The 53,130-nt window shown below is 68.8% G+C and carries 49 protein-coding genes, 2 tRNA genes and 2 pseudogenes; 35 read left to right on the top strand and 18 right to left on the bottom strand.

Going from position 1 to position 53,130, the window contains the following annotated elements:
• Nucleotides 1-92: 92 nt before the first annotated feature.
• A complete protein-coding gene (ypfJ, locus tag C9E82_RS19475; protein WP_119900455.1) occupies nt 93-938 on the bottom strand; it encodes a KPN_02809 family neutral zinc metallopeptidase in 846 nt (281 codons plus the stop codon).
• 262 nt (nt 939-1,200) lie between these two features.
• Between ypfJ and C9E82_RS19470 the strand changes: the two genes are divergently transcribed.
• The 3 genes from C9E82_RS19470 (at nt 1,201) to C9E82_RS19460 (ending at nt 5,679) form a co-directional block, all read left to right on the top strand.
• On the top strand, nt 1,201-1,668 hold the full coding sequence (locus C9E82_RS19470) for a disulfide bond formation protein B (protein WP_119900456.1): 468 nt from the start codon (nt 1,201-1,203) through the stop codon (nt 1,666-1,668).
• A gap of 83 nt (nt 1,669-1,751) precedes the next feature.
• Nucleotides 1,752-4,520 (top strand): DNA gyrase subunit A, encoded by a 2,769-nt coding sequence (gene gyrA, locus C9E82_RS19465; RefSeq protein ID WP_420849859.1) that lies wholly within the window; start codon nt 1,752-1,754, stop codon nt 4,518-4,520.
• Nucleotides 4,521-4,584: 64 nt separating this feature from the next.
• Nucleotides 4,585-5,679: an AI-2E family transporter gene (locus C9E82_RS19460; RefSeq protein WP_240643664.1), complete on the top strand. Its 1,095-nt coding sequence runs from the start codon at nt 4,585-4,587 to the stop codon at nt 5,677-5,679.
• A 13-nt stretch (nt 5,680-5,692) separates the two neighbouring features.
• On the opposite strand, the gene C9E82_RS19455 is transcribed toward C9E82_RS19460, so the two are convergent.
• The 4 genes from C9E82_RS19455 to C9E82_RS19440 all read right to left on the bottom strand — a co-directional run bounded on the left by C9E82_RS19455 (nt 5,693) and on the right by C9E82_RS19440 (nt 11,179).
• A complete protein-coding gene (locus tag C9E82_RS19455) occupies nt 5,693-8,119 on the bottom strand; it encodes a DUF3772 domain-containing protein (RefSeq protein WP_119900458.1) in 2,427 nt (808 codons plus the stop codon).
• A gap of 6 nt (nt 8,120-8,125) precedes the next feature.
• Nucleotides 8,126-9,157: a cysteine synthase A gene (locus tag C9E82_RS19450; RefSeq protein ID WP_119900459.1), complete on the bottom strand. Its 1,032-nt coding sequence runs from the start codon at nt 9,155-9,157 to the stop codon at nt 8,126-8,128.
• An 82-nt stretch (nt 9,158-9,239) separates the two neighbouring features.
• Nucleotides 9,240-10,319 (bottom strand): NUDIX domain-containing protein, encoded by a 1,080-nt coding sequence (locus C9E82_RS19445; RefSeq protein WP_119900460.1) that lies wholly within the window; start codon nt 10,317-10,319, stop codon nt 9,240-9,242.
• Nucleotides 10,316-11,179 (bottom strand): DUF2059 domain-containing protein, encoded by an 864-nt coding sequence (locus C9E82_RS19440; RefSeq protein ID WP_119900461.1) that lies wholly within the window; start codon nt 11,177-11,179, stop codon nt 10,316-10,318. The genes C9E82_RS19445 and C9E82_RS19440 overlap by 4 nt, the downstream gene beginning before the upstream one ends.
• Before the next feature lie 98 nt (nt 11,180-11,277).
• Here C9E82_RS19440 and C9E82_RS19435 point away from each other — a divergent pair.
• Nucleotides 11,278-11,367: transfer RNA gene (locus tag C9E82_RS19435), tRNA-Ser, on the top strand.
• Nucleotides 11,368-11,466: 99 nt separating this feature from the next.
• Here the strand turns inward: C9E82_RS19435 and C9E82_RS19430 are convergent.
• Entirely contained in the window at nt 11,467-12,321 is an 855-nt protein-coding gene (locus C9E82_RS19430) for a LysR family transcriptional regulator (RefSeq protein ID WP_119900462.1), read from the bottom strand.
• A 110-nt stretch (nt 12,322-12,431) separates the two neighbouring features.
• Between C9E82_RS19430 and C9E82_RS19425 the strand changes: the two genes are divergently transcribed.
• The 9 genes from C9E82_RS19425 to rpmE all read left to right on the top strand — a co-directional run bounded on the left by C9E82_RS19425 (nt 12,432) and on the right by rpmE (nt 18,056).
• Nucleotides 12,432-13,019: an FMN-dependent NADH-azoreductase gene (locus C9E82_RS19425; RefSeq protein ID WP_119900463.1), complete on the top strand. Its 588-nt coding sequence runs from the start codon at nt 12,432-12,434 to the stop codon at nt 13,017-13,019.
• Nucleotides 13,020-13,194: 175 nt separating this feature from the next.
• Nucleotides 13,195-14,691, top strand: a complete 1,497-nt coding sequence (ffh, locus tag C9E82_RS19420) for a signal recognition particle protein (RefSeq protein ID WP_119900464.1) — start codon at nt 13,195-13,197, stop codon at nt 14,689-14,691.
• 6 nt (nt 14,692-14,697) lie between these two features.
• A complete protein-coding gene (locus C9E82_RS19415; protein ID WP_122449367.1) occupies nt 14,698-15,273 on the top strand; it encodes a GNAT family N-acetyltransferase in 576 nt (191 codons plus the stop codon).
• Nucleotides 15,266-15,562 carry a chorismate mutase gene (locus C9E82_RS19410; protein WP_119900845.1) on the top strand — a complete coding sequence of 99 codons (297 nt, stop codon included), beginning with the start codon at nt 15,266-15,268 and terminating at the stop codon, nt 15,560-15,562. Before C9E82_RS19415 ends, C9E82_RS19410 begins: the two co-directional genes overlap by 8 nt.
• A 50-nt stretch (nt 15,563-15,612) precedes the next feature.
• The gene (gene rpsP / locus C9E82_RS19405; protein WP_119900844.1) at nt 15,613-15,975 is read left to right on the top strand and encodes a 30S ribosomal protein S16; all 363 of its coding nucleotides are present in this window, start codon (nt 15,613-15,615) and stop codon (nt 15,973-15,975) included.
• Between the two features lie 64 nt (nt 15,976-16,039).
• Nucleotides 16,040-16,540 (top strand): ribosome maturation factor RimM, encoded by a 501-nt coding sequence (gene rimM, locus C9E82_RS19400; protein WP_119900843.1) that lies wholly within the window; start codon nt 16,040-16,042, stop codon nt 16,538-16,540.
• Nucleotides 16,537-17,442, top strand: a complete 906-nt coding sequence (trmD, locus tag C9E82_RS19395; protein WP_119900842.1) for a tRNA (guanosine(37)-N1)-methyltransferase TrmD — start codon at nt 16,537-16,539, stop codon at nt 17,440-17,442. Before rimM ends, trmD begins: the two co-directional genes overlap by 4 nt.
• Nucleotides 17,439-17,822, top strand: coding sequence for a 50S ribosomal protein L19 (gene rplS / locus C9E82_RS19390; protein ID WP_119900841.1), 384 nt, complete (start codon nt 17,439-17,441; stop codon nt 17,820-17,822). Before trmD ends, rplS begins: the two co-directional genes overlap by 4 nt.
• Nucleotides 17,823-17,834: 12 nt before the next feature.
• On the top strand, nt 17,835-18,056 hold the full coding sequence (rpmE, locus tag C9E82_RS19385; RefSeq protein ID WP_119900840.1) for a 50S ribosomal protein L31: 222 nt from the start codon (nt 17,835-17,837) through the stop codon (nt 18,054-18,056).
• A 280-nt stretch (nt 18,057-18,336) separates the two neighbouring features.
• On the opposite strand, the gene C9E82_RS19380 is transcribed toward rpmE, so the two are convergent.
• Together C9E82_RS19380 and C9E82_RS19375 are read right to left on the bottom strand one after the other, a co-directional pair.
• Nucleotides 18,337-20,376, bottom strand: a complete 2,040-nt coding sequence (locus C9E82_RS19380) for a methylmalonyl-CoA mutase family protein (protein ID WP_420849866.1) — start codon at nt 20,374-20,376, stop codon at nt 18,337-18,339.
• Between the two features lie 24 nt (nt 20,377-20,400).
• The gene (locus tag C9E82_RS19375) at nt 20,401-21,465 is read right to left on the bottom strand and encodes an acyltransferase family protein (protein WP_119900838.1); all 1,065 of its coding nucleotides are present in this window, start codon (nt 21,463-21,465) and stop codon (nt 20,401-20,403) included.
• 293 nt (nt 21,466-21,758) lie between these two features.
• Here C9E82_RS19375 and ccrA point away from each other — a divergent pair, with 293 nt between their 5' ends.
• Both ccrA and C9E82_RS19365 read left to right on the top strand, forming a co-directional pair.
• On the top strand, nt 21,759-23,048 hold the full coding sequence (ccrA, locus tag C9E82_RS19370; protein ID WP_119900846.1) for a crotonyl-CoA carboxylase/reductase: 1,290 nt from the start codon (nt 21,759-21,761) through the stop codon (nt 23,046-23,048).
• Nucleotides 23,049-23,170: 122 nt separating this feature from the next.
• Nucleotides 23,171-24,757: an ATP-dependent DNA helicase gene (locus C9E82_RS19365; RefSeq protein WP_119900837.1), complete on the top strand. Its 1,587-nt coding sequence runs from the start codon at nt 23,171-23,173 to the stop codon at nt 24,755-24,757.
• Nucleotides 24,758-24,873: 116 nt separating this feature from the next.
• On the opposite strand, the gene C9E82_RS19360 is transcribed toward C9E82_RS19365, so the two are convergent.
• The 4 genes from C9E82_RS19360 to C9E82_RS19345 form a co-directional block, all read right to left on the bottom strand.
• Nucleotides 24,874-25,815 carry a LysR substrate-binding domain-containing protein gene (locus C9E82_RS19360; RefSeq protein ID WP_122449366.1) on the bottom strand — a complete coding sequence of 314 codons (942 nt, stop codon included), beginning with the start codon at nt 25,813-25,815 and terminating at the stop codon, nt 24,874-24,876.
• Between the two features lie 122 nt (nt 25,816-25,937).
• Nucleotides 25,938-26,612: a DUF1028 domain-containing protein gene (locus C9E82_RS19355; RefSeq protein WP_119900859.1), complete on the bottom strand. Its 675-nt coding sequence runs from the start codon at nt 26,610-26,612 to the stop codon at nt 25,938-25,940.
• Between the two features lie 4 nt (nt 26,613-26,616).
• Nucleotides 26,617-27,033, bottom strand: coding sequence for a RidA family protein (locus tag C9E82_RS19350; RefSeq protein ID WP_119900858.1), 417 nt, complete (start codon nt 27,031-27,033; stop codon nt 26,617-26,619).
• A 45-nt stretch (nt 27,034-27,078) separates the two neighbouring features.
• Nucleotides 27,079-28,389 carry a flavin-containing monooxygenase gene (locus C9E82_RS19345; protein ID WP_119900857.1) on the bottom strand — a complete coding sequence of 437 codons (1,311 nt, stop codon included), beginning with the start codon at nt 28,387-28,389 and terminating at the stop codon, nt 27,079-27,081.
• Nucleotides 28,390-28,599: 210 nt separating this feature from the next.
• On the opposite strand from C9E82_RS19345, the gene C9E82_RS19340 reads away from it, so the two are divergent.
• Nucleotides 28,600-28,965, top strand: a complete 366-nt coding sequence (locus tag C9E82_RS19340) for a DUF983 domain-containing protein (protein ID WP_119900856.1) — start codon at nt 28,600-28,602, stop codon at nt 28,963-28,965.
• A gap of 21 nt (nt 28,966-28,986) precedes the next feature.
• On the opposite strand, the gene C9E82_RS19335 is transcribed toward C9E82_RS19340, so the two are convergent.
• Both C9E82_RS19335 and C9E82_RS19330 read right to left on the bottom strand, forming a co-directional pair.
• The gene (locus C9E82_RS19335; RefSeq protein WP_119900862.1) at nt 28,987-29,934 is read right to left on the bottom strand and encodes a bifunctional enoyl-CoA hydratase/phosphate acetyltransferase; all 948 of its coding nucleotides are present in this window, start codon (nt 29,932-29,934) and stop codon (nt 28,987-28,989) included.
• Between the two features lie 7 nt (nt 29,935-29,941).
• Entirely contained in the window at nt 29,942-31,861 is a 1,920-nt protein-coding gene (locus C9E82_RS19330; RefSeq protein ID WP_244936045.1) for a PHA/PHB synthase family protein, read from the bottom strand.
• A 223-nt stretch (nt 31,862-32,084) separates the two neighbouring features.
• Between C9E82_RS19330 and C9E82_RS19325 the strand changes: the two genes are divergently transcribed.
• A complete protein-coding gene (locus C9E82_RS19325; protein WP_122449365.1) occupies nt 32,085-34,721 on the top strand; it encodes an HAD-IC family P-type ATPase in 2,637 nt (878 codons plus the stop codon).
• Here C9E82_RS19325 and C9E82_RS19320 read toward each other — a convergent pair.
• The 4 genes from C9E82_RS19320 to C9E82_RS19305 all read right to left on the bottom strand — a co-directional run bounded on the left by C9E82_RS19320 (nt 34,718) and on the right by C9E82_RS19305 (nt 37,907).
• Entirely contained in the window at nt 34,718-35,830 is a 1,113-nt protein-coding gene (locus C9E82_RS19320; protein ID WP_147482375.1) for an SGNH/GDSL hydrolase family protein, read from the bottom strand. The genes C9E82_RS19325 and C9E82_RS19320 overlap by 4 nt on opposite strands.
• A gap of 151 nt (nt 35,831-35,981) precedes the next feature.
• On the bottom strand, nt 35,982-36,377 hold the full coding sequence (locus C9E82_RS19315) for a pore-forming ESAT-6 family protein (protein ID WP_119901164.1): 396 nt from the start codon (nt 36,375-36,377) through the stop codon (nt 35,982-35,984).
• Nucleotides 36,378-36,723: 346 nt separating this feature from the next.
• Nucleotides 36,724-37,290, bottom strand: a complete 567-nt coding sequence (locus C9E82_RS19310; RefSeq protein WP_119901165.1) for a retropepsin-like aspartic protease family protein — start codon at nt 37,288-37,290, stop codon at nt 36,724-36,726.
• A gap of 2 nt (nt 37,291-37,292) precedes the next feature.
• Nucleotides 37,293-37,907 (bottom strand): MarC family protein, encoded by a 615-nt coding sequence (locus C9E82_RS19305; RefSeq protein ID WP_119901166.1) that lies wholly within the window; start codon nt 37,905-37,907, stop codon nt 37,293-37,295.
• A 169-nt stretch (nt 37,908-38,076) separates the two neighbouring features.
• On the opposite strand from C9E82_RS19305, the gene C9E82_RS19300 reads away from it, so the two are divergent.
• The 18 genes and pseudogenes from C9E82_RS19300 to C9E82_RS19210 all read left to right on the top strand — a co-directional run bounded on the left by C9E82_RS19300 (nt 38,077) and on the right by C9E82_RS19210 (nt 53,037).
• The gene (locus tag C9E82_RS19300) at nt 38,077-38,310 is read left to right on the top strand and encodes a twin-arginine translocase TatA/TatE family subunit (protein ID WP_119901167.1); all 234 of its coding nucleotides are present in this window, start codon (nt 38,077-38,079) and stop codon (nt 38,308-38,310) included.
• A gap of 18 nt (nt 38,311-38,328) precedes the next feature.
• Nucleotides 38,329-38,862, top strand: coding sequence for a Sec-independent protein translocase protein TatB (tatB, locus tag C9E82_RS19295; protein ID WP_122449363.1), 534 nt, complete (start codon nt 38,329-38,331; stop codon nt 38,860-38,862).
• A gap of 1 nt (nt 38,863) precedes the next feature.
• Complete coding sequence (gene tatC / locus C9E82_RS19290) at nt 38,864-39,733, top strand: twin-arginine translocase subunit TatC (RefSeq protein WP_119900295.1); 870 nt, start codon at nt 38,864-38,866, stop codon at nt 39,731-39,733.
• On the top strand, nt 39,730-40,587 hold the full coding sequence (locus tag C9E82_RS19285; RefSeq protein WP_119900294.1) for an ATP-binding protein: 858 nt from the start codon (nt 39,730-39,732) through the stop codon (nt 40,585-40,587). The genes tatC and C9E82_RS19285 overlap by 4 nt, the downstream gene beginning before the upstream one ends.
• Nucleotides 40,588-40,737: 150 nt before the next feature.
• The gene (locus C9E82_RS19280) at nt 40,738-42,009 is read left to right on the top strand and encodes a short-chain fatty acyl-CoA regulator family protein (protein ID WP_170162149.1); all 1,272 of its coding nucleotides are present in this window, start codon (nt 40,738-40,740) and stop codon (nt 42,007-42,009) included.
• 122 nt (nt 42,010-42,131) lie between these two features.
• The gene (locus tag C9E82_RS19275; RefSeq protein WP_240643653.1) at nt 42,132-42,506 is read left to right on the top strand and encodes a response regulator transcription factor; all 375 of its coding nucleotides are present in this window, start codon (nt 42,132-42,134) and stop codon (nt 42,504-42,506) included.
• Nucleotides 42,507-42,557: 51 nt separating this feature from the next.
• Nucleotides 42,558-42,917 carry a hypothetical protein gene (locus C9E82_RS25115; RefSeq protein WP_240643652.1) on the top strand — a complete coding sequence of 120 codons (360 nt, stop codon included), beginning with the start codon at nt 42,558-42,560 and terminating at the stop codon, nt 42,915-42,917.
• Nucleotides 42,907-45,573 carry an ATP-binding protein gene (locus C9E82_RS19265; RefSeq protein ID WP_119900292.1) on the top strand — a complete coding sequence of 889 codons (2,667 nt, stop codon included), beginning with the start codon at nt 42,907-42,909 and terminating at the stop codon, nt 45,571-45,573. Before C9E82_RS25115 ends, C9E82_RS19265 begins: the two co-directional genes overlap by 11 nt.
• A gap of 97 nt (nt 45,574-45,670) precedes the next feature.
• Nucleotides 45,671-46,777, top strand: coding sequence for a FliM/FliN family flagellar motor switch protein (locus tag C9E82_RS19255; RefSeq protein ID WP_183154119.1), 1,107 nt, complete (start codon nt 45,671-45,673; stop codon nt 46,775-46,777).
• 133 nt (nt 46,778-46,910) lie between these two features.
• Nucleotides 46,911-47,129, top strand: a complete 219-nt coding sequence (gene infA / locus C9E82_RS19250; RefSeq protein WP_010397442.1) for a translation initiation factor IF-1 — start codon at nt 46,911-46,913, stop codon at nt 47,127-47,129.
• 30 nt (nt 47,130-47,159) lie between these two features.
• Nucleotides 47,160-47,750 (top strand): Maf family protein, encoded by a 591-nt coding sequence (locus C9E82_RS19245; RefSeq protein ID WP_119900997.1) that lies wholly within the window; start codon nt 47,160-47,162, stop codon nt 47,748-47,750.
• Complete coding sequence (locus C9E82_RS19240; RefSeq protein WP_119900998.1) at nt 47,747-48,796, top strand: ribonuclease E/G; 1,050 nt, start codon at nt 47,747-47,749, stop codon at nt 48,794-48,796. The genes C9E82_RS19245 and C9E82_RS19240 overlap by 4 nt, the downstream gene beginning before the upstream one ends.
• The gene (locus C9E82_RS19235) at nt 48,796-48,960 is read left to right on the top strand and encodes a DNA gyrase inhibitor YacG (RefSeq protein ID WP_119900999.1); all 165 of its coding nucleotides are present in this window, start codon (nt 48,796-48,798) and stop codon (nt 48,958-48,960) included. Before C9E82_RS19240 ends, C9E82_RS19235 begins: the two co-directional genes overlap by 1 nt.
• Before the next feature lie 84 nt (nt 48,961-49,044).
• A tRNA-Phe gene (locus tag C9E82_RS19230) sits at nt 49,045-49,120 on the top strand.
• Nucleotides 49,121-49,750: 630 nt separating this feature from the next.
• Nucleotides 49,751-50,193, top strand: a pseudogene (locus C9E82_RS25510) (transposase); the annotation flags it as partial.
• A gap of 94 nt (nt 50,194-50,287) precedes the next feature.
• Nucleotides 50,288-50,560 (top strand): annotated as a pseudogene (locus C9E82_RS25505) (integrase core domain-containing protein); the annotation flags it as partial.
• A gap of 512 nt (nt 50,561-51,072) precedes the next feature.
• Nucleotides 51,073-52,044: a LysR family transcriptional regulator gene (locus tag C9E82_RS19215; RefSeq protein WP_119901001.1), complete on the top strand. Its 972-nt coding sequence runs from the start codon at nt 51,073-51,075 to the stop codon at nt 52,042-52,044.
• Nucleotides 52,045-52,098: 54 nt separating this feature from the next.
• Nucleotides 52,099-53,037: an alpha-N-arabinofuranosidase gene (locus C9E82_RS19210; protein ID WP_240643704.1), complete on the top strand. Its 939-nt coding sequence runs from the start codon at nt 52,099-52,101 to the stop codon at nt 53,035-53,037.
• The last annotated feature ends 93 nt before the right edge of the window (nt 53,038-53,130 follow it).

Raw genomic sequence — 53,130 nt, 5'->3', positions numbered from 1 at the left:
CGGCCGCCAGCAGCGCCAGTCCCATCATCGCCCCGGCCGCGATCAGTCCGATCATCGTCATCGCATCCTCCTGTCCGTTCTGCCGGGCGGGGCTAGAGCCCGGCCGCGGCGAAAGTGTCGCATTGCTCCATCCGCCCCGAGCGGAAGCCGCGCATCAGCCATTCCTGCCGCTGCGCCGCGCTGCCATGGGTGAAGCTGTCGGGCATCGGCGTCCGCCCGGCGCTGGCCTGCAGCGCATCGTCGCCGACGGCGGCGGCGGCGCGCATCGCCTCTTCCAGGTCGCCTGCTTCCAGGGTTCCGAAACGGTCCTGCGCATGACGCGCCCAGATCCCGGCATAGCAATCGGCCTGAAGCTCGGTCAGCACCGACAGCGCGTTCGAATCGCGTTCGCTGATGCGGCCGCGCAGGCTGTTCACCCGTCCCAGCGTCCCGGTCAGGTTCTGGACATGGTGGCCGACCTCATGCGCGATCACATAGGCGGCCGCGAAATCGCCGCCCGCGCCCATGCGCTCCGCCATCATGTCGAAGAAATCCGTGTCCAGATAGACGCGGCGGTCGCCGGGGCAGTAGAACGGCCCCATCGCCGAGGACGCCCCGCCGCAGGCCGACTGAACCGCGCCGCGGAACAGCACCAGCGTCGGATCCGCATAGTCGATCCCCGCCTGGTCGCGCAGCACCGGCGCCCAGACCTCCTCGGTATCGGCCAGCACGACCGAGACGAATTCGCCGTATTCCTGGTCCGCCTGGGTCAGCGGCGCGCCTTGGCCGGGCTGGCCCTGGTCCAGTTCGCGCATGATCGGGGTGATGTCGACCCCGAAGAAATAGCCGACCGCCAGCACCATCAGCATGCCGACCACGCCGACGCCCCCTGCCCCGGCGGCGCCCATGCCGCGCCGATCCTCGATATTGCTGCTGCCGCGCCGGCCCCGCCATTTCATCGCCGCACCCCTTCACCACGCCCTCGCTGAGGAGGAACCCCGCCGGGGGCCGCCGGTTCCCGCGCCGCGCGGATCGGAAAACAGGCCCCCCTTGCTCGCGGATGATCACAGCGCCGCGACGGAAGCGCAAGGGCGCTTGACGCGCGCCGCGCGTCGCCGCATCCAGAACGTCGGGTCACAACGGGGCGTCGGGAAATGCCTGGCGCGAAAGGGCCTTGTCCCCTCCCCGGCCATGGGGACGGGCCAGCATGACAGGACCGGCATGGACGGAAAACAGCTTTCACTTCTGGCCGGCGCGGGCTCGGCCGCGCTGCTGATCGCCGCGCTGGGGTTCCAGGCGGCGGGATACGCCCCCTGCGAGCTGTGCATCCTGCAGCGCTGGCCGCATCTGGCGGCGGTCGTCATCGCCGGGCTGGCCTGGCTGACCGGGCGGGTGCGGGCCTTCGCGCTGCTGGGCATGGCCGCGGCGGGCGTGGCGGCGGGGCTGGCGATCTATCACACCGGGGTCGAGCTGCAGGTCTGGGCCGGACCCGCGCATTGCGCGGGCGGGGTCGGCGACCTGGCCACGATGTCCACGGCGGAACTGATGTCGCGGCTGCAATCGGCCCCCGTCGTGCGCTGCGACGAGGTCGCCTGGAGCCTGTTCGGCATCAGCATGGCGGGCTGGAACGCGATCTTCTCGGCCGGGCTGGCCGGGCTGTGGGGGATCGCCGCGAAACGCGGCGCCTGAGGGGCCCTGGAAGGCGCCCCCGCGATTGCCCCCAGCGGGCGTGTCGGCTATACCGAAACCCAACAAGATGTTGAGGAATTCCCGTGGCTGACACCCCCGAAGACGATTTTCCGGAAACCCCTGAAACGGGCGACGAAAACGGCGCCGCGCCGCGATCGGTGATGGCCCATGACGGGCCGGTCATCGACATCTCCAGCGAGATGCGCACGTCCTATCTGGATTACGCGATGTCGGTCATCGTCAGCCGCGCGATCCCGGACCTGCGCGACGGGCTGAAGCCGGTGCATCGCCGCATCCTCTATGCGATGAACGAGACCGGCAACACCCATGACAAGCCCTATCGCAAATCGGCCCGGCCGGTGGGCGACGTGATGGGGAAATACCACCCGCATGGCGACAGCGCGATCTATGACGCCCTGGTGCGGATGGCGCAGGATTTTTCCATGTCGCTGCCGCTGCTGGACGGCCAGGGCAATTTCGGCAGCATGGATGGCGATCCCCCGGCGGCGATGCGCTATACCGAGGTGCGGATGGACAAGCCCGCCGCCTATCTGATGATGGATATCGACAAGGACACGGTCGATTTCCAGGACAACTATGACGGCAAGGACCGCGAGCCCACGGTCCTGCCCGCGCGTTTCCCCAACATGCTGGTCAACGGCGCGGGCGGCATCGCCGTCGGCATGGCGACCAACATCCCGCCGCACAACCTGGGCGAGGTCGTCGACGCCACGCTGGCGCTGATCGAGAACCCGGACCTGCCGACCGAGCGGCTGCTGGAGATCATCCCCGGCCCCGACTTCCCCACCGGCGCGATGATCCTGGGCCGCTCGGGCGCGAGGAAGGCCTATCTGGAGGGGCGCGGCAGCGTCATCATCCGCGCCAGGACCCATATCGAGGAGCCGCGCAAGGACCGCTTCGCCATCGTCATCGACGAGATCCCCTATCAGGTGAACAAGGCCACGCTGATCGAGCGGATCGCCGAGCTGGCCAAGGAGAAGCGGGTCGAGGGCATCGCCTCGGTCCAGGACGAATCCGACCGCCACGGCATCCGCGTCGTCATCGAGCTGAAGCGCGACGCCACGCCCGACGTGGTGCTGAACCAGCTGTTCCGCTTCACCGCCATGCAGACCAGCTTCGGCTGCAACATGCTGGCGCTGAACGGCGGCCGGCCGGAACAGCTGACGCTGCGGGATTTCCTGACCCATTTCCTGACCTTCCGCGAAGAGGTCGTCGCCCGCCGCACCGCCTATGAGCTGCGCCGGGCGCGCGAGCGCAGCCATGTGCTGTGCGGCCTGGCCGTGGCGGTCAGCAATGTCGACGAGGTCGTCGCCACGATCCGCAGCAGCGCGGACGCCGCCGAGGCGCGCCAGCGGCTGATGGAGCGGCGCTGGCCCGCCCACGAGATCCTGGAATATCTGCGGCTGATCGACGATCCCCGCCATCCGGTCAACGAGGACGGCACCTACAACCTGTCGGAAACCCAGGCCCGCGCCATCCTGGAGCTGCGCCTGCAGCGGCTGACCCAGCTTGGCGTGCTGGAAGTCACCGACGAGCTGCAGCAGCTGGCCGATGCGATCCGCGACTATCTGGCGATCCTCGCCTCGCACGAGCGGATCCTGGGCATCATCAGCGCCGAGCTCCGCGAGGTGAAGGAGCTGTTCGCCGTGCCGCGCCGCACCGAGATCACCGACTGGTCCGGCGACATGGAGGACGAGGACCTGATCGAGCGCGAGGACATGGTCGTGACCATCACCTCGGGCGGCTATATCAAGCGCACCGCCCTGGCCGAGTTCCGCAGCCAGCGGCGCGGCGGCAAGGGCCTGTCGGGCATGGCCACCAAGGAAGACGACGTCGTCACCACGCTTTTCGTCGCCAATACCCATACCGAGCTGCTGTTCTTCACCACCGACGGCATGGTCTACCGGCTGAAGACCTGGCGGCTGCCGCTTGGCGGGCGCACCGCCAAGGGCAAGGCCATCGTCAACATCCTGCCGATCGAGCCGGGCGTGTCGATCGCCGCGCTGCTGCCGATGGACGCGCCCGAGGCGGAATGGGCCAATTACCAGGTCGTCTTCGCCACCGACCAGGGCGACGTGCGCCGCAACGCGCTGTCGGACTTCACCAACATCATGCGCAACGGCAAGATCGCCATGAAGCTGCCCGAGGGCGTCAGCCTGATCGGCGTGCGCATGGCGACGACCGATGACGACGTGATGCTGCTGACCGCCCAGGGCCGCGCGATCCGCTTCCCGACGACGGCGGTGCGGGTCTTCAAGGGCCGCGATTCGACCGGCGTGCGCGGCATCCGCCTGGCGACGGGCGACCGCGTGGTCAGCATGGCCGTGATCCGCCATTTCGAGGCCGATCCGGCCGAGCGCGCCGCCTATCTGAAGATGCGGCGCGCCGTGGCCGGCGCCCTGGACGACGGGGCCGAGCCCGACGAGGACGAGGAGGCCGTGGCCGAGGGCAGCGTCACCCCGGCCCGCTATGCCGAGATGTCGGCGGCCGAGGACCTGATCCTGACCATCACCGCCAAGGGGGCGGGCAAGATCAGCTCCAGCCACGACTATCCGGTGCGGGGGCGCGGCGGCCAGGGCGTGATGGCGATGGACAAGGCGATGCGCGGCGGGCCGCTGGTCGCCAGCTTCCCGGTGGACATGGACGACCAGATCATGCTGGCCACCTCGACCGGCCAGTCGATCCGGGTGCCGGTGGACGGCATCAGCTTCCGCTCGCGCAGCGCGGGCGGGGTGCGGGTCTTCAACACCAGCAACGGCGAGATCGTCGTCTCGGTCGCGCGTATCGCCGAGCAGGGCGAGATGGCCGAGGAGCGCGACGGCGAGGAATGAGACCGGCGGGCCGGTGGCGGGGCGCCCGCCCCCCGGCCCACCCCCAGAAACGGAGACGGGCAGCTTGGATCAGCCGCAAGACAAGGTTCTGCGAGAACGGCTCCAGACGGGTTTTCTGGGCATCATCGCCTTCGCGCTGATCCTGTTCATGCTGGTCCAGGCACGCTTCATCCTGATTTCGCTGGCCATCGCGATCATCCTGTTCTCGCTGACCTCGGACGCGATCTGGGCGATCTCGACCCGGCTGAAGGTGCCGCACTGGCTGGCCACGACGCTGGCGCTGATCGGCATCGCGCTGGGGCTGCTGTGGATCTCGACCACCATCGTCGCGCAGGTGAACGAGGTGGTCCTGACCGCCATCGCCTATGCCGAACGCGCGCAGGAATCGCTGCCGGTGCTGACCGAATGGCTGGGTCCCGAGGCGCAGGAGCGCGTCATGACCTTCATCAGCGGCTTCAACATCCCCGGCTGGATCCGGTCGCTGGCCGGGCAGGCCTCGGGGATCCTGTCGGGCAGCGTCCTGGTCATCCTGTTCGTCGGCTTCATGTTCGCCGAGCGGGTCTGGTTTTCCACCAAGATCGAGCGGCTGGCCAAGGACAGCGAGGATGCCCGCCAGGTGCAGGAGATCATCGGCTCGATCATGCACCGGGTGAACCGCTATCTGGTGGTGAAGGCCGGGGTCAGCGCGGTCACGGCGCTGTTCATCTGGGCGATCTTCAAGCTGGCCGGGCTGGAGCTGGCCGGGCCGGTCGCGCTGCTGACCTTCGTGCTGAACTTCATCCCGTCGGTCGGCTCGATCGTGGCGACGGTGGTGGCGGCGCTTTTGGCCTTCGTGCTCAGCGGCGACACGACGCTGACGCTGATCGTCGCCGCGGCCTGCACCGCGACGCAGTTCATCATCGGCAATATCATCGACCCGATGCTGCTGGGCCAGACCCTGCGCATGTCCAGCTTCGGCATCATCCTCAGCCTGGCCTTCTGGGGCGCGGTCTGGGGCATCGCGGGCATGTTCCTGGCGGTGCCGATCATGGTCGCGATGATGATCGTCTGCGCCCATATCCCCTGGCTGCGCCCGGTCGCGGTGATGCTGTCGCGCGAGGGGCTGCCCGATGACGGCAGCGGCGACGAGAAGAAGGGCGACCGCCCCCGCGCCGCCTGAGCCCCCGCCGCGCCTACCTGCCCGCCTCTTCCTCGCCCTCGTCGGGGGCCACGATCATCGCCTGCGTCGCCGCGGCGGCGGTATCCTCGCCCTCGGGCGCATCCTCGGCCCCGGGCGGCCTGGGCCAGACGTCGCGGGCGGTGAAGGGCAGGCCGATGCCTTCCTCGGCAAAGCGCTCGACGATGCGGTGATAGACTTCCGAGGTCACGCCCATCCCCTCGGCCACGTCGGACAGCACCGCGCGGATCTCGAAATTCATCGCATCGACCGTGATGCCCCGGAACAGGACCGAGGGCGCGGGGTCGATGGTGACGATGGGCTGGTCCTCGATGATCTCCATCAGGATGCTGGCGACCTTGCGGGTGTCGCTGGTCGGCGCGACGCCCACCGGCAGGATGATCCGCCCCATCTTGTTGTGCCGCGTCCAGTTCGTCACCGGCTGGCTGATCAGGTCGCTGTTCGGGACGATCACCTCGGTGCGGTCGAAGGTCTCGACCTGGGTCGAGCGGACCGAGATGCGCTTGACCACGCCCAGGTCGCCATTGCCGGTGCTGATCCAGTCGCCGACGCTGATCGGCCGCTCGATCAGCAGGATGATGCCCGAGACGAAGTTCGACACGATGTTTTGCAGGCCGAAACCGATACCGACCGACAGCGCACCGGCGACGAAGGCGATCGAGGACAGGTCGATCCCGGCCGAGGTGATGGCCAGCAGCGCCGCGATGACGATCCCCACATAGCCCAGCCCGGCGACGACGGCGTTCTGCCCGCCCGGATCCAGCCGGGTCTTGGGCAGGATCGAGCCGCGGAACGCGCCCTGCACGGCGCGGGTCACGACATAGCCGATGGCGAAGATGATCAGGAAGGTCAGCACCGATCCCGGCGACAGCCGCACCCCGCCAAGGCTGACGCCCTGCTGGAAGCTGCTCCAGCGGTCGATCAGGTCGGCCTGGCGGGCGCCCCAGATGACCATGAAGACCGGTACCGACATCAGGATCAGCCCGAAGCCGATCAGCAGCGGCGCCAGCCCCTCGCGCGCGCCCTCCTCGCCGCGCTTCACCATGTTGAAGACGTCGGCGATGAAGTCCTGAAGCGCGACCAGCAGCAGGGCCAGCATCAGCGACAGCGACCAGGGCCAGACCAGCAGATTGGCCAGGTTGATGAAGCCCAGCAGCGACAAGAGCAGCGCCAGCACCACGATGGGCCGGGTGACATAGCCCAGCACCGACAGCACGCGATAGCGGAAGGACGGATCGTCAGGCTCGGCCCATTGGCGCATCCGGCGCAGGACATTGCCCAGGCGGAACAGCGCGAAGCCCGCCACGGCGATCAGCACGAAATGCCAGACCGAGATGGCGCCCTCGCCGAATTCCATCGGCACGCGCGTATCGGGATCGCCGGCCCGCCAGTAGACGCCGGTCAGCGGCATCATCGCATAGGACAGGATGTGGCGCAGCGCGAAGGCCACCGCCAGCAGGTCGACCATGCGCCGGGCCGTGTTGCGGGCGTCTTCCGGCATGGTCAGGGTCTGATAGGCGATGGCCCGGCGCGGGAACATCACCCGCGCCAGCCAGATCCCGCCGAACAGGATCAGCCCGGCGCGCGGCAGGGCGTCCAGGAAGGGCGTGGTCCATTCGCCGAAAAGATGCGTGGCCTTCAGCGCGCTGACCGCCAGATAGACGCCGATCACCGGGATCGCGATCTGCCCCAGCGACACCACGAAGGCGACCACCGCCCGCGAATGGTCCGAGGCCCGCGCCGACATGCGCGAGGGCAGCGAGCGCACCCAGGCCCGCCCCGCCGTCAGCATCACCAGCGCCGCGACCAGATAGGCCAGCACATGCGGCAGGCGCGGCTGCAGCTGTTCCCATGTGCCGCGCTCGGCGAAACGCTGGCTGAACTCGGTCGAGATGGCCTCGCTCAGCGCGGCGCCCTGGGCGCCGGCCTCGACCCAGTTGCCGGGCAGCAGCGGCGAGGGCGACTGGCGCGCCAGCGTCGTGGCCTGCCGGTCGGCGATGATGCCGGCGATCTGGTTGGTGATGGAATCGGCCCGGCTGTGGGCCTCGATGGCGGCCAGCCGCGGCGCCTGCAGCGTCGACAGCTGCTCGTTCAGGTCGGCGCGGCGGGTGGCGATCTCGGGGTCCTCGGACTGGCCCTCGCCGGGCGGATCGCCAAGCGCCGCGATCTGGTCCTGCACCGCCTTGATGCGGTTGGCGTTGATGCCCTGCGCATCCTGGAACTGGCGCCGCCAGTCGGCGATCTCGGCCCGCGTGCGGTTCAGGTCCTCGTCGCTGGCGTCGCGATTGTCGATCAGCGCCTCGGCCCGGCTGGCCACGCGCTCCCACACGTCATAGTCGGGGGCGCTGATCTCCTGGGCGGCAAGCGGGGCCGCCAGAAGGGTCAGCACCATCAGGATGACGGCCAGGAACGCGCGTGCCATGAAGGATCAGCCCTCGAAGACTTCGGGGACCTCGGGCGCGGCGCGGGTCAGCCAGTCGGGCACCGGCAGCGACTTGGCGCGCAGGAAGTCCGGGTTGAAGAGTTTGGTCTGGTAACGCGTGCCGTAGTCGCACAGCACCGTCACGATCCTGTGACCCGGCCCCATCTCGCGCGCCATGCGGATCGCGCCCGCCACGTTGATTCCCGAGGACCCGCCAAGGCACAGCCCCTCTTCCTTCAGCAGGTCGAACAGGATCGGCAGCGCCTCGGCATCGGGGACGCGCCAGCTGAAATCGGGCGTGAAGCCTTCCAGGTTGGCGGTGATCCGTCCTTGGCCGATGCCCTCGGTGATCGAGCTGCCGGGCGCGTCGAACTGGCCGGTGGTGTAATAGGCGTGCAGCGCCGCGCCCTCGGGATCGGCCAGGGCGATCTTCACGCCCTTGGGCTGCAGCGCCTCGGCCACCCCGGCCAGCGTGCCGCCCGAGCCCACGGCGCAGGTGAAGCCGTCCACCTTGCCGTCGGTCTGTTCCCAGATCTCGGGGCCGGTGGTCTCGAAATGGGCCTGGCGGTTTGCCACGTTGTCGAACTGGTTGGCCCAGATCGCGCCGTTCGGTTCGGTCCTGGCCAGCGCCTCGGCCAGCCGGCCGGAATAGCGCACATAGTTGTTGGGGTTCTTGTAGGGCGCCGCCGGCACCTCGACCAGCGTGGCGCCGGCCAGGCGCAGCATGTCCTTCTTTTCCTGGCTCTGCGTCTCGGGGATCACGATCACGCTGCGGAACCCCATCGAGGCCCCGACCAGCGCCAGCCCGATGCCGGTATTGCCCGCCGTGCCCTCGACGATGGTGCCGCCGGGGCGCAATTCGCCCCGCGCCACCGCGTCGCGAATGATATAGAGCGCGGCGCGGTCCTTGACCGACTGGCCGGGATTCATGAACTCGGCCTTGCCGAGGATCTCGCAGCCCGTCTCCTCGCTGGCGCGTTTGAGCCGGATCAACGGCGTGTTGCCGATAGCGGCAGCAAGATCAGAGCAGATACGCATGGCGGCCGACCTTCCCTTCGGGATGTTCCTTTAACGGCCTTACCTACACATGCCCGAGCGGCAGGGGCAAGCCCGGCCACCCTCAGCCCCCGGCTTCCGCCCGCAGCCTTTCCGCCTCGCGATCCAGCCACAGCGCCAGCATCACCAGCGGCCCGTTGCTGATCTGCCCCGCCAGCACCATCCGGGTCAGCTCGGCGCGATCCAGCAGATGGCCGCGAATGTCCTCGGTCTCGCCGTCCAGCCCATGCACGCCGGCGCTGTCGTCGGGCAGGTCGGCGATTCCCACGAACATGTAGAGGAATTCGGTCACGGCGCCGGGGCTGGGATAGTGGTGCAGCGCGGGGAAAAGCCGCCGGACACGCAGGTCGGCCTCCTCCGGCGCCTCGCGGCGGGCGGCCTCCTCGACCGTCTCGCCCGCATCGACGCGGCCCGCGACCGCCTCCAGCAGCCAGGGCTGCGGATCGTGGCGCATGGCCGGACCCATGCGGAACTGCTCGACCAGCAGCACCCGGTCGCGGACGGGATCCCAGGGCAGCACGACCACCGCATCGCCCATGACGAAGCCCTCGCGCCGGACCTCGGGCGTGAAGCCGCCGGCATGGGTGCGATGGGACAACCGCCATTCCTCGACCGCGAAATAGCCCGCGAAGGGTTCGCGCCGCCCATGCAGGCGGATGTCGTCCCTGCCCCGCAGCGGAACCAGATCGCCGCCCGAGGGCACCGATCCCCGCGCCCGCATCCGGCTTTCGGCCCAGACCCCGATCATCGGCAGCCGCCGCGCAATCAGCCCGGCAGGCCGGTCCATCGGCGCCTCCAGGATCAGCCGCGCGATCTCGGCCGCCAGGTCCGGCAGCCAATCTGCCGCGTCCCAGTCGGGCGCATCGCCCTGCCCCGGCGTGGCGCCCGGCACCTGCCCCTCGGGGCGCGGCAGCACCCGCAGGTCCATCACCTCGCCGTAGCGGGCAAGCGCCGGCGTGATCCGCGCCTCGATCGCCGGCAAGGTCCCCTCCGCCTCGGTCAGGACCGGCCAGCCGCCGGCATCGATCCCGGCGCGCGCGCCGCCCGTCAGCCGCCCCGCCAGCACCGTCTCGCGCCCGTCCACGGCCAGCACCGCCCGCAAGGCCGGATGGGCCAGCGGGCCGACCAGAAGAAGTTTCCTCACAGATCGCGCCCCTGAAGCTGCCGTGCCGCCGCCATTCCCATCTCGCGCGAGGTCTGCGCGAAAAGCTGGTCGAACCCCGCGAACATCGCCACCGACAGCGCCTGCCCCGCATCCGAGACGGCGAAGGCGATGTACTCCTCGATCTCCGCGTCGCTCAGCGGCGACAGCGCCAGCATCAGATAGGCGCGCATCCAGCCCTCGGTCTCGGCGCGGATCTCGGGCTCCTGCGCCCAGGCATCGGCCAGGATCTGCGCCTCGGGCACCGTGACCGGATAGCCGCCGCCCGCGTCGAAGCCGCGCGCGAAGGCCACCGCGGCATTCATCGCGCCGGCGACGTTCATCTCGATCAGGTCGGCGGCCTCGACCAGCCGGTCGATCTGCGCGGCGCGCGGCGCCTGCTGGCGCGTGGCGGTTATGACGGCGTTGCGCGCATCCTCCTCGGCCCCCTCGTCCAGCATCGCCCGCCGGGCCGAGCTTTCCAGCCCGACCAGCCGCCGCCCCAGCCCGGTTTCGTAGAATGCCACGCTTTCCCCCAGCAGCGCCGGCTCCACATCGCGAATCGCCCGCTCCAGCGCCTCGCGGAAGATCGAGGCCATCCGCTCGGGCGCATGGATCGCCTCGACGCTGGCCAGCCAGCCGTCGCCCCCCGGCCCCGCCGGTCCCAGGTCCAGCCCGGCGGCCTCGGCCAGGACCTCCTCGCGCATGATTTCCATCAGTTCCGGCATCCGCAGGCTGTCCCAGAGCCGGTCTTCCAGCGGCCCGGCCTCGGCCAGCGGCGCGGGTTCCTGCGCCTGCTGCGCCACGCCCGCAGGCGGCAGAAGCATGGCCAGAGCGCCCAGAAGGCAGATCAGTCGAAGCATCGGCGCCCCTTTCGCAATCCGCCCCGATTTTTCTGCGAAACCCCCTTGCACTTCAACCCTCACCCCTCTAAATCCCCGCCTCACCACCCAGAAAGCGCGGAGAGGTGCCGGAGTGGTCGAACGGGGCGGTCTCGAAAACCGTTGAGCCTTCACGGGTTCCGTGGGTTCGAATCCCACCCTCTCCGCCATTCCTCGCTGATCTTGAACGATGAATCTTGCGGACGGTCCTGCGGCCGGCATGCCGATTGCCGCCGGGTCCAGCGCCCTGCCCCGAAACGCCGAAGCATCTAGTCCCGCGCCTCGTTGCGCAGTGCCGCCAGCGCGGCCTGGACCTTGGGCGTGCGGTGCAGGTCGACATGGGTGACCAGCCACAGCCGCGATTCCCATTCCGGCAGCGCCAGCGCCTTGACCAGCCCCTCGGCGCGGTCGGCGGGCAGCCAGCCAAGCGCCAGGCCGGCGCGGATCACCGCCTCGCGCGCGTCGGAATCATTGCTGACCAGCAGGACGTTTTCGGGCGTGATCCGGTCGCGCAGCCAGCGCATGTGCGGCGCCCCGCGCCCCTCGGCGCCGGGCAGCACGAAGCGGTGGCCCGAAAGGTCCTCGACAGGGCCATGCGCCTCCAGATAGCCGGGCGCGGCATAGAGGTGATATTCGTTCCGCTCCATCGGCAGGACGACGTAATCGGGCTCGGTCGGCTGCGCGCCGGCGCGGATGGCCAGATGCGCCTCGCCCGCGTCCAGCCGGAACAGCCGCGGATCGGTCAGATAGCGCAGCCGCAGCCCCGGATGGCGCCGCATCAGCCCGATCAGGCGCGGCATCACCCGCCCGGCCAGTTCCGGCAGCGAGGTCACGATCAGCTCGCCCTCGATCCGGTCGCCAACCCCGGCGATCTGCGCCGCCATCTGGGCGAAACGCTCGTCCGCCTGCTCGGCCGCCTTCAGCAGCGCCTGCCCCGCCTCGGTCAGCGCATAGCCGCGCGGATGGCGCTGGAACAGCCGCGCCCGCAATTGCGCCTCGAGCGCGTCGATGCGCCGGATCACCGTCGCATGATGCACGCCAAGCGCCTCGGCCGCGCCGCTGACCGTGCCGCTGCGCGCCACCGCCAGCGCGGTGCGTATGTCGTCCCAGCTTTCCAGTGGCATGTGCATCCTTGCACAGTGATTGCGCATTTATCGCCATTCCGTTCGGCCATGCAAGGCCCTAGATCTGTCGCCGAAAGATATTCCCAAACACACCACGCGGAAAGACGCCAATGAACATCCTGCATATCGACAGCGCCATCACCGGCGACGCCTCGGTCTCGCGCAAGCTGACGGCAGATATCGTCGCGCGGCTGAAAGCCGCCAATCCCGATGCGACCACGACCTATCGCGACCTGAACAAGGGCGTGCCCGCCATCGACACCGCCTGGTTCCAGGCCGTCCGCGTGGCGCCTGAAAGCCCCACCGAGGCGCAGCAGGCGCTGATCGACGTCTCGGACGCCTATCTGAAAGAGGTGCAGGATGCCGACGTGCTGGTGATCGGCCTGCCGGTCTACAATTTCACCCTGACCGCGCAGCTGAAGAACTGGCTGGACCAGATTTCCCGCGCGGGCGTCAGCTTCCGCTATACCGAGGCCGGCCCCGAGGGGCTGCTGAAGGGCAAGCGCGCGATCATCGCCTATGCGGCGGCGGGCACGCCCTTCGGGTCGGACCTGGACCATGCCTCGGGCTATCTGCGCCACATGCTGGGTTTCCTGGGCATCACCGACGTGACCTTCGTGCCCGCCGACCGGCTGGCCTTCGACCGCGATGCCGGCCTGGCCCGCGCGCAAGAGGCGCTGGAACAGATCGCCGCCTGAACGCGGACCGACAAAAGGAACGGCCTTCGTTGACTCGGGGGCCGTTTTTTCGTATCAGCCACCGGATTCCCGGAAGGACGACCCTTCCGGTCCCCGTCACATGCGGGGATCGCCCCCCGTCAGCGCGTCGCGCCCACGGGGGCGACAGCCTATTGGACCCGAAGGAGGCCCGGCCATGTTCGAGAACCTTTCCGACCGTCTGGGCCGCGTCTTCGACCGGCTGACCAAGCAGGGCGCCCTGTCCGAGGAGGACGTCACCGCCGCCATGCGCGAGGTGCGCGTGGCGCTGCTGGAGGCCGATGTCTCGCTGCCGGTGGCGCGCAGCTTCGTGAAATCGGTGACGCAGAAGGCCACCGGAAGCGCCGTCACCAAGTCGATCACCCCCGGCCAGCAGGTCGTGAAGATCGTCCATGACGAGCTGATCAAGGTCCTGCAGGGCGAGGACGAGCCCGAGGCGCTGCGGATCGACAACCCGCCCGCGCCGATCCTGATGGTCGGGCTTCAGGGCTCGGGCAAGACCACCACCACCGCCAAGCTGGCGAAACGGCTGAAGGACCGCGAGAAGAAGCGCGTGCTGATGGCCAGCCTCGATACCCAGCGGCCGGCGGCGATGGAGCAGCTGGCGATCCTGGGCCAGCAGATCGGCGTCGACACCCTGCCGATCGTGCCCGGCCAGACGGCGGTGCAGATCGCGCAGCGCGCGAAGCAGCAGGCGGCGCTTGGCGGCTATGACGTCTACATGCTGGACACCGCCGGGCGGCTGCATATCGACGAAGTGCTGATGAACGAGGTCCAGGCGGTCCGCGACGTCGCGAACCCGCGCGAGACGCTGCTGGTCGTCGACGGGCTGACCGGCCAGGACGCGGTGAACGTGGCGACCGAATTCGACGGCAAGGTCGGCATCTCGGGCGTGGTGCTGACCCGGATGGACGGCGACGGGCGCGGCGGCGCGGCGCTGTCGATGCGCGCCGTCACCGGCAAGCCGATCCGCTTCGTCGGCCTGGGCGAGAAGATGGACGCGCTGGAGGGCTTCGACGCAAGCCGCGTCGCCGGCCGCATCCTGGGCATGGGCGACATCGTGGCCCTGGTCGAGAAGGCGCAGGAGGTGCTGGAGGTCGAGCAGGCCGAGCGCATGATGAAGCGCTTCCAGAAGGGGTTGTTCAACATGAACGACCTGAAGGGCCAGCTGGAACAGATGCAGAAGATGGGCGGCATGCAGTCGATCATGGGCATGATGCCCGGCATGCAGAAGATGGCCAAGCAGGCCGAGGCCGCCGGCATGGACGACAGCGCCATCCGCCGCCAGATCGCGCTGATCAACTCGATGACCAAGAAGGAACGCGCCAATCCCGCGATCCTGCAGGCCAGCCGCAAGAAGCGCATCGCGGCGGGGGCGGGCATGGACGTGGCCGAGCTGAACCGCCTGCTGAAGATGCAGAAGCAGATGGCCGACACGATGAAGAAGCTGGGCAAGATGGGCAAGGGCGGGATGCTGAAGCAGGCCATGCGCGCCATGACCGGCAAGGGCGGCGGGCTGCCCGACCTGGAGAACATGGACCCCGCGAAGATGGCCGAGGCCACGAAGATGCTGCAGGACCCCAAGGGCCTGGGCGGACAGCTGGGCAAGGCCGGGCTGCCCGGCGGGTTGTCGGGCATGTTCGGCAAGAAGTAGGACCCGATGCGCGACGCCTCCCCTGCCCTGACGCTGAACGCGCCGGTCCTGACGACCGGGCGGCTGGTGCTGCGCGCGCCCCATGCCGGCGACTGGCCGCATTGGCGCGACTTCCACCTGTCGGACCGCGCGAGCTTCATCGGCGGCGGCCCTGATCTGACCCCGGCGCTCAGCTGGCGGGCCTTCGGCCATGTCATCGGCCATTGGGTGCTGCGCGGCTGGGGCATCTTCGTCTTCACCCGGCAGGGCGACGACACCCCGCTTGGCGCGACCGGCCCCTGGTTCCCTGAAGGCTGGCCCGAACACGAGATCGGCTGGACCGTCTGGACCCCCGAGGCCGAGGGCAAGGGCTATGCCTTCGAGGCCGCCCAGGCCGCCCGCGCCCATGCCCGCGACGTTTTGGGCTGGGACAGCATCGTCAGCTATATCCATCCCGACAATGCCCGCTCGATCGCGCTGGCGCGGCGGCTGGGCGCGACCCGCGACGACGATGCCCCGGTGCCATACCCGGACCAGCCCTGCCTCGTCTTCCGCCATCCCGCCCGCCCCGTCCCGCCCGCCAAGGAGCCCCGGCATGAGTGATCCCGCCGCCCGCGCCGCCGCCCTGCTGAAGGACCACCGCGCCAGCATCGACCGGCTGGACGCGATCCTGGTCTATACCCTTGCGGAACGCTTCAAGCATACCCAATCCGTCGGCCGCCTGAAGGCCGAACACGACCTTCCGCCCTCCGATCCCGCGCGTGAATCGCAACAGATCGAACGGCTGGAACGCCTCGCGCGCGAGGCCGATCTGGACCCGGAATTCGCGCGCAAATTCCTCAATTTCGTGATCGCCGAAGTCATCCGGCATCACGAGAGCTACCAGGCCTGAGGCTGCGCGGAAACGCAGCATCACACCGCCATTTCAAAGGAGAAGAACAAATGGCCATGAAGATCCGTCTCGCCCGTGGCGGCAGCAAGAAGCGCCCCCATTACGCCATCGTCGCATCCGATTCGCGCATGCCGCGCGACGGCCGCTTCCTGGAGAAGCTGGGCACCTACAACCCGCTGCTGCCCAAGGACAGCGAGGACCGCGTGAAGATGAACATCGAGCGCGTGCAGTACTGGCTGGGCCAGGGCGCGCAGCCCACGGACCGCGTCGCCCGCTTCCTGGAAGCCGCCGGCATCAAGGAAAAGGCCGAGCGCAAGAACCTGAAGAAGGCCGAGCCGGGCGACAAGGCGAAGAAACGCGCCGAGGAGAAGGCCGCCAAGGCCGCCGCCCCGGCCGAGGAAGCCGCCGAGTAATCCTGCCGCGGAACGGCTGGCGGGGCACGTTCCCGCCGGTCCTCTCGGGCTTGCGAGGAAGCGCATGGCAACAGATCGGATCTGCGTCGGAGCCATCGCCGGAGCCTTCGGCGTCCGGGGCGAGGTGCGGCTGAAAAGCTTCTGCGCCCAGCCCGCCGACATCGCCGGCTATGGCCCGCTGACGACCGAGGACGGCAAGCGCGCCTTCACGGTCAGGCTGACCCGCCCGGTGACGGGGGGCCTTGGCGCGCGCCTGTCGGGCGTGGCCACGCGCGAGGATGCCGAGGCCCTGCGCGGCACCACGCTCTGGGCGCCGCGCGAGGCCCTGCCCTCGCTGCCCGACGACGAATTCTACCATGCCGACCTGATCGGGCTGGAGGTCGTGGATCCCGGCGGGCAGCTGCTGGGCCGGGTCCGCGCCATCTTCGATCACGGCGCGGGCGACATCCTGGAGGTCGTGGGCGGCAAGCAGGTGCTGCTGCTGCCCTTCACCCGCGCCGTGGTGCCGACCGTCGACCTGGCCGCGGGCCGCATCGTCGCCGACCCGCCCGGTTCGGACGAATGACCGGCGACACCCCCAAGCCGGAGGCGTCGAAATCCCACGGCCGCCTGTCGATCAGCGCCAGCCTGCGCCCGCGCGAACTGATGGCCGAACCGCAGGTCGCCGGCGCCTGGACCGCCAGCGTCGTCACCCTGTTCCCCGAGGCCTTTCCCGGCATCCTCGGCCTGTCGCTGACCGGCCGGGCGCTGGCGCAGGGGCTGTGGAACCTGCGCACCATCCCGCTGCGCGACTTCGGCCTGGGCAAGCATCGCAATGTCGACGACACGCCCGCCGGCGGCGGCGCGGGCATGGTGATCCGCGCCGATGTCATGGACGCCGCGCTGCGCGAGGCCCGCCAGGGCCCGCCCTGCCCGGTCATCTGCATGTCCCCGCGCGGCCGGCCGCTGACCCAGGCGCGCGCGCGCGCGCTGGCCGAGGGCCCCGGCGTCACGCTGATCTGCGGCCGTTTCGAGGGCATCGACCAGCGCGTCCTGGACGCCCACGGGGTCGAGGAAATCAGCATCGGCGACTATGTCCTGACCGGCGGAGAGATCGCGGCTCAGGTCTTGATCGACGCGACGGTCCGGCTTATACCGCGCGTGCTGGGGAATCAGGATTCGCTGGCCGAGGAATCCTTTTCCATCGGCAACCGGGGTCTTCTGGAAGCCCCCCAGTACACGAAGCCCGCCCAATGGGAAGGCCGCGAGATCCCGGAGGTTCTGCTGTCCGGCAATCACGCGGCCATTTCTGCCTGGCGGGCGCAACAGGCCGAAAGGCTGACCAAGGAACGCCGCCCCGACCTGTGGCGGGCATATGAGGACAGCCTTCGGGCGGCCTCTATGGACCCGGCAAAGGACCGACAGCTCTCGGGCGCATCAGACCAATCGCGGAGCTACCGCGAGCATGACAAGGAACCGAAGCGATGAACCTGATCGCAGAACTGGAAGCCGAGCAGATCGCCGAGCTTGGCAAGACCATCCCCGACTTCAAGGCGGGCGACACCGTGCGCGTCGGCTACAAGGTGACCGAGGGCACCCGGTCGCGCGTGCAGAACTATGAAGGCGTCTGCATCTCGCGCAAGGGCGGCAACGGCATCGGCGCCAGCTTCACCGTCCGCAAGATCAGCTTCGGCGAGGGCGTGGAGCGCGTCTTCCCGCTCTACTCGACCAATATCGATTCGATCGAGGTCGTCCGCCGCGGCAAGGTCCGCCGCGCCAAGCTGTATTACCTGCGCGACCGTCGCGGCAAATCGGCCCGTATCGCCGAAAAGACCAACTACCGTCCCAAATCCGACGCGAACGCTTAAGGAGGTCGCGAGATGAAGAAAGAGACCCATCCCGACTACCACCTGATCGAAGTCAAGATGACCGACGGGACCACCTATCAGACCCGCTCGACCTGGGGGTCCGAAGGCGACACCATGTCGCTGGACATCGATCCGACCTCGCACCCCGCCTGGACCGGCGGCTCGGCCAAGCTGATGGATACCGGCGGCCGCGTGTCGAAGTTCAAGTCGAAATATGCCGGCCTGGGCTTCTGATCGCCCCGGAAACCGGAATTCGGATTTCGGAACGCCGCCCCTCTCGGGCGGCGTTTCCTTTTGAATCGCCGTCAGATGTCCGCGTTCAGCAGCCGGAAGACCGCCAGGCGGCCCGCACCATCGGCGTCCCCGACGCCTGACGCCACCGCCCTCACGCTCTCGCCCCTCGCACTCCTTAAAAATACCTTCGGGGGTCGCCGGCCGGGACGCCACCGGTTCGAGAACCGGCCGGCGACGGGGCAGACAGCCCCCGGCCTTCGCCAGCCTCCGCAGGCCCCGTTCAGGCCGCCGCCGCCCCCGGTTCGACCAGCGCCACGATATCCATCATGATCGTGTTCAGCTGGAAATCCTTCGGCGTATAGACCCGCGCCACGCCCATCGACAGCAGGCGCCGGGCATCCTCGTCGGGGATGATGCCGCCGACGATCACCGGCACCCCGCCCAGCCCCGCCTCGCGCATCCGGCCCATCAGCTCCTCGATCAGCGGCAGGTGGCTGCCCGACAGGATCGACAGGCCGACGACATGGGCGTCCTCCTCCTGGGCGCGGGCGACGATCTGCTCGGGCGTCAGGCGGATCCCCTCATAGGTGATGTCCATGCCGCAGTCGCGGGCGCGGAAGGCGATCTGCTCGGCGCCGTTGGAATGGCCGTCCAGGCCCGGCTTGCCGACCACGAATTTCAGCCGCCGCCCCAGCCGGGCGCTGACCGCATCGACCGCCTCGCGGATCGGCTCCAGCCCCTCGGTCCGGTTCGACGGGCTGGCGGATACGCCGGTCGGCCCGCGATATTCGCCGTGGACAGCCCGCATCACCCCGGCCCATTCGCCGGTCGTGACCCCCGCCTTCGCCGCCGCGATCGAGCTGGGCATGATGTTCTCGCCCTTCTGCGCAGCCAGGCGCAGCGCGGCCAGCGCCGCCGCGACGGCCGCCTCGTCGCGCGCCTCGCGCCACGCCCGAAGCCGGGCGACCTGGTCCTCCTCGACCGCCGGGTCGACAACCATGATCCCGCCATCGCCCGAGACCAGCGGCGAGGGCTCGCCCTGCTGCCAGCGGTTCACGCCGACCACGACGGTCTCGTTCGCCTCGATCCGGTTCAGCCGCGCGGCATTCGATTCGACCAGCCGCGACTTCATGTAGTCGATCGAGGCGATCGCCCCGCCCATCTCGTCCAAGAGCTTCAGCTCGGCCCGCGCGCCCTCCTTCAGCTCGGCCACCTTGGCCGCCACCGCCAGATTGCCGTCGAACAGGTCGCCATATTCCAGAAGGTCGGTCTCATAGGCGACGATCTGCTGCATCCGCAGCGACCATTGCTGGTCCCAGGGCCGCGGCAGGCCAAGCGCCTCGTTCCAGGCGGGCAGCTGCACCGCCCGCGCCCGCGCATTCTTCGACAGCGTCACCGCCAGCATCTCCAGCAAAATCCGGTAGACGTTGTTTTCCGGCTGCTGCTCGGTCAGGCCCAGGCTGTTGACCTGCACGCCATAGCGGAAGCGGCGGTATTTCGGATCCTCGATCCCATAGCGGTCGCGGGTGATCTCGTCCCACAGCTCGGTGAAGGCGCGCATCTTGCACATCTCGGTGACGAAGCGGATGCCCGCATTCACGAAGAAGCTGATCCGCCCGACCATCTCGGGGAAGCTTTCCGGCGGCACCTTGCCCTTCAGGTCGTCCAGCACCGCGATCGCGGTGGCCAGCGCATAGGCCAGCTCCTGCTCGGGCGTCGCGCCGGCCTCCTGCAGGTGATAGGAACAGACGTTCATCGGGTTCCATTTCGGCAGGTGCTGGCGCGTATAGGCCGCCACGTCGGTGATCATCGCCAGGCTGGGCTTGGGCGGGCAGATATAGGTGCCGCGCGACAGGTATTCCTTGATCAGGTCGTTCTGGACCGTGCCCTGCAGCTTGCCGACATCCGCCCCCTGCTCCTCGGCCACCGCGATATAGAGCGACAGGAGCCAGGGCGCCGTCGCGTTGATCGTCATCGAGGTGTTCATCTGCTCCAGCGGGATCTGCTCGAACAGCGCCCGCATGTCGCCCAGGTGGCAGACCGGCACGCCGACCTTGCCGACCTCGCCGCGCGACAGGACATGGTCGCTGTCATAGCCGGTCTGCGTCGGCAGATCGAACGCCACCGACAGGCCGGTCTGCCCCTTGGCGAGGTTGCTGCGATACAGCGCATTCGACTTCTCGGCGGTCGAGTGCCCCGCATAGGTGCGGAACAACCAGGGTTTGTCCTTCTCGGCCATCTGACACCCTCGAAACAATCTTTCAGCAGGCAGATCGTTACCGAAATAATGATGCGCCGTCAATTCGCCGCAGCGCGGCAATCCGCCGGCACGTCCCGGCGGCGGTTACGCCGGCACCCTGGGCAGCGCCGCCGGCCGGGCTGCCCCCTTTGCACGCAGGCCAAGCACGAGCAGCCGCGTGCCCGACCAGCGCATTGCAAGCATGTGCAGGGCCACGGGCAGCGCGATCCCCAGGGCCGTGCCGGCCAGCACATGGATTGCCAGCGAATCGACATCGAGCCGCTCCAGCACCCGCCGCGACGCCGATGTCGCCAGGATGTGATACAGATAGATCGTCAGCGAACAGGCGCCCAGCCATTGCAACCGGCCCAGGCGCGGCAGCAGCAGGAAGGCCGCGACGCAGGCCCCGCCGCCGAACAGCAGGCTTTGCAGATCCAGCCGCTCGAAAGAGAAGGCCCCCGTCGCCCGCAATGTCGCGATGTTCATCGCAAGTCCCGCGCCCATCGCCAGCAAAGCCAGCAGCAGCACCGCCCGACCATGCCGCCGCAGCAGGGCATGATGGCGGACGAAAGCCACGCCCAGCAGCATGTAGGCCAGCAGATGGGTCACGCGATCGGCGGCCATCAGGTCGCTGTCGAAGCCCAGGCCCAGGGCCACCGCCGCCATCGACAGCACCAGCGCCGGCAGAAGCACCCGGCCCCGGCTGAGAATGTCCGCGCTGCCATAGACGGCGAAGATCAGCAGCATCGCCTGGAGGAACCAGAAGATCGCATAGTGCCGGAAATAGGCCTCCCAGACGCGCCCGCCCATCATGTCCTCGGACCCCATCAGCTGGGCCATCGCCAGGAATACCGTGATCGCGGTCACGCCGGGCAGCGCCAGGCGCCGCAGCTTGCCGGTCAGGAAGGCCGGCAATTGCCGCGGCTCGACCGGGCGCAGCGCATAGACCACGCCGGCGATGAAGGCGAAAAGCGGCATTCGCAGATCGATCAGAAGGTCGGCATAGAGCCGCAGGCCATGGGGATAGGGGACATTCAGCCCGCGCCCGCCCTCGCCGCCGCCGATGACGTGGAAGCTGACCAGGATGGCGATGGCCAGCGCCCTGGCGGTCTCGACGGGAAGGTCCGGGCGGGGGTCCCGCGCCGGTGCGACGGCATCGCCCTGCGACATTCCAATTCTCCGATACTTTTGACACGGGCAACAGCGGAACCGATTCGCGTCGCATCTAGCGGCGGCGGATCCGCCCCGGCAAGGTCCGGTCTGCCGCCATGGGCAGGCGGCAGCACGCCGCGGCCCGGCACAATTCCGCTGCGCTGCGGCTAGAAAAACCGCCTCATCTGTAACGATTGGGTCATATTATTGCGCATGAATGCCCCTTGCCTATTGCAATATTGCGCAACGAAAGTTAGCACGGCGCAGGATACCCGGCGATTCTGCGCCGCGGCACAAGCATGGAGAAGCTGATGGCCCTCGACGCACCGACCCCGATCGCGCCCTACGAGGCGCCCCAGAAGGACCTCTACGAGATCGGCGAAATGCCGCCCCTGGGCCATGTGCCCCGGCAGATGCACGCCTGGGCGATCCGCCGCGAACGCCATGGAGAGCCCGACAAGGCCATGCAGCTGGAGGTCGTGGACGTCCCCGAGATCGACAGCAACGAGGTGCTGGTCCTGGTGATGGCGGCGGGCGTCAACTACAACGGCATCTGGGCGGGCCTCGGCCAGCCGATCAGCCCCTTCGACGGCCATGGCGCGGAATATCACATCGCGGGGTCGGACGCCTCGGGCATCGTCTGGGCCGTCGGCAGCAAGGTCAAGCGCTGGAAGGTCGGCGACGAGGTGGTGATCCACTGCAACCAGGATGACGGCGACGACGAGCATTGCAACGGCGGCGATCCGATGCATTCGCCCAGCCAGCGCATCTGGGGCTACGAGACGCCCGACGGCAGCTTCGCGCAGTTCACCCGTGTCCAGGCCCAACAGCTGATGCCGCGCCCGCGCCACCTGACCTGGGAGGAATCGGCCTGCTACACGCTGACCCTGGCCACCGCCTACCGGATGCTGTTCGGGCACGAGCCGCACGAGTTGAAGCCGGGCATGAACGTGCTGGTCTGGGGCGCCTCGGGCGGGCTTGGCTCCTATGCGATCCAGCTGATCAACGCGGCGGGCGGCAACGCCATCGGCGTCATCAGCGAAGAGGACAAGCGCGATTTCGTCATGGGGCTGGGCGCCAAGGGCGTCATCAACCGCAAGGAATTCAGCTGCTGGGGGCAATTGCCCAAGGTGAACACCCCGGAATACAAGGAGTGGTTCACCGAGGCGCGCAAGTTCGGCAAGGCGATCTGGGACATCACCGGCAAGGGCAACAATGTCGACATCGTCTTCGAGCATCCGGGCGAGGCGACCTTCCCGGTCTCGACCCTGGTCTGCAAGAAGGGCGGCATGGTGGTGATCTGCGCCGGCACCACGGGCTTCAACTGCACCTTCGACGTGCGCTACCTGTGGATGCACCAGAAGCGCATCCAGGGGTCGCATTTCGCGCATCTGAAACAGGCCAGCGCCGCCAACCAGCTGATGCTGGAACGCCGCCTGGACCCCTGCATGTCCGAGGTCTTCCCCTGGGCCGAGATCCCGCAGGCGCATATGAAGATGTACAAGAACCAGCACAAGCCGGGCAACATGTCGGTGCTGGTCCAGGCCCCGACCACCGGGCTGCGCACCTTCGAGGACGCGCTGGAAGCCGGGCGGCGGTGATCCTGCAACATTGCGAATTTCGGAGGGGCCGCGGGAAATCGCGGCCCGTTCTGCTGCGCCCGCCATCCTGCCGCCACGCAAATCCCCTTCGCTTTGCCCGCCTGCCGCGCTAGACCGGGAGCATGACCGGCCAGCTTCCCCTTTCCGAACCGAATACCGCCGCCGACAAGGGGCGCACGGCCCCGCAACTGTCGCCCGACCAGGCCGAGGCCTGGGATGCGCTGGCCGAGACCTTTGCCGGGGCCGGGATCGACCTGGTGGCCGAGGAGATCAGCCCGCCGCGGCCCGGCAAGGGCCGGGTCATGGCGGTGATCGGCAAGGCGGGGTCCGGCAAGACGCTGCTGCTGTCGGAAATCACCCGCGCCCTGCGCGAGGCCGGGGTCGATGTCATCAGCGCCGATTACGAGGGCCGCAAGCGGCGCGACCGCCGCACCGTCGCCATCCTGGCGCCGACGAACAAGGCCGCCTTCGTGCTGCGCACCCGCGGCGTGCCGGCGACGACGATCCACCGCATCCTCTACAGCCCGGTCTATGACCCGGAATACGAGCGCATCGCCGAATGGCTGGCCGGCGAAGGGCCGCGGCCGACCACCGACTCGCTGCTGCAGGCGGGGCTGACGGACGAGGCGCTGGACCGCGCCAAGGCCTTCTACGACCAGCACGCCTCGATCCCCGGCGCCCTGGCGGCGGCGGGGCTGCGCGGCTCGGATTTCATCCGGGGCTGGAAACGGCGCGAGGACGGGCTGGATGTCGGGCTGATCGACGAGGCCTCGATGCTGGACGAGCGGCAGTTCGACGACCTGCGCGAGATCTTTCCGGTGCTGGTGCTGTTCGGCGATCCGGCGCAGCTGGCCCCGGTCGGGCAATCGGGCGAGATGGTCTTCGACCGGCTGGCCGCCGGCCAGCGGCTGATCCTGAACCGCGTCCACCGGCAGGCGGACGACAGCCCGATCCTGGACCTGGCCCATGCGCTTGGCGACGAGGCCCTGGATTTCGACGGGTTCGAGCGGCTGGTCCGCCAGGCCGCCGCCCGCGATCCCCGCGTCGTCTGGGCCGAGCGCGTGGAAAGCGACCTGATGGCGCGCAGCCCGGTGCTGGTCTGGCGCAATGCGACGCGGATCCGGCTGATCCACGCATTCCGCGCCGCCCATGGCGCGCCGGGCGATGCGCTGCTGCCGGGCGAGCCGCTGGTCTGCGACGGGCTGGAGCTGCCGCTGAAGCACCGCAAGAAGCGCATCGACCTGGAGGCGCGCGGGCTGATCAAGGGTGCGCAGGTGGTCTATCTGGGGCCGGGCCGCAAGCCGGGCTTCTCCCGCCTGCACGTGATCGGCGCCGAGGAGCCGCGCCTGTCCGCCGCCAGCATCGTCAAGATCGAGCAGCCGGGCCAGGAGGAGCCCTTCATCCCCTATGCCGCCCGCATGGGCGCGGCCTTCCTGCATGGCGCGGCGGTGACGATCCACAAGGCGCAGGGCTCGCAATGGCCCGATGTACAGGTCTTCGGCCCCGACATCTCTGCCGCCGCCTGGTCGAACCGCAGCGAGGCCGGGGTGCCGCTGTGGAAACGCCTGGCCTATGTCGCCATCACCCGCGCGCAGGAACGGCTGCTGTGGGTGACGAAGGCGCGGCTGGCGCGGCCCTCGGGCGGGCTGGCGACCGACGACCTGGAGGCGCCCGCCGCCGCGCTGGCGCTGGAGGCGGAAGACGAGTGATCCGGCGCCGCGCGGCGATCTGCGTCCCGCGAAAGCCGGGGGACTTCACGTCCCCCGGACCCCCTGTGAGGTATTTTCAAGGAGTGCGAGGGGCGCGTGCAGCAGGGGCGGCGGCGTCAGGCGGCGGGGCCGGGGCTGCCGGAAAGGCGGGCGCGGTGCTGCCTGATCCAGGCATCGGCGCTGCCGAGGAAGGTCCGGTGAAGCTGGCTGCGCTCCACCGCCGTGCTCATCAGCATTCCCATCCGCATCGGGCGCGGATTGCCGGAGAGCGGGATGAAGCGAAGCGGCCGGCCGTCCGGGGCCAGGTCGTTCAGGGGCCGGACATTGACGATGGAATAGCCGAAGCCGTTGGCGACCAGGCTGCGCATCACCGCCATGTCGCGCGTCCGCTCGGCGATATTGGCGCGCAGGTCCTGCTGGCTGAAGAAGGACAGGAAATAATCCGCGCTGAGCGGCAGGTCCAGAAGCACCATCGGATGGGGCGCCAGCTCCTCGACCGAGACCTCGGGCAGATGGCCCAGGGGGTGGTCCTCGCCGATCGCCACCAGCGGCGGCAGTTCCAGCATCGGGAAGAATTTCAGGTCGCCCGGCAGGTCCAGGTCATAGGTCAGTGCCAGGTCGACCCGCGCTTGGCGCAGCAGGCTGAACAGCTCGGCCTGGTCGGCCTCGATCTGCGAGATGCGGACCTCGGGATAGGCGTCGACGAAGCTGCGCCTCAGCCCCGGCAGGACCACCTGCGCGAAGCTGCTGAGGCAGCCGATCAACAGCGGCCCGCGGACCGAGCCCGACAGCTCGCCCGCCAGGTCGCGCAGCGCCGCCGCCTGCCGCAGCACCAGCTGCGCCTGGTCCAGAAGCTTGCGCCCGGCAAGCGTCGGGGTCAGGCCCTGCGCGTGGTGGCGGACGAACAGCTGGACGCCCAGCTCTTCCTCGAGATGCGAGACGCCCGCCGAGATCGAGGGGGGCGAGACATTGACCTGCTGGGCCGCCGCGACGATGCTGCCCGCCTCGCCGACCGCCACCAGATATTCCAGCTGCCGCAGGGTATAGCGAAGAGGCATCGTCCTGGTCCTTCCGCCCGCCCGGATCCCGCACCCGGCGCGCCGGGCCGCAGCCGGGAACGCTAAGGGAAAGACCGGGCCGGGGCAAGGCGGCCGGCGGGGGCCCCATCATTCGTCGCGCGTCACTCGTCGCCCGGCACGCCGTAGGAGGGGGCGGCGCGCGGGTCCAGCGCGCGCTGGACATAGGCGTCGATCTGCGGCTTGTAGACCTGCCAGGCCGTGGCGACGGCCTCGATCGGGCAATCCTCGGTCCAGTCGCAGCGCAGGTCCGCGATGGGCCAGTCGAGCTTGTCGACGATCTTCATGCCCGCCGAATGGATCGGCCCGGCCTCGCCGCCCGCCGCGAGGCCGGCGCGCATGGCAGCGATCAGCCGGTCGCCCAGATGTCCGGTCGCGCCCAGGAAGCCGTCCACGATGGCCTGCGGCACGTCGCCGTTGGCCAGCAGGTTCCCGCCCGAGGCGACGTTTTCGTCCTGCGCCTGCGTCCAGATGCCAAGCGAGTTCGGCCCGGAATGGATCGCGGTTCCGCCCGCCCGGTCCACCGCCAGGACCTGCCGGTAGTCGACGAACCGGGCCTGCCTGACGATTTCGGCCACTGCGCCAGCGGCCGTCATCCCGCCTGCCATCAGATCCAGCGCCATCGGCCCGAGCCGCGGGTCCGTCACGTTCTGCGAGGCGACCGCGCCGACCCCCGCGCGGGCATGGGCGCAGCGCGCCGCGACCGCCGGGGAAGACGAGGCGACGGCGATTCCGAACATGCCGGTCCGGGGGCAGCGGGCGACGAGGGAAAAGGTCATGGCATCAGTCCGGGATGACCGCGGTGCCGTCGATCTCGACCAGCCATTCCGGCCGGGCCAGCGCCGAGACGACCAGCCCGGTCGAGACCGGATGCACGCCGCGGATATATTCGCCCATCGTCCGGTAGACCGCTTCCCGGTGGCGGATGTCGGTGATGTAGACCACGACCTTCACCAGATGCTCCATCCGGCCGCCCGCCTCCTCGATCAGCTGGCGGATGTTCTGCATGACCTTGTGGGTCTGTTCGACCGGGTCGTGGCTGTCGATGTTCCTGGCATCGTCCAGGCTCTGCGGGCACTGGCCGCGCAGCCAGACGATCCTGCCGCCCTGCGTGACCACGGCCTGGCAGAGATCGTTGTCCAGGCTCTGCTCGGGATAGCTGTCGCGGGTGTTGAACTTGCGGATGCGGGTATGGGCCATCGTGGTCTCCTGCTGGGGCGGGCGGGCGTGAAAGGAAGGTCCGGCCTATCGCTGCGCGACATGGGCATGATCGGGCCGGTTCGGCCGGGCCTGCGACGGGGGCCGATAGGCCAGGTATCCGCGCTGGATGGCGATCTGTTCGGCCAGGTGCCGGGCATCGTGCCAGACCCCCCAGATGAAGCTGGAGCCGCGGCGCGACTGCCAGGGCAGGCCCAGGAAATAGATGCCCGGCTCGGTCGAGACGCCGCGCTGGTGGATCGGGCGGCCGCCTTCGTCGAAGGCGTCGACCTTCATCCAGCCGTAGTCGGTCGAAAAGCCCGTCGCCCAGATGACGGTGGCGATCCCGGCCGCCGCCGGGTCCAGCGCGCGGATCGGATCGCGGATGCATTCCGCATCGGGAGGGCGCCGCCGCGCCTCGGGCTCCTCGGGCAGGTCCAGGCCGTTCCGGGCGACATAGGCGTCGGCCTCGTCCAGCAGCCCGTCGTGATTGGCGTCGCCATCGGCGAGATTGGCCACCAGATCGCCCGCGAAGGCCAGCAGGCCGTCCCGCCAAGCCTCGGTGCGGCCCAAGAGGGTGATCCCCTGCCGCGCCAGCCGGCGGAAGTCGATCGTCTCGCCGCCGCGCGCGCCGCTGACGGCGATGGTGACATGTTCGGTCCCCGGCGCGGGCGCAGGCATGTCCCACTTGCCCAGCACGCCCAGCCACCAGCAGAAATCCCGCCCGCGATAGGACCGCGGCGGGCGGTCATGCGGCCCGACTGACAGATAGACCCGGCGGCCGGCCCGCATCAGCTCGTCCGCGATCTGCACGCCCGAGGAGCCCGCGCCGACCACCAGCACCGCGCCCGCCGCAAGCTGGCCGGGGTTGCGATAGTCGCTGGAATGGATCTGCACCAGGCCCACGCCTTCGGGGATTACCGGCGGGATGACCGGCTTCTGGAACGGCCCGGTCGCGGCGACGACGCGCAGCGCCTCGATCACGCCCTCCGAGGTCTGCACCCGGAAACCCTGCCGGCCCTCCAGCCGCCGGACCTGCTGGACCTCGACGCCGGTGCGCACGGGGGCCTCGATCCGCCTTGCATAGGCCTCCATGTAGCCCGCGACCAGGTCCTTCGAGGGGAAATCGTCGGGGCCGACGCTGGGGTCGATCTCGTCAAAGCTCATGCCGGGGAAGCGGTCATGCCAGGCGGGGCCGTTCGCGACCAGCGAATCCCACCGCGCGGTGCGCCAGCGTTCGGCGATCCGGTCGCGTTCCAGCACCAGATGCGGGATGCCGCCTGCCGTCAGATGCTCGCTCATCGCCAGCCCGGCCTGGCCGGCCCCGATCACCAGAGTGTCAATTCCTTCAACCCGCATCACCTGTTCCCTTGTCGGCCTCCACGCCCATGCGGCGGAAGGCGGCGGTCCTGGACACCGGGTTTAATCGAGCCGCGATCCGCCGGAACATTACGTTCTGGCGTTGCATTGGTTAGGCTGTTCCTAAGCGGCGGCGCGTGCCGAAATGACGCATCGACAACGGCAGGGTTCGCGCCAGTTTCACCCGGTCGGTTTGCAGAGGGGATCACGATGTCGGCAGAGCGCGAAACCAGCATGGCGGTGACCAGGGGGCTGCGGAACCGTTGCCCGGCCTGCGGCAAGGGGCAACTGCTGCGCGGCTACCTGGCCGTCCCCGCCGAATGCGAGATCTGCAAGGCGCCCCTGGGCCGCTATCCGGCGGCGGACGGGCCGGCCTTCTTCGCGATGACGATCATGCTGCTGTTGCTGATCCCGCTGATCGGCTTCACCTGGGTGATCTTCCGGCCGTCGCCGGTGATGCTGCTGGTCATCACCACGGCCGTCACCACGGTGCTGACCTTGCTGCTGCTGCGCCTGGTGAAGGGCGCCTTCATCGGCTATCTGTGGGCCAAGGACGAACAGGATCGCGGCGCCTGAACCGCGGCGCCCCCCCGGAGCCTATTCCGGGACCAGCCCCCTGCGCTCGACCACCAGCCGCGCCAGCGCGGCCGAGGCGATGCGGGCGTTCAGCGGATCGGACCGCGAATTCAGCACGATGGGCACCCGCGCGCCCAGAACCAGCCCGGCGGCGGTCGCGCCGGCGAAATAGATCAGCTGCTTGGCCAGCATGTTCCCGGCCTCCAGATCGGGGACCAGCAGCACGTCGGCATGGCCGGCCACCGGGGACACGATGCCCTTGGTCGCCGCCGCCTCGGGGCTGATGGCATTGTCGAAGGCCAGCGGCCCGTCCACGTCGGCGCCGGTGATCTGGCCGCGCATCGCCATCACCGTCAGCGCGGCGGCGTCCAGCGTCGCGGGCATCGAGGAATTCACCGTCTCGACCGCCGCCAGCACCGCGACCTTGGGCCGCTCCAGCCCCATCAGGCGCAGCAGGTCGATGGCGTTCTGGCAGATGTCGCGCTTGTGATCCAGCGTCGGGATGATGTTCACCGCCGCGTCGGTGACGATCAGCGGCTTGCCATAGGCGGGCACGTCCATCGCGAAGACATGGCTGATGCGCCTTTCGGTGCGCAGCCCGGAATCGCGGGCGATCACCGCGCCCAGCAATTCGTCCGTGTGCAGGCTGCCCTTGACCAGGATCGAGACCCGCCCGGACACCGCCAGCTCTGCCGCGCGGGCGGCGGCGGCGTGGCTGTGCTCGGTCGGCTCGATGGCGATGCCGTCCAGCGACAGCCCGGCCTCGTCGGCGGCGGTGCGGATCTTCGCCTCGGGGCCGATCAGCAGCGGCTCCAGCAGCCCCTCGTCGCGGACCTCGATCGCGCCCTGCAGCGCCGCCCTGGAACAGGGATGGACGATCCCGGCCGGTGCCGCGGGCAGGGCGCGCGCCTTGGCGATGAAGCGCGCGTAAAGGTTGGGGCCGTCGCCCGAGGGTTTCTGGATCAGCATCTGCGCCTCATCGTTGCAGGACATAGGTTCCGGGGGCGTCGCAAAGCGGCGCCAACCCGCGATCCGGCGCGCCCATCGGCGGCGGCGCGACCGGGGCGCCGCTGCGCGCGGCCAGCCAGCGGCCCCAGGCGGGCCACCAGGAGCCCTCGACCGGCTCATGCGCGGCCAGCCATTCCGAGGCCACCGGCAGCCGGTCCAGCGCCTGCCGGGTGCCGACGCGGTAACGCCGGCCGGGATGGCCGGGTTCGCTGACGATCCCGGCATTGTGGCCGCCCGAGGTCAGCACGAAGGTCACCTCGGTATCGGTCAGGTGCTGGATCTTGTAGACCGAGCGCCAGGGCGCCACATGGTCGCGCTCGGTCGCGACGGCGAAGATCGGCTGGCGGATGTTCTGCAGCACCGCCGGCAGGCCCTCGACCATGAAGCGGCCGGTGGCCAGCTCGTTGTCCAGATACAGCCGGCGCAGATATTCCACATGCATCCGGAAGGGCATCCGCGTGCTGTCGGCGTTCCAGGCCATCAGGTCGTTCATCGGCGCCCGCTGGCCCAGCATGTATTCGCGCACCAGCCGCGACCAGATCAGGTCGTTCGAGCGCAGCATCTGGAAGGCCCCGGCCATCTGTCCCGCCGACAGGTAACCGCGCTTCCACATCATCGCCTCCAGGAGCCGCATCTGGCTGGGGTCGATGAACAGCGCCAGCTCTCCGGGTTCGGAAAAATCCGCCTGCGCCGCCAGCAGCGTCACCGAGGCCAGCCGCTGGTCGCCCGAATGCGCCATCGCCGCCGCCGCGATGGACAGCAGCGTGCCGCCCAGGCAATAGCCCGCCGCATGGACGCGCCTGTCGGGCAGGATCGTCCCGATCGCCCGAAGCGCGTCCATCACGCCCAGCTTGCGGTAATCCTCCAGCGTCAGGTCGCGGTCGCCTTCATCCGGGTTCCGCCAAGAGATCGCGAAGACCGTATGCCCCTGCCCCACCAGCCAGCGGATCAGCGAATTCTCCGGCGACAGGTCCAGGATGTAGTATTTCATGATCCATGCCGGCACGATCAGCACCGGCTCGGGGCGGACGGTTTCGGTGGTGGGGGCATACTGGATCAGCTCGATCAGGTGGTTGCGCCAGACCACCTTGCCCGGCGTCACCGCGACCTCGTGCCCCGGACGGAAGGCTTCCGCCCCGGCGGGCGGGCGGCCCGCCATCTGCCGGGCGGCGTCGTCGGCCCAGTTGCGCCAGCCCTGCAGCAGGTTCAGCCCGCCGGTGGCCCATGTGCGCTGGATCACCTCGGGATTGGTGAAGGGGTTGTTCGAGGGCGAGAACATGTCCAGCACCTGCCGCGCCGCGAAAGAGACCTGCGCCTCGTGATGACGCGAGACGCCGGGCACTTCATGGGTGACGTTGTGCCACCATTGCTGCTGCAGCAGGAAACCCTGCGCCATCCAGGAAAAGGGCGGGTGCTGCCAGCCGGGATGCTCGAAGCGCCGGTCGCCCGGCAGGGGCTGGATCGCCGGGGCCGCGCCGGGACCGGCGGCCGAGGCCATCAGATGCGCCACCATCCGCCCGGCCTTGCGCAGCGCCTTGACCCCCAGCTCCATCTGCTTGCCCGGCGCCGTGGCCAGGTGCAGCCCCCAGTCGAACAGCGCCAGCGCCGCCGAGGCCCGCGACATCCCGCCGGTCATCAGCCCGCGTTGCGACAGCCACAGCCGGTCCAGGGTCTGGAACAGCTCGATCCCCAGCGGCTCTTCCTCGGGCGGGCAGGACGCCGGGGCAGGCTTGGCGGCGGGATTGGCGACAGGCTTGGCGGGGGGCCTGCGGCGCTGGCGCGGGCGGCGCAAGGGCACCACCTTGCCGCCGGTCTCGGGCGTTGCGGTGTGGTCGGACGGGGACATCTCGGGCCTGCGCTCCTGTTCGGCGGTCTTGCGCGGGACCATGCCACGCCAAGGCCGAAGGGTTCATGACATGGATCAAGAAGTCTGAAATTATTTGCACATCCAGACGAATCCCGCAAGATTGCCGCGCTGCGGCAATTCCGCCGCGCCCCAGGACGCCCTCGTGAACCCCCCGGCCCCGCGGGGTTTGACCCCGATCAAGGCCACCGCCCAGGGGTCCGGGTTATCCGCGACGGACACAGGAACACCGCGCGAAGGAGACAGGATGACGCCCCCCGACAGCCACAGCCGCACCCCCCAGGACTGCCTTGCCGCGCTGGAGAGCCGCCCCGAGGGCCTGTCGGGCGACGAAGCCGCCCGGCGCCTGCAGCAATACGGGCCGAACCGCCTGCCCGAGGCGCCGCCGCGCAGTCCGGTGATCCGTTTCCTGGCGCAGTTCAACAACGTGCTGATCTATGTGCTGCTGGGCGCGGCCGCGATCACGGCGGCGCTGGCGCATTGGATCGACACCTCGGTGATCCTTGCGGTGGTGGTCGCCAATGCGGTGATCGGCTTCGTCCAGGAGGGCAAGGCCGAGGCCGCCCTGGGCGCGATCCGCAACATGCTGGCCCCCCATGCCACGGTGCTGCGCGACGGCCGCCGCGTCTCGGTCGAGGGCGCCGCGCTGGTGCCGGGCGACGTCGTGCTGCTGGAGGCGGGCGACAAGGTGCCCGCCGACCTGCGGCTGATCGAGGCGCGCAGCCTCTCGGCGCAGGAGGCGGTGCTGACCGGCGAATCCGTCCCGGTCGAGAAGACGCCCGAACCGGTGGCCCCCGACGCGGCGCTGGGGGATCGCCGCTCGATGCTCTATTCTGGGACGCTGATCACCCAGGGCACCGCGCGCGGGCTGGTCACCGCCACCGGCCAGCAGACCGAGATCGGCCGCATCGGCGGGCTTCTGGCGACGGTCGAGCAGCTGACCACGCCGCTGGTCGCGCAGATGGACCATTTCGGGCGCTGGCTGTCCCTCCTGATCCTGCTGGCATCGGCCCTGCTGCTGCTGTTCGGCTATGTCGTCTGGGACTACGATTTCGGGGACCTGTTCATCGTCGTGGTCAGCCTCGCCGTCTCGTCGGTCCCCGAGGGGCTGCCGGCGGTGATGACCATCACCCTGGCCATCGGCGTGCAGGCCATGGCGCGCCGCCATGCCATCGTCCGCCGGCTGCCGGCCATCGAGGCGATCGGCTCGGTCTCGGTGATCTGCACCGACAAGACCGGCACGCTGACCCGCAACGAGATGCTGGTCGCCGCCGCCGAAACGCCCCAGGGGCTGTTCGAGATCGCGGGCCAGGGCTATGCGCCCGAGGGCGCCATCACGCCTGCGGGCGATGCGGGGGCGGGCGACCTGGGCGCGCTGGCGCTGGCCGCGGCGCTGTGCAACGACGCCGAGATCCATCATCGCGACGGCGACTGGCAGCCCGAGGGCGACCCGATGGAGGCGGCGCTGCTGGCCTTCGCGGGCAAGGCGCTGCCCGATGCGCGGGCGGGCTGGACACGGCTCGACGCCATCCCCTTCGATTCCCGGCTGCGCTTCATGGCGACCCTGGCCGAGGGGCCGCAGGGCCGCGTCCTGCATGTCAAGGGCGCGCCCGAGCGGGTGCTGCAGATGTGCGCCGGGCTGGACCAGGCCGACTGGCTGGCCCGCGCCGATGCCATGGCCGCGCGCGGGCTGCGGGTGCTGGCGCTGGCCGAGGCCCCCGCGCCGGCCGGCAACATCGACGCCGCCGCGCTGGAGGGCGGGCTGCAGCTGCTGGGCCTTGTGGGCCTGATCGACCCGCCCCGCGCCGAGGCCATCGCCGCCGTGGCCGAATGCCGCGCGGCGGGGATCCGGGTGAAGATGATCACCGGCGACCATGCCGGCACCGCCGCCGCCATCGCCGCCCAGATCGGGCTGGAAAATCCCCATCGCGTGCTGACCGGGGCGGAACTGGACCAGATGGACGAGGCCGCCCTGTTGCTGGCGGTGATCGACGCCGATGTCTTCGCCCGCACCAGCCCCGAGCACAAGCTGCGGCTGGTCACGGCGCTGCAGGAACACGGCCTGTCGGTCGCGATGACCGGCGACGGCGTGAACGACGCCCCGGCGCTGCGCCGCGCCGATGCCGGGATCTGCATGGGCCTCAAGGGCTCGGAAGCCGCGAAGGAGGCCGCTGACCTGGTGCTGACCGACGACAATTTCGCCTCGATCGCGGCGGCGGTGCGCGAGGGGCGGACGGTCTATGACAACCTCAAGAAGGTCATCAGCTGGACCCTGCCCACCAATGCCGGCGAGGCGATGACCGTCATCACCGCGCTGGTCCTGGGCATGTCGCTGCCGGTGACGGCGGTGCAGATCCTGTGGACCAACCTGATCACCGGCATCACCCTGGGCCTGGCGCTGGCCTTCGAGCCGACCGAGGACGGCACCATGTCGCGCCCGCCCCGCCCCCGCAACGCCCCGATCCTGTCCGGAGAGCTGGTCTGGCATGTGGTGCTGGTGGCGATGCTGTTCCTGGCGGCGGTCTTCGGCGTCTTCGCCTATGCGATGGACAAGGGCTATCCGCTGCCGCTGGCCCAGACCATGGCGATGAACACGCTAGTGGTGCTGGAGATCTTCCACCTGTTCTTCATCCGCAACATCCACGGCACCTCGCTGACCTGGAATGCCACCAAGGGCACGCGGGTGGTCTGGATCACGGTGCTGACCATCACCGCCGCGCAATTCGCCGTCACCTACCTGCCGCCGGCGCAGATGATCCTGGGCACGCAGCCGGTCCCCTTCGCCGACGGGCTCTTGATCTTCGGCGTGGGCGTCGCCTTCTTCGCGCTGATCGAGATCGAGAAGCAGATCCGCCTGGGCCTGCAGCGACGGCCGGGCAGCTAGGCGCGCCGCACCAGCCGGGCCATCCGCGAGGCGGCCCGGCGCCAGAGAGGCAGGCGCGGGACGGGGCGGGCCGGTGGGGGCGGCGGCTGTTGCGAGGGGCGTTCGGGCGGATCGAGTTCAACCAGCACGCCCGAGACGATGGGCTCCTTGCTGGGGACCGGTTGCCTCAGCCGGCGCTTCAGCTGGTATTCCGCATGGGCCGGGCCGGGGGCCTTCACCGGCCGCATCGACACTTCGCAACCGCGCGCAAGCGGCCAGGCTTCGCCGGTCGCGTGCTCGATCGAGACGGCCTTCAGGATCTTGCGGTCGAACGACTTGTCGATCGTCGTCGAGATCCGCAGCTTTCGCGAGCTGCCCTCGGGCCCATGCAGCTGCGCCAGGACGCCGACATCCTCATTCGGCCGGCAGATCATGAAAAGCGCGATGATCCTGCCCGCTTGCCGGGGCGCGATCCGCAGCGGCAAGGGTGCGGCGGGAACATCCATGATCGAATTGGTGAAACGCTGCTTCGCGAAATCCGTCAGCAATCTCAGCCGCCGGCCATCGGTGCGCAGCGCGGCGACCTGCGCCGGGACCCGGCGGGGAACGGACGAGACGCCCCTGGCGATGAAATCCAGCAAGGCGGGATCGTGGCTGTAATGCAAATTGTCGGCATATAGCTCGGCGGGGATGGCGGGCAGGCCATGCGCGGCGCGCCAGGCGCGCGACATGTCGAAGGATCCGATCCCGTAATGATCCAGCAGCGCCAGCAACTGGTCGTAATAGGGATCGCGATCGGGGGCCAGTTCTTGCGGCCGCGGGGTGAAGATCGCCATCACCAGGCGGCAGCGGCGCCTGCGGCAGATGCAGATCAGGTGCTCGACATTCTTCAGCAGCAGGTCCACCGAATAGCCGCCGCGAGCATGGTTGACCTCGTTCAGCGCATATTCCCAGACGACGGTGTCGCCCCGCCCTGCCCGGCCGTCCTGCAGCAGGCGATAGATCCCCGCCAGCGTGGTCGTGGCCCCGACCGAAAGATTGACGACCTCCTGGCTTTTCAGCGCGGCGTAATGGGAAACCCAGCCATTGCCGAACAGCGAGTTCGACCCGCCCAGAACATAGATCGTCAAGCCATTCGCCTCTTGCAGCTTCGCCGCGCCCATCTTTCAGCGGCGCGGGGAAAGTGCAAGCACCACGGCGTTGCGGCCGGAACGGCAAACGGGCCGGCATGGCAGCCGGCCCGTCGCCAGATCGCAAGGGATCATGCCGCGGCAGATCCGATCATTCGGCCGGCAGCTGCGCGGCCAGCTGGTTGACCAGCGATTCGATCTGCTGGCACTGGGCCTCGGCCGTGGTGCCCTGCTGCGCGGCGCTGTCCTCCAGCGAGACCTCGGCGCCCATCGCGGAGACCACGCCCTCGGTGCCCTTGGCCTCGGCCGCATCGCCCGCCGCCGCGTCGCCCTGCGGGATCATGCCCAGCACGCGTTCCTGCACCACGATGGCCTCTTCGCCGCTGAAGCCCTGCGCGTTGCAGAATTTCAGGATGCCCAGCTGGTTGCGGGCGGCCTCGTAGGCGGCGGCCGGATCGGCCTCGGGGACGGCCGGGGCCTCGTCCTGCGCCAGCACCGGAGACGCGCAGACAGCAAACGCCGCGATGAGGGAAAGCTTACGGATCATTATCTGACTCCTCAGTCGTTCGATCGTAAACGGACGTCGCAGCGCCCGCATGTCCCAAGACCTAAGCCGGGGATTTCCGAACGGCCACCCCGCGATCCTGCCCACAGCGAAACCGTGCCGAAACAAGCGGATCGGGGGATCTGCCTGCCAGGTTTCCGGCCGCGGACAGCCGCCGCGGCGCGGCGGATGCAGCTTGTGATCGGATGTGAACGACCACAAGCCGCGCCAAGAATTCGCGCCAAATAACTGAATTAACTTGGTATTAGCGTCGGCCTCGGCCGCATCGGCCGCAGGAAATTGCCCGGCGCAGGCAAAAGCGGCATTTGCGCGGGAACCTGCTGCCGCCCTAGCGTTCCAGCACCAAGAGATCGCCCTCGAAGCCGACGCGGGCGAAGCGGCGCAGGTAGGACATGCCCAGAAGCGAGCCCTCCAGCCCGCCGTCGATCACCATCGCGGGGACGTCGCGGTCGACGATGTCGCCGATGGCGAATTCCTCGATCCGCACCGGCGCGGTGCGCACCCTTCCATTGGCGGTCACGGCGGTGCCGATGAAGGCCAGCCCCTCGGGGTCGATGCCGATGCGGCGCGCATCCTCGCGGCTGAGCGCCACCGTCGAGGCGCCGGTATCGACCACCATCCGCACGTCCTGCCCGTTCAGCTGCGCGATCAGGTGGAAATGGCCGTCGCGGGACAGCGGGATCTCGATCCGTCCGCCCTCCAGCACCTGCTGGCGCGGTTCGGACCAGTCCAGCCACAGGTTGGCGGCAAAGATCGCCCCGGCGAAGATCACCGCCCACAGCGCGATCTGGCGCAGCGCCTGGCCGCCGCGGCCCGACAGCTCGAACAGCATGGCGCCGCCGATCACCACCAGCAGCAGGATGTAATAGGCCAGTTGCGCCCAATCGCCGCCCATCGTCACACCAGCCCCGAGCCCTTGAGCCCGTCGATCACGAACTGGATCGAGAGCGCCGCCAGCAGCATCCCCAGCAGCCGCGTGACCACCATCGTGCCGGTGCGCCCCAGCGCATGGGCCAGCGGCGTCGCCAGGTGGAACAGCAGCATCGCGATCACCAGCACCAGCAGCATGGCGATATTGATCAGCGCCAGATGCAGCCAGCCGTCCTGCTGGCCGGCCAGCAGGATCATCGTTGCCAGCGCGCCGGGCCCGGCCAGCAGCGGCATGGCCAGCGGAAAGACCGAGGGATCGTCGGCGCGATCGTCATGGCCCTGCCCCTCGCGCCGCTCGGTGCGCCGCTCGAACAGCATGTCCAGCGCGGTCAGGAACAGCAGCACGCCCCCGGCGATGCGGAAGGCGGGCAGCGAGATGCCGATGGCCGACAGGATCGCCTCTCCGGCAAGGCCGAACAGCATCATCAGGATCCCGGCGATGACCAGGGCGCGGAAACCGATGCGGCGGCGCTCGGCCGCGCTCATGCCCGGCGTCAGCGCCACGAAGATCGGCGCCAGGCCGACCGGGTCGATGACCACGAACAGCGTCACGAAGGCTGTGATGTAGACCGCGATGTCCATGCAGCCTTATCGCCCGGCCTGCCCGCCATGCCAAGCGCCATGCCGGCCCGGTGCCCAGCCTGGGCGCGCTTCGTGCGGCGCGCTCACGCAATCGGGCTTTGCAATCCCCCGGCCGAGTCCCTAAATGTTGCACGCGGACGGTTGAACCGTCCCGGCAAGGGAGCTTCACATGCTGAACAATATCGGCCTTCCCGGTCTTCTGCTGATCGCGGTCGTCGTGCTCGTGCTTTTCGGCAAGGGCAAGGTGTCGTCGCTGATGGGCGAGGTCGGCAAGGGAATCACCGCCTTCAAGAAGGGCGTGAACGACGGCGCCAAGGAGATCGAGAGCACAGGCGAGGAACCGCATGACGTGCCCGGCGAAAAGGCGCGCGACGTGACGCCGCAACCCACCGACCGCAGCTGACCCCGGAAGGCACGGTCCATGTTTGACGTCGGCTGGAGCGAGCTTCTGCTGATCGGCATTGTTGCGCTGATCGTGGTGGGTCCGAAGGACCTGCCGCATCTGTTCCATGCGCTGGGACGCTTTACGGCGAAGGCCCGCAGCATGGCCCGCGAGTTCTCCTCGGCCATGGAGGATGCGGCGCGCGAATCCGGCGTCGACGATGCCACGAAATCCCTGCGCGACCTGAAATCGCTGACCTCGAAGAAATCGCTGGGGCTGGACGCGCTGGACCGCGCCGCCGACCGGTTCGAGAAATGGGACCCCGCGATGCCGACGCAGCGCAACCGCCCGCAGCGCGATCCCGACGCGCCGCAGCCGCCCGCGGCCGACGCCCCTGCGCCCACCCCCGCCCCCACGCCGCAGCCCGCCGCCGGCGAAGCGGGCGGTATGGGCGGCACAGGACCCGCCAGCACCGGGACAGCGGGCACGGGGACAGCGGGCACGCAAACGGGCGACGCAGGAACCGGCCGCCGCATCCGTGCCGTGCGCCGTTCGGACATGAAAGACCGCTGACTTGGCCAAGAAACCCGCACAGGAAGAAGAGCTTGACGACAGCTCTGCCCCGCTGATCGAACATCTGGCCGAGCTGCGCAGCCGCATCATCTGGTCGATGCTGGCTTTCATCATCGCCATGGTGCTGTGCTATACGGTCTGGAAGCCGATCTACAACATCCTGACCCAGCCGATCTGCGCGGCGCTGGATGCGCGCGGGCAGAACTGCCAGCTGCAGATCATCAAGCTGCAGGAAGGCTTCTTCACCGCGATCAACATCTCTTTCTTCGGCGGCTTCGTACTGGCCTTCCCGGTGATCGGCTATCAGCTGTGGCGCTTCGTGGCGCCGGGGCTGTACCGGTCGGAAAAGGCGGCGTTTTTGCCCTTCCTGATCGCCTCGCCGGTGATGTTCGCGATCGGCGCGGCCTTCGCCTATTACGTCATCCTGCCGATGGCCTACAATTTCTTCCTGGGCTTCCAGCAGGCCCCGGTCGTGGCAACCCCGGACGAGGTGACGGCGACCGGGAACGTGGCGGGCATCGCCTTCCAGGGCTCGATGCAGGAATACCTGAACCTGACGATCAAGTTCCTGCTGGCCTTCGGCCTGTCGTTCCAGCTGCCGGTGGCGCTGACGCTGCTGGGCAAGGCGGGGCTGGTTTCCTCGTCCGGCCTGGCCTCGGTGCGCCGCTATGCGGTGGTCGGGATCCTGGTGCTGGCGGCCATCGCCACGCCGCCCGATGTCGTCAGCCAGATCGTGCTGTTCAGCGTCGTCTATGCGCTTTACGAGGTCTCGATCCAGCTTGTCCGGCGGATCGAGAAGCGCCGCGAGGCGGAACTGCGCGCGCAGGGCTTGTGGGAAGAGGACGAGGAAACCGAGGAAGCGGCGAAATGACCTTCGACAATCCCGCGACCGATCCGCTGGAACGCATCGCCGCCGCGCTGGAGCGGCTGGCCCCGCCGCCCGCGCCCGCGCCCAGCTTCTCCGAGGCCGGCGCCTATGTCTGGCATCCCGATCCCGACCGGCTGGAGCCGGTCGAGACCGTCGCCCGCGTCGATCTGGTGCAGCTGATCGGCATCGAGCGCGCCAAGGACACGCTGCTGGCCAACACGCTGCAATTCGCCCGCGGCTTCGGCGCGAACAACGCGCTTCTGTGGGGCGCGCGGGGTATGGGGAAATCCTCGCTGGTCAAGGCGGTCCATGCCGAGGCCGTGGCCCAGGGCCTGCCGCTGGTGCTGGTCGAGATCGCGCGCGACGACCTGGATTCGGTCGACCGGCTGCTGGCGATCCTGGGCCGGGCGAAGGAGCATCGCTTCCTGCTGTTCTCGGACGACCTGTCCTTCAGCCATGACGACACGCAATACAAGTCGCTGAAGGCGGTGCTGGATGGCGGGATCAGCGGCCGGCCCGCGAACGTGATCCTCTATGCCACCTCGAACCGGCGCCACCTGATGCCGCGCGACATGATCGACAACGAGCGGTCGACCGCGATCCATCCCGGCGAGGCGGTCGAGGAGAAGGTGTCGCTGTCGGACCGCTTCGGGCTGTGGCTGGGCTTCCATCCCTGTTCGCAGGACGAGTTCCTGGCGATGATCGACGGCTATTGCGCCGCCTACGACCTGCGGATCGATCCGGCGGTGCTGCGTGCCGAGGCGATCGAATGGCAGGCCACGCGCGGCGGGCGCTCGGGCCGGGTGGCCTGGCAGTTCTTCACCGACCTGGCCGGGCGGCACGGGATCGCGGTCTAGCCGGGGCGCTGCGCGGCAGCCTCGCCGGGGGCTTCCGCCCCCGTCCCTGCGGGACTCCCCCGAGGATATTTCGGCCAAGATGAAAATGCGGGCTTGCGGCGGGGCGGAAGGCGCTTGCCTGCGGGGGGCCGGCCGGGTTTCATGGCCGCCATGAAGCAGCGCAGCGCCACCCGTGTCCTGACCGGAACCCGCATCCGCGAACGCCGCCTGGCGCTGTCGCGGCGGCAGGCCGATGTCGCGCGCGAGGTGGGAATTTCGCCGGCCTATCTGAACCTGATCGAGCATAACCGCCGCCCGGTGGGCGAGGAGCTGATGACCCGGCTGGCCGATGTGCTGCATGTGCCGGCCGAGGAACTGGCCGCCGGCCGCGAGGAGGCCCGCATCGCCGCCCTGCGCGAGGCCGCCGCCCGGCTGCCCGAGGCCCTGTCCGACGGCCCCGCCGAGCTGGAGCAGGCGCCCGAGTTCCTGGCCCGCTTTCCCGGCTGGGCGGGCGTGCTGATCGCCACCGCGCGCCGGGCCGAGGGGCTGGAGCGGCAACTGGTCGGCCTGTCGGACCGGATGACGCAGGACCCCTATCTGCTGGCCACGCTGCACGAGGTGCTGTCGGCGGTGACGGCCTTGCGCTCGACCGCCTCGATCCTGGCCGAGGAGGGAGAGATCCCCCCCGACTGGCGGCGCCGCTTCCACGCCAACCTGGACGAGGACAGCCTGCGCCTGTCGCAGACCGCGCAATCGCTGGTCGCCTATCTGGACAGTTTCGAGGCCGACGGCACCATCTTCACCCCGCAGGAGGAGGTCGAGGCCTGGCTGGCGGCGGGCGCGCCCGAGATCGAGGCGCCGGGCGGGCCGCTGGTCTCGGATGCGGGCCGGGCGATGGCGCGGGATCACCAGGCCCGCATGGCGGCCGAGGCCGCGATCCTGTCCGACGAGGATCTGGCCGGGGCGGCGGGGCGCGCGGCGGGCGATCCGCTGCAGGTCGCGGCGCTGCTGGCCCGGCCGCTGGACCTGGTCATGCGCCGCCTGGCCGCCTTGCGCCCGGCGGGGTTCGAGACCGCGGGGCTTCTGGTCTGCGACGGCTCGGGCGCGCTGACGCTGCGCCGCCCGGCACCGGGCTTTCCGCTGCCGCGGCCCGGCGATGCCTGCCCGCTCTGGCCGCTGTTCCAGGCGCTGGCGGCGCCGCAGACCGCGATCCGCCTGTATCTGGAGGCGCCCGACGGCGGCCGGTTCCACACCATCAGCTACGGGACCCGCAGCCAGCCCGAGGGAATCGATGGCCCGGTGCTGACCCGCGCCCAGATGCTGATCCTGCCCGCCGCCGCCGCCTCGGGCGGCCCGGTGATCCGCATCGGCCCGGCCTGCCGCATCTGCCCGCGCAGCCAGTGCCCGGCACGCAGGGAGCCCTCGATCCTGGCCACCAGCTGAGCTTCGGGCAAGGATCGCCGGACCTCGACCAAGGCAGGCTTTGACAGCGGGCTCCATTGCGGCACATTATCGTCCGACAGGCGGCGCGCCACGGTCCGGCTGCCGCAGGGAGGAGAGGACCCGTGCCGCAAGAGCTCGACATCCTGATGATCGAGGACGAGACGAATATTGCCGAGGCGGTCCGCTTCATCCTGACCCGCGAGGGCTGGCGGATCGGCCTTCACCCCGAGGGCAAGGGCGCGATGCAGCGGATCCGCGCCGCCCGCCCGCGGCTGGTGATCCTGGACCTGATGCTGCCCGGCCGCTCGGGCGCCGAGATCCTGGCCGAGCTGCGCGCCGACACCGATGCCGGGCTGGCGGCGACGCCGGTGCTGATGCTGACCGCGCGGGGACAGGGGCCCGCCGTCCAGCCGCTGGCCGAGAAGGCCGATGCGCTGCTGGCCAAGCCCTTCTCGAACGACGACTTGCGCCGCGTCGTGCGGGAGCTGCTGGCATGACGGCGCCCCGAACGCTGCCCGCAACCGCGATCGCAGCCCGCGAGACCCGCGATGCCTGAACGGCGGCTGTTCCTGGAGCGCGCCTCGTTCCGGCGGCGGCGGCTGGGGGATGCGGCGCGGGTGCTGCCGGTGGCGGCGGCGCTTTTGCTGCTGCTGCCGGTCTGGTGGCTGCCGCGCGCCTTCGCCTCGGCCGGGGGGGTGATCTGGATCTTCGCCTTCTGGGCGGTGCTGATCGTGCTGATCTGGCTGCTGCACCGCGCCCTGATCCGGGCCGAGGCCGCCATCGGCACCGCCGATCCGCGCGCCGATCCCGAGGCCGATCGCCAGGGCCATCCCGGCGCGGCCGCCCGTGCCGACCGCCGCGCCGGGGCGCGATCCGATCCCGACCAGGACCCGCCCGATGCCCTTTGAGACGCTGGTCGCGGGCTGCCTGGCCTATGTCGCGCTGATGTTCGCGGTGGCCTTCTGGGCCGACCGGGCGGCGGCGCGCGGGCGGGTGCGCTGGCTGGACCATCCGCTGGTCTACACGCTGTCGCTGTCGGTCTATTGCTCGGCCTGGACCTTCTATGGCGCGGTCGGTTACGCCAGCCGCTCGGGGCTGGAATTCGCCACGATCTACCTGGGGCCGACCATCGTCTTCGCGGGGTCCTGGTGGGGGCTGCGCCGGCTGGTGCGGGTCGCGCGGACCCATCACGTCACCTCGATCGCCGACCTGGTCTCGGCGCGGTTCGGCAAGTCGAACCCGCTGGCCGCGCTGGTCACGCTGATCGGGGTTCTGGCGGCCACGCCCTATATCGCGCTGCAGCTGCAATCGGTGCGCCTGTCCTTCGAGGTCTTCGCCACCGCCCGTCCCGAGGACAACGGCGCCGTCGGCGGCACGGCGCTGTGGGTGGCCGTGGGGCTGGCGCTGTTCACCATCCTGTTCGGCACCCGCAACCTGGCCGCGGACGAGCGCCACCACGGCGTCGTCACCGCCATCGCGCTGGAGGCCGTGGTCAAGCTGCTGGCCTTCCTGGCGCTTGGCGTCTTCGTCGTCTGGGGGCTGGCCGACGGCCCCGCCGACATCATCGCCCGGATCGCCAGGGCGGCGCAGGACCCGGCCAATGCCGAGGGCTGGCAGCTGCGGCCCGACCGCTGGACGGCGCTGAACATCGTCTCGGCCGCCGCCATCCTGACGCTGCCGCGCATGTTCCAGGTGATGGTGATCGAGGCCGCCGACGAGGACCGGCTGCGCATGGCCGGCTGGGCCTTCCCGGCCTATCTGTTCGCCATGTCGCTGTTCGTGCTGCCCATCGCGGTCATGGGCCACGAGCTGATGCCCGCCGACGCCAATCCCGACCTCTATGTGCTGACCCTGCCGGATGCGGCCGGGCAGGACATGCTGGCGCTGCTGGTCTTCCTGGGCGGCTTTTCCGCCGCGACCTCGATGGTCGTCGTCAGCGCCATCGCGCTGGCCACGATGATCTCGAACCACTGGCTGACGCCGGTCTGGCTGGCGCTGCGCAAGCGCCCCGCCGACGAGGAGACCGAGGACCTGCGCGGGCTGGTGCTGAATTCCCGCCGCCTGGCGATCCTGGCCATGGTCGGCGCGGGCTGGGTCTATCACGAGGCCTCGGGCGGCTCGACGGCGCTGGCGGCGATGGGGCTGGTGGCCTTCACCGGCGTGGCGCAGGTGCTGCCCGCGATGATCGGCGGGCTGCTGTGGCGCGGCGCCAACCGCTTCGGCGCCTATGCCGGGGTCGGTTCGGGCTTCCTTCTGTGGCTGGTGATCGTCTATCTGCCCTCGCTCGGCATCGGCAGCCCGCCGCCCTTGCCCGAGGGCGTCGATCCGCTGGCCTTCAGCATCTTCATCACCCTGGCCGTGAACAGCCTGGCCTTCGTCACCTGCTCGATCTTCTGGTTTCCCGACCCGGTCGAGCGGCTGCAGGGCCTGTCCTTCGTCAGCGCCGTCGAGCCGCCCCGCAACAGCTCGCTTGCGCGCGGCGACGACCGGGCCGAGCCGCTGCTGGCCATGGCGCGGCGGGTCTGGGGGCCGGATCCGGCGCTGCTGTTCTTCCGCGCCGAGGCCGCCGCCCAGGGCAAGTCCGGCTATCTGCCCGACCTGACGCCGCGCTTCCTGACCCGGCTGGAGCGGCGGCTGGCGGGCTCGATCGGCTCGGCCACGGCCCATGCCATGGTGGAACGCGCCGCCGGGCGCACCTCGCTGACCGTCGCCGACCTGATGCAGGTCGCCGACGAGGCGCAGCGCGCCAAGGAGGAGACCCAGCGGCTGGAAAACGCCTCGATCGAGCTGGCCCGCACCGCCCGCCAGCTGCGCGAGGCGAACGAGAAGCTGACCGCGCTGTCGGTGCAGAAGGACGCCTTCCTGGACCAGATCAGCCATGAATTGCGCACGCCGATGACCTCGATCCGGGCGTTTTCGGAATTCCTCAGCGAACCGGACCTGACCGACGAGGAACGCCGCAAGTTCGCCGGGATCATCCACGAGGAGGCCGGGCGGCTGACCCGGCTGCTGGACAATCTGCTGGACATCTCGGTGCTGGAAAGCGGCCAGGCGCAGCTGAGCGTCTCGGCCAGCAATCTCCACGACCTGATCGGCCGGGCGCTGACCGCCGCCTCGGCCACCCGCCCCGAGCGCGTCTTCGGCATCGACCGCGACCCGATCTCGGAACATGTGCCGGTGATCACCGATGCCGACCGGCTGCTGCAGGTGCTGATCAACGTGATCGCCAATTCCCGCAAATATTGCGATGCCGAGCGCCCCTGGCTGAGAATCCGCGTCACCCGCCGCGACGGGGCGGGCACGCAGATCGACATCGTCGACAACGGCTCGGGCATCGATGCGGGCCAGCAGGCGCTGATCTTCGAGAAGTTCTCGCGGCTGAACGATCCGGCGCGGGCGGGCGGCGCCGGGCTGGGCCTGGCCATCTGCCGCGAGATCATGCTGTCCTTGGGCGGCGAGATTTCCTACCTGCCCGGCCAGGGCGGGGCGGCCTTCCGCATCAGCCTGCCCGCGCGCCCGCCGGTCGGGCGCGGGCGCGTCGCGCCGCCCGAAGGCCAGGCATAAGGCATTTCTTAACCTGTCTTTGCCAGTTTGTTCACATCAATGGCGAATCGGGTTGGCGATGTCGGAATTCGGGTCAGGGGCGGAACGGAACGGGGCCATGCCGGGCGGCGGGGTGCTGCGGCGCCTGCTGGCCGCGCGGCTTGCCGCAGAGGAAGACGCCGGCCGCCCGCCGCAATTGCCGCAGCCGGCGCCGCCGACCCCGGCCAAGGCCGCGGCCATCGCGATCGGCCGCGCGGCCGACCGGCTCTACGGGCTGGAGGTGCAGCCGACCGCCATCGCGCCGGGCGCCCTGTCGCTGGCCGAATTGCCCGAACTGCTGCCCGACCCGGCGCTGCTGGCCGTTCTGGAAGGTCCGGGCGAGGCCCTGGGCGTCATGGCCCTGTCGCCCGAGGCCGTCACCGCGCTGATCGAGGTGCAGACCCTTGGCCGCATCACCGGGCGCCCCGCCGAACGCCGCCGCCCGACCCGCAGCGACGCCATGCTCTGCGCCGATTTCGTCAATGCGCTGATGGCCGAGATCGCGCAGGAACTGGACGGGATCGACGGATTCGAGGGCTGGGCGGGCTATCGCTATGCCAGCTACCTGGACGATCCGCGCCCGCTGGCGCTGATGCTGGACGACCGCCCCTTCCGCAGCATGGCGATGGATCTGCGGCTGGGCGGCCCGCAGGGGCGCGAGGCGCGGATCCTCATCGCCCTGCCCCAGCCCGGCCCCTCGGGCCGCCCCGCCCCCGCTGTCCGGCCGGCCGCGCCCCAGCCGGCGCCCGCAACCGATCCCGCACCCGTTCCGGCCGAGCCCCTGCCCCGCCCGACCCTCGCCGCCAATGTCCGCGAGGCGCCGGTCGAGCTGGTCGGCATCCTCTGCCGCCGCCGGATCTCGCTTGGCGAATTGCGCGCGCTGGCGCCCGGCAGGATTCTGGCGCTGCCGCGGGTCAGCCTTGCCGATACCCGGCTGGAAACCCCCTGCGGCCAGGTGCTTGCCCATGGCAAGCTGGGCGAGGCCGACGGCTGCCACGCGATCCGCCTGCAGGGCCCCGATGCCGGCAGCCAGCCGCAGGACGACCCGGCGCCGCCCGAGGAAGGCCGCCCCTACCGCCATCACCTGCCGATCGAGGACCTGGCCCGCCCCGACCCGTTCCGCGCGCCGCCCGATGCGACCGGCACCCCGGCGCCCGAACCCGACCTGCGGAGCCTGCCCGAATGACGCGGCGCGGCTTTTCCGCCGCGGATCAGGGGTCTGAAGCCCGCCGGCGGGCGGTTTTCCCTTGAATTCATCGCCTGCCCGACGCATTTAACAGCGGTCCCGAATCTTGCGGGGCGCCCACTATGGAGTGATCATGGCCAAGGAAGAAATGCTCGAATTCCCCGGCGTCGTGAAGGAACTCCTGCCGAATGCGACGTTCAGGGTCGAGCTGGAAAACGGCCATGAGATCATCGCGCATATGGCAGGCAAGATGCGCAAGAACCGCATCCGCGTTCTGGCCGGCGACAAGGTGCAGGTCGAAATGAATACCTATGACCTGACCAAGGGGCGTATCAATTACCGCTTCAAGTAAGACCGGCGCGCCTGGCGCCGGACTTTCCGCATGACCCAAACCGCGCCCCCCCGGCTGATCCTCGGTTCGGCCAGCCCGCGCCGGCTGGAGCTTCTGGCCCAGATCGGCCTGTGCCCCGACGCGCTGCGCCCCGCCGATATCGATGAGACCCCGCAAAAGGCCGAGACGCCGCGCGACTATGTGCGCCGCATGGCGCTGGAAAAGGCCGAGGCGATCCCCCTTGCGGAAGACGAGGCGCTGCTGACCGCCGACACCACGGTCGCGGTCGGTCGGCGGATCCTCGGCAAGCCCGCCGACCGGGACGAGGCCGCGGCCTTCATGCGCCTGATGTCCGGGCGCCGCCACCGCGTGCTGACCGCCATCGCCCTGCGCCATGGGGGCCGCAGCCGGGTGCGGCTGGTGGAAACCCAGGTCCGCATGCGCCCCATCGACGCGGCCGCGCTTGACGCCTATCTCGATGCCGGCGACTGGCAGGGCAAGGCCGGCGGCTATGCGATCCAGGGCGCGGCGGCGGCCTTCATCCCCTGGATCCAGGGCTCGTTCTCGGCCGTGGTCGGCTTGCCGCTGTCGGAAACCGCCGCCATGCTGGCCGCGATCGGCATTACCGGAGGCACCACATGAAGGGACGCCAGGTCATCCTGGGCCGCATCGGCCCCCGCGAAGCCGCCGCGCTGATGGTCGATGGCCAGCTGGAGGATCTGCTGGTCGATCCGGCGGCGATCACCCCGCTGGCCCCCGGCGCGATCTGCCGCGGCGTGACCGAACGGCTGATGAAGGGCCAGGGCGGGGTCTTCCTGCGCCTGCCCGATGGCCAGCGCGGCTTCCTGCGCGACCGCTCGGGCCTGCGCGAGGGGCAGCCGCTGCTGGTCCAGGTCAGCGGCGTGGCCGAGCCCGGCAAGGCGATCCCGCTGAGCGGCCGCCTGCTGTTCCGGGGCCGCCATGCGCTGGTGACGCCGGGGGCGCCGGGCGTCAATGTCTCGCGCCGGATCCGCGACAGCGAGACGCGCGAGGCGCTGGCCCGGCTGGGCAGCGACGCCTTGGCGGGCCGCGAATTCGGCCTGATCCTGCGCAGCGCCGCCGAAGCCGCCGATGACGCGGAGATCCTGGCGGACCTGATGCCGCTGCTGGAACTGGCCGACCGCATCCTGCCCGAGGACCAGGGCCCGCCCGAGTTGCTGCTGGACGCGCCGACGCCGTGGGAGCTGGCCTGGACCGAATGGGCCGACCCCGCCCCGGACGCCGTCGAGGAAGGCGAGGACAGCTTCGATCTGCACGGTGTCGGCGACGCCATCGACCGGCTCGCCTCGCCGCTGGTCGCCCTGCCCGGCGGCGGCTCGGCCGCGATCGAGGCCACGCGCGCGCTGGTCGCGATCGACGTGAATACCGGCAGCGACAGCTCGCCCGCCGCGGCGCTGAAGGCCAATATCGCCCTGGCGCGCGACCTGCCCCGGCAATTGCGGCTGCGCGGCCTGGGCGGCCAGGTCGTGATCGACTTCGCCCCCATGCCCAAGCGCGACCGGGCGACGCTGGACCAGGTCCTGCGCGCGGCCTTCAAGGGCGACGCCAGCGAGACCACGCTGATCGGCTGGACCGCGATGGGCCTTTACGAGATCAGCCGCAAGCGCGACCGCGCGCCGCTGGCGATGCTGCTGGCCGGGGGCGCCTGATGGCCTGCCCGATCTGCAACAAGCCCTCGGCGGCGGCCTATCGTCCGTTCTGCTCGAAACGCTGCGCTGATATCGACCTCGCGCGCTGGCTGCGCGGGGAATATGTGATCCCCGGCCCGCCGCTGGACGACGTGCCTTCCGAGGACGACGACAAGCCGCACTGATTTTTCATCGATTCGGGCTGGACAGTCGCAGGCACTGCCCGTAAACAGCGCTCCACGCAGGCAGCCGAGATCGGCTGAAACGGCGCCCGGATAGCTCAGTTGGTAGAGCAGCGGATTGAAAATCCGCGTGTCGGTGGTTCGAATCCGCCTCCGGGCACCATTTTCCCAAGATAGCCAAGACAGAAAAAAGACTAGGAAACACAGGGTTATAGGCAATCCAAGCCTCCCTTTTCCTCCACCCCCGGATAGCGGCGCTTGTGCCTTTTTCCGGGGGTTTTCGGGTATTGTCACAAGAAATGCATGGCAAAAACGTGGCAAAAGTGGCCCCGCTGCACCTCCCCTCCCAATCGATTCGCACACGCTCAGACAGCCACTCAAGAGCGATCTGAGGCAGCACACAGGCACCATACACGCACGTCGCTGTAGTGGCCGAGCGCCCCCCTGTGAGCCTCCTATGGAGCGCGGAACATTTCGCGCCCGCCGCGTGTGGGGTGAGCCTCCGGCTTGCTGGCCGCAAGTCAGCTTAGCTGACTTAGCGGGGGCAGTCGGTGGCCTTCTCGTTCGGCGGGCAGGTCAACGGCGATGCAGCCGTGCCATGTGCACCTAGCTGCAGCGTGGAAAACGCACGAGCGCCCCCGCCCCGCTGCAGCTTAGCGGTATTCCCGCCTCGCACAAACCATCCCCTCATTATCTATTTGTCCGAATATAAAATGACCCGTTTTTGTGGTCTGCCCCCTGAAAAGTGGTCCTCCCTGAAGTAGGCTATTGAGCCGCTGGAGAGGACGTTGGAATGCCCCAGAAGAAGCATAAGCCCGAAGAGATCGTCGCGAAGCTGCGCCAGGTCGATGTTCTGCTGTCGCAAGGAAGATCGGTTGGCGAGGCGGTTCGCACGATCGGCGTGACGCAGTTCACGTACTATCGGTGGCGCAAGGAGTTCGGCGGCCTGAAGGGTGACCAGGTGAAGCGGCTGAAGGAGCTCGAGAAAGAGAACGACCGTCTGCGCAAGGCTGTGTCGGACCTGACGCTCGAGAAGCTGATTCTGAAAGAGGCTGCCTCGGGAAACTATTGAGCCCCGCCCGTCGTCGTCGCTGCGTTGACCATGTCATGGCAAAGTTCTCCGTCTCGGAGCGGTTTGCCTGCAAGGTTCTCGGCCAGCATCGCTCGACCCAGCGCAAGAAGCCTTGCGGCCGTGCAGATGAAGAGGCGTTGACCGCCGACATCATCCGGCTCGCTTCATGACACTGAAACGCACGAGAATGCACGTTTTCAGATGTCAGGTGAACCAACCGAAATGGGCGGCAACGGCGCAGGGAGGTCTAATCTCGCTAAGGCGATCCTGAAGTGGGCCAACGAGAACGGCGTCGAATGGCATTATATCGATCCGGGCAAGCCCCAGCAAAATGGCTGCATTGAGTCATTCAATGGCAGCCTGCGCGACGAATGCCTCAACGAGGAGATCTGCGAAAGCCTGGCCGATGCCCGCCGAAAGCTGGCCCTCTGGCGCTACGACTACGACCACGTCAGGCCGCATTCCTCGCTCGGCAACCAGACCCCGGCAGAAGCGCGCAGGGCGATTGAGCAAACTGGGGGCTCCGCGCCCGACCCTCGCCCAACCCGAAACCGACCAATATCAACCCCAAGGACTCTACATCACGGCGAGGGACGACCGGGGGGCAGGTCAGATTGTTCGGCTCCTGGATCGAGGATTATAATGCAAGCCACCCGCACTCTGGGCTGAAAATGCGCTCGCCACGCGAGTTCATCGCAGCTCAAACCGCAATCGCCTGAGTGTCCGATAAAATGGGGGCAAGACCCGGGCGGATCAAGCTCAACCTGATTGACCGTAAGCCCTGCGGGCAGCAAATCTCGTCGCGAAAACCATGTCTCCAGCGGCAGCCTCCTTAGAAGGCCCAAATGAAAGCCCTCAGCAGCTCAACTGCACCAAATCTGCGCCAGGACGTTGTTCCACGCCGTTCAACACTCAATTCGCACTCCCGTTCACAAACGGAAACTATTCCAGCAGCGCTATGTCTATTTCAGCGACCTGTTCCAGATCTTATAGGTAAAGCGTGACAGGCCATCATCGCCCACCTCACATAGGGAGTCGCAGCAGTGAACCTCTATCTCAGATCACTAAGACCGGTTCAGCTTCGCCTGATCGCGGCGATCGGACGGCTCGGGAAACTTCGGCTTGCCGCCGATGCCTGCGGCATGACGGTGCCCGCTGCCTCACGGATGCTGACCGAGATTGAGGTCAAGCTGGGCGTCGCGCTGTTCGAACGGGATGCAAGAGGCATGAAACCCACGGCATCCGGTAAGGTGCTGGGGCACCACGCTTTAAAGGTCGTCCACAACATCGACCAGATGGCGCATGACTTCGCGGCGCATCACGAAGGGACGGCAGGGTCGGTGCGGATCGGCGCAGTGACGGGCGCGGCGCTTGCAGCCGTGATTCCCGCCATCCTGCAGCTGAAGCGGAAGGCTCCGCTGTTGAAAGTCTCTCTGGATGTGTCGTCCTCGTCAAGGCTGATGTGGGGGCTTGAACGAGGCGAATACGATTTTGCGGTCTCTCGGCTGGAGCGCGGCGCCAATGCAGGAGATTTCGACGTATCGCCAGCACGAGACGAGGAAGTGCTGCTTATGGTTCACCGCCGGCACGAACTGGCCCGGCGCGATCATTTGCTGCTGGCGGAGATCGCAGACCATCCGTGGACCATGCAGGAGCACGGCGCCCCGATTCGGCACGCGATCGAGATCGCCTTCCGTGAGGAGGGCGTCGACTTGCCACTGAACCTGATTGAAACTGCCTCGGTCGTCGCTATCATGGCGCTGCTGCGCGATTCCAATGTCATCGCAGCGGTCACCCAAGAAGTCGCGGACCTGCTGCTGAAGCCCCCCTTTTCGGCCGACCTAGTCCTGCTGAAGACCCACAATTCGATTGTCATCGAGCCTTATCACATCCTGCGTCCGCGCGACCGCAGCCTGTCTGCAGGGGCGGAGCAGATGCTCGCTCTGGTCAAAACGCTGCTGGAACGAGAGAAGGTTACCAATTCCGATAAGTGGTTTGGCGATGAAATCAATTGATTGATAATGAGTGGCGCCCGTACCTTTCTCCGGACAGATCCGAGGGAGGGACATGTGAAGATCCGCGCAACAATCCACCGGGATTTCACTATCGCCCACATCGACGACCGCTTATACTCGGCGTTCATCGAGCACATGGGACGCGCGATCTACACTGGCATCTATGAGCCTGATCACCCCACTGCAAACGCGCAGGGCTTCCGCCAGGACGTGCTCGAATTGGTCCGCGGCCTTAGCATTCCGGCGATACGCTACCCGGGCGGCAACTTCGTCTCGGCTTACAAGTGGGAGGACGGGGTCGGCCCGAAGGACCAGCGCCCGGTGCGGTTGGACCTCGCCTGGCGCTCGCGCGAGACTAACCAAGTCGGGATCAACGAGTTCGCGGGCTGGGCGAAGGATGCCGGAATCGAGATGATGCTGGCCGTCAACCTCGGCACGCGCAACATCGAGGAGGCGCGCAACTTCGTCGAATATTGCAATCACCCATCGGGCACCTACTGGAGCGACCTGCGCCGTCAGCACGGGGTCGCGGACCCCTATAACGTCAAGATGTGGTGCCTGGGCAACGAGATGGACGGCCCTTGGCAAATCGGCCATAAGGAAGCCAAGGAATACGGTCGCCTGGCCGATGAAACCTCGAAAGCCGTGAAGGCCTTCGGGAAGGGCATCGAGACAATCGTCTGCGGCTCTTCCAACGACCAGATGGCGACGTATCCGGAATGGGAGCGGCAGGTTCTCGACGAATGCTACGAGAACGTCGACTACATCTCATTACACAAGTATTTCGGCAACAGCAGTCACAACATACTGAACTATCTTGCCAAAATAGACGAGACGGGCCGCTACATTCAGACGATCGGCGGGGTAATCGATTTCGTCAAGGCCAAGAAGCGCGCCAAGAACGACGTCTATATCTGTTTTGATGAATGGAATGTCTGGTATCACAATCGCGAGCAGGACTGTCCCCCGTCAGCGCCCATGGCACAGATTTGAGGTTGTGATTTAAGGAGGATTTGGGCTTCGTCGTAGTGACGAAGGAACGAAGATGAAGCCCAAATCCTCCAATACAAAATTGCCGGCCAAGTC

The sequence above is a fragment of the Paracoccus sigandri genome, from assembly GCF_003709565.1.
In the GTDB taxonomy this organism is placed as follows: domain Bacteria; phylum Pseudomonadota; class Alphaproteobacteria; order Rhodobacterales; family Rhodobacteraceae; genus Paracoccus; species Paracoccus siganidrum.
Note: the sequence above shows the minus strand (reverse complement) of the source record. Positions and strands in the feature narration are given on the sequence as shown.

Excerpts from the sequence above, each read along its gene's own strand:
- tatB (WP_122449363.1), top strand. The coding sequence starts at position 38,329 with ATGTTTGACGTCGGCTGGAGCGAGCTTCTGCTGATCGGCATTGTTGCG.
- C9E82_RS19265 (WP_119900292.1), top strand. The coding sequence starts at position 42,907 with ATGCCCTTTGAGACGCTGGTCGCGGGCTGCCTGGCCTATGTCGCGCTG.
- C9E82_RS19355 (WP_119900859.1), bottom strand. The coding sequence starts at position 26,612 with ATGACCTTTTCCCTCGTCGCCCGCTGCCCCCGGACCGGCATGTTCGGA.
- C9E82_RS19280 (WP_170162149.1), top strand. The coding sequence starts at position 40,738 with ATGAAGCAGCGCAGCGCCACCCGTGTCCTGACCGGAACCCGCATCCGC.
- C9E82_RS19315 (WP_119901164.1), bottom strand. The coding sequence starts at position 36,377 with ATGATCCGTAAGCTTTCCCTCATCGCGGCGTTTGCTGTCTGCGCGTCT.
- rplS (WP_119900841.1), top strand. The coding sequence starts at position 17,439 with ATGAACCTGATCGCAGAACTGGAAGCCGAGCAGATCGCCGAGCTTGGC.
- C9E82_RS19235 (WP_119900999.1), top strand. The coding sequence starts at position 48,796 with ATGGCCTGCCCGATCTGCAACAAGCCCTCGGCGGCGGCCTATCGTCCG.
- C9E82_RS19285 (WP_119900294.1), top strand. The coding sequence starts at position 39,730 with ATGACCTTCGACAATCCCGCGACCGATCCGCTGGAACGCATCGCCGCC.
- C9E82_RS19430 (WP_119900462.1), bottom strand. The coding sequence starts at position 12,321 with ATGCCACTGGAAAGCTGGGACGACATACGCACCGCGCTGGCGGTGGCG.
- C9E82_RS19375 (WP_119900838.1), bottom strand. The coding sequence starts at position 21,465 with ATGTCGCAGGGCGATGCCGTCGCACCGGCGCGGGACCCCCGCCCGGAC.
- C9E82_RS19305 (WP_119901166.1), bottom strand. The coding sequence starts at position 37,907 with ATGGACATCGCGGTCTACATCACAGCCTTCGTGACGCTGTTCGTGGTC.
- C9E82_RS19470 (WP_119900456.1), top strand. The coding sequence starts at position 1,201 with ATGGACGGAAAACAGCTTTCACTTCTGGCCGGCGCGGGCTCGGCCGCG.
- C9E82_RS19300 (WP_119901167.1), top strand. The coding sequence starts at position 38,077 with ATGCTGAACAATATCGGCCTTCCCGGTCTTCTGCTGATCGCGGTCGTC.
- rpsP (WP_119900844.1), top strand. The coding sequence starts at position 15,613 with ATGGCCATGAAGATCCGTCTCGCCCGTGGCGGCAGCAAGAAGCGCCCC.
- rpmE (WP_119900840.1), top strand. The coding sequence starts at position 17,835 with ATGAAGAAAGAGACCCATCCCGACTACCACCTGATCGAAGTCAAGATG.
- ypfJ (WP_119900455.1), bottom strand. The coding sequence starts at position 938 with ATGAAATGGCGGGGCCGGCGCGGCAGCAGCAATATCGAGGATCGGCGC.
- C9E82_RS19335 (WP_119900862.1), bottom strand. The coding sequence starts at position 29,934 with ATGCTGATCCAGAAACCCTCGGGCGACGGCCCCAACCTTTACGCGCGC.
- trmD (WP_119900842.1), top strand. The coding sequence starts at position 16,537 with ATGACCGGCGACACCCCCAAGCCGGAGGCGTCGAAATCCCACGGCCGC.
- C9E82_RS19455 (WP_119900458.1), bottom strand. The coding sequence starts at position 8,119 with ATGGCACGCGCGTTCCTGGCCGTCATCCTGATGGTGCTGACCCTTCTG.
- infA (WP_010397442.1), top strand. The coding sequence starts at position 46,911 with ATGGCCAAGGAAGAAATGCTCGAATTCCCCGGCGTCGTGAAGGAACTC.
- C9E82_RS25115 (WP_240643652.1), top strand. The coding sequence starts at position 42,558 with ATGCCTGAACGGCGGCTGTTCCTGGAGCGCGCCTCGTTCCGGCGGCGG.
- ccrA (WP_119900846.1), top strand. The coding sequence starts at position 21,759 with ATGGCCCTCGACGCACCGACCCCGATCGCGCCCTACGAGGCGCCCCAG.
- C9E82_RS19345 (WP_119900857.1), bottom strand. The coding sequence starts at position 28,389 with ATGCGGGTTGAAGGAATTGACACTCTGGTGATCGGGGCCGGCCAGGCC.
- C9E82_RS19325 (WP_122449365.1), top strand. The coding sequence starts at position 32,085 with ATGACGCCCCCCGACAGCCACAGCCGCACCCCCCAGGACTGCCTTGCC.
- C9E82_RS19410 (WP_119900845.1), top strand. The coding sequence starts at position 15,266 with ATGAGTGATCCCGCCGCCCGCGCCGCCGCCCTGCTGAAGGACCACCGC.
- C9E82_RS19255 (WP_183154119.1), top strand. The coding sequence starts at position 45,671 with ATGCCGGGCGGCGGGGTGCTGCGGCGCCTGCTGGCCGCGCGGCTTGCC.
- C9E82_RS19440 (WP_119900461.1), bottom strand. The coding sequence starts at position 11,179 with ATGCTTCGACTGATCTGCCTTCTGGGCGCTCTGGCCATGCTTCTGCCG.
- C9E82_RS19450 (WP_119900459.1), bottom strand. The coding sequence starts at position 9,157 with ATGCGTATCTGCTCTGATCTTGCTGCCGCTATCGGCAACACGCCGTTG.
- C9E82_RS19310 (WP_119901165.1), bottom strand. The coding sequence starts at position 37,290 with ATGGGCGGCGATTGGGCGCAACTGGCCTATTACATCCTGCTGCTGGTG.
- C9E82_RS19330 (WP_244936045.1), bottom strand. The coding sequence starts at position 31,861 with ATGGTCCCGCGCAAGACCGCCGAACAGGAGCGCAGGCCCGAGATGTCC.
- rimM (WP_119900843.1), top strand. The coding sequence starts at position 16,040 with ATGGCAACAGATCGGATCTGCGTCGGAGCCATCGCCGGAGCCTTCGGC.
- C9E82_RS19360 (WP_122449366.1), bottom strand. The coding sequence starts at position 25,815 with ATGCCTCTTCGCTATACCCTGCGGCAGCTGGAATATCTGGTGGCGGTC.
- C9E82_RS19415 (WP_122449367.1), top strand. The coding sequence starts at position 14,698 with ATGCGCGACGCCTCCCCTGCCCTGACGCTGAACGCGCCGGTCCTGACG.
- C9E82_RS19350 (WP_119900858.1), bottom strand. The coding sequence starts at position 27,033 with ATGGCCCATACCCGCATCCGCAAGTTCAACACCCGCGACAGCTATCCC.
- C9E82_RS19240 (WP_119900998.1), top strand. The coding sequence starts at position 47,747 with ATGAAGGGACGCCAGGTCATCCTGGGCCGCATCGGCCCCCGCGAAGCC.
- C9E82_RS19425 (WP_119900463.1), top strand. The coding sequence starts at position 12,432 with ATGAACATCCTGCATATCGACAGCGCCATCACCGGCGACGCCTCGGTC.
- C9E82_RS19245 (WP_119900997.1), top strand. The coding sequence starts at position 47,160 with ATGACCCAAACCGCGCCCCCCCGGCTGATCCTCGGTTCGGCCAGCCCG.
- C9E82_RS19365 (WP_119900837.1), top strand. The coding sequence starts at position 23,171 with ATGACCGGCCAGCTTCCCCTTTCCGAACCGAATACCGCCGCCGACAAG.
- ffh (WP_119900464.1), top strand. The coding sequence starts at position 13,195 with ATGTTCGAGAACCTTTCCGACCGTCTGGGCCGCGTCTTCGACCGGCTG.
- C9E82_RS19340 (WP_119900856.1), top strand. The coding sequence starts at position 28,600 with ATGTCGGCAGAGCGCGAAACCAGCATGGCGGTGACCAGGGGGCTGCGG.